Here is a 45,441-nt window from a genome sequence, read left to right as displayed (position 1 = left end):
TTCAATCTCACCGACGACGGACTGGTCGGCCAGCAACTCTTCGCCGGCGAGGCGACCCGCCTGGCCTACATGACCGACGAGGCGGTCGAGGGCCGTGACGCCTTCCTCGAGAAGCGCGAGCCCGACTGGAAGCCCTACCCCTGGTACTTCTGAACTCACCAGGCTCTCAGGGGCTACGCCCCCGAACCCCAGCGAGAATTCGGTAGCGCCGCCCCCCGGCCCCCACGAAGTGCCACGCCGAACCCGGACCACAGCAAACAGCAAGCTGTCATGCTGCACCCATGGAGATACTGAGCAGTCGGGTAATCCTGCGGCCGCGCGACTACGAGCGGACGGTGGAGTTCTATCGCGATGCGCTGGAGCTGGCCATTGCCCGCGAGTATCCGGGTGGGACGGTCTTCTTCGCGGGGCAGTCACTGATCGAGGTGGCCGGGCACGGGCGCGCGGACGGTGCTCCGAGCGGGTTCGCCGGAGCCATCTGGCTGCAGGTGCGCGACTGCGACGACGCCGCCGCGGAGCTCGCGCTGCGCGGGGTGATCATCGACCGCGCGCCCGAGCGCGAACCGTGGGGATTGATCGAGATGTGGATCCGCGATCCCGAGGGGACGCCGCTGGTGCTCGTGGAGGTGCCGGCGAATCACCCGCTCCGGCGCGACATCCGAGGCGACTGAGCACAGCGGAGCGCCCCTTAGCACGGCGGTAACTGTGAAATACGTCCGGGGGCACCGGTTAACGGAGCGTAAAGAGCATGACGCAGACTGGTCGGCGTGTCTGCCGAACTGCTCGTTCTGCTGATCGTTGTTTGCACAGCCTTGGCATTCGACTTCACAAACGGATTTCACGACACCGCGAACGCGATGGCCACCTCCATCGCCACCGGTGCCCTCGCCCCGCGTACCGCCGTACTCCTGTCCGGAGCACTGAATCTGGTCGGTGCGTTCCTCAGCGTCGCCGTCGCCGCGACGGTCGCCGAGGGCATCGTCGACCTGTCGGAGGTGAGCGGCCGCGCTCTGCTGGACATCGTCTTCGCCGGACTGGTCGGCGGCATTCTGTGGAATCTGTTCACCTGGTTGTTGGGTTTGCCGTCGAGTTCCTCGCACGCCCTGTTCGGTGGCCTCATCGGCTCGACCATCGCGGCACTGGGCCTGCACGGGGTGATCTGGACGGCGGGCAGCAAGGGTGTGCTCGCCAAGATCATCATCCCGGCCGTGCTCTCCCCGATGGTGGCGGCGCTGGTGGCCTCCATCGCCTCCTGGGTGGTGTACCGGATCACCCGCGGCAGCAACGAGAAGACCGTGACCCGCGGCTTCCGCTGGGGACAGATCGGCACCGCCTCCCTGGTCTCGCTGGCGCACGGCACCAATGACGCGCAGAAGACCATGGGCATCATCTTCCTGGCACTCATCGCGCACGGCTCGGCCAAGGCCAGCGATCCGCTGCCGCTGTGGGTCATCGTGTCCTGCGCCATCGCCATGGCCGCCGGCACCTGCCTCGGCGGCTGGCGCATCATCCGCACCCTGGGCAAGGGCCTGGTCGACATCGTGCCGCCGCAGGGCTTCGCCGCCGAATCCACCAGTGCGGCGATCATTCTCACCTCGGCCCACTTCGGCCTGCCGCTGTCCACCACCCAGGTGGTCACCGGATCCATCCTCGGTTCCGGCATCGGACGCCCGGGCGCGGAGGTGCGCTGGGGCGTGCTCGGCCGCATGGTGGTGGCCTGGGTGCTGACCCTGCCGCTGGCCGGTGTGGCGGGCGCGATCTGCTGGGCCATCCTGCACGGCCTCGGCGGCGCGGCCGGCGTGCTGGTGGTGCTGGCGCTGCTGATCGCCATGGCCGCGTTCATCTGGTTCCGGTCCAAGCGCGCGGTGGTCAACTCGCACAACGTCACCGAGGAGTGGGGTGGCGCGGCGGACCCGGCCACCGCGAACGGTCGCAGTGCCGTCCCCGCTGCTCCCCGCAATGACGACACCGTCGGCATCGGCTAGGAGACCGCAATGCACACCCTGCTGCACAACCTCTCCGACCTGTGGCGAGTAATGCTGGCCGCCTTGATCTTCGGGGCCGGGCTGCCGACCGTGTTCGCCATCGGCATTCGCTTCCGCTCCCAGGTCGACGACGGTGCGACCGGAGCCACCCGGACCGCCGCGCTGGCCGCGTCCCTGATCTGCTTCGCGGTGGTCATGATCGCGGTGGTCGCCGGTGTGCTCTTCATCGCACGCGGCTTCCTGGCCTCCCGACTCGGAATTCACCTGCTCGGCGCGTGACGCCGCCTCATCGAAAGGCACGCTCGTGAGCACCCCCGAAGGAACGAACCAGGCGGCCACCGACCCTGCCCGCACCCCGCCGCCGCGCCAGAACGTCCTGCGGAAGGTGCTGGACTGGCTGAAAGCCGGATACCCGCAGGGCATTCCGCAGTCCGACTATGTGGCGCTGCTCGCGGTCCTGCACCGGCGGCTCACCGAATACGAAGTGCACCTCGTGGTGGAGGAGCTGATCCGCGAGCGGGTGGCCGCCTCCGATATCGAGCGCGCCGACATCGAGGCGGCGATTGCCCGAGTTGCCAAGGAGCAGCCCGGCGAGGACGATATCGCTCGGGTGGCCTCCAGGCTCGCAGCCGGTGGATGGCCGCTGGCGACACCGACGTCCGACTGACCGCACGAGACCCTGCAGCATCGACATCCGGCCGCTGACCCCAGCGCGCGCCGCCACCCCACGGAATGACACGATCGCGAACGTGAGCAATACCCTCCGAATCCTCCCCATGCCCACCGGCGCAGCGGTGGGCGATGTATTGCCGCATCTGCGAGAAGCCTTGGAGGGCAACGGCCCGGCCTGGCTTCCGGTTCCCACCGCCGACCGCCGCGAGGCCCAGCGCCTGAGCGGCAGCCTGCGCCCCGGCGAGGAGATCGACGACGACGTGGCCCTGGTGGTCACCACCTCCGGCACCACCGGAAACCCCAAGGGCGCCATGCTCACCGCGGCCAATCTGCGGGCCAGCGGCGACGCCACCCACGAGCGCCTGGGCGGGCCCGGACAGTGGCTGCTGGCCCTGCCGACCCACCACATCGCAGGCATCCAGGTGCTGCTGCGCAGCATTCTGGCCGGGACCGAGCCCACCGTGCTGGACGTGTCCGGCGGCTTCCTGCCCGAGGCCCTGGTCGGCGCGATCGCCGGCATGCGCGGGCCGCGCCGCTACACCTCGCTGGTCCCGACCCAGCTGATCAAGGCCCTCGACGAGCCGGCCGCCACCGCGGCGCTGGCCGACCTGGACGGCGTGCTGGTCGGCGGCGCGGCCACCCCCAAGCCGGTGCTGGACCGGGCCCGCGCGGCGGGCATCAAGGTGTTCCGCACCTACGGCATGAGCGAGACCTGCGGCGGCTGCGTGTACGAGGGAGTACCGCTGACGGGCACCCGGGTACGCATCGAGGACGGGCGGGTGCTGCTCGGCGGCGACACCATCGCCAAGGGCTACCGCAATATCCCCGACCACCCTGCCTTCGCCGAACCCGGCTGGTTCCGGACCGAGGACGCCGGTCACCTCGACAATGGGGTGCTGACCATCACCGGCCGCCTCGACGAGGCCATCATGACCGGCGGTCTGCTGGTCATACCCCAGGTCGTCGAGGCCGTCCTCATCACCCACCCGGCCGTCTCCGAGTGCGTAGTGCTGGGCCTGCCCGACGACCGCCTCGGCCAGCGCGTGGCCGCCGCCATCGTTCCGGCCCCGGGCGCCACCGCACCGAGCCTCGACGAACTGCGCGACCACGTGGTCGCCGAACTCGACGCCATCGCGGCCCCACGCGAACTGGCCGTGCTGGACGAACTGCCGCTGCGGGGTCCGGGCAAACCCGACCGTGCCAAACTGCGACAGCTGCTGCTGGCGAATTCGGCGCACTGAGCGGAGCGGGCCGGTCCGGTCCGCTTCCACGGAGGTGATGGCCGCTTGCGCCGCGGTGATCACCTCTTGCGCGGGGCACGCAATAGCCGTGCAAGGGGGGTGCAAGGCCGTCCCCGCAGGGTGTAGCCATGACTTCTTACACACCTGCTGAGACTCTCGCCATCGAGGCGGACGGCTTGGTCAAGGTCTTCGGGGAGCAGCGGGCCGTCGACGGCGTGAGTCTCGCGGTGCCGCGGGGGGCCGTCTACGGCGTGCTGGGACCCAATGGGGCCGGCAAGACCACGACCATCCGCATGCTCGCGACGCTGCTCCGCCCGGACGGCGGCAGTGCCCGCATCTTCGGCCGCGACGTGGTCGCCGAGCCCACGGCGGTGCGGTCGCTGATCGGTGTCACCGGCCAGTACGCGTCCGTCGACGAAAAGCTCACGGCCACCGAGAATCTGGTGATCTTCTCGCGGCTGCTGGGCCTGTCGAAGACCGAATCGCGGCGCAAGTCGGCCGAGCTGCTCGAGGAATTCGGCCTGACCGAGGCCGCCGACAAGGCGCTGGAGAACTTCTCCGGCGGCATGCGGCGCCGCCTGGATCTGGCCGCCAGCCTGATCGCACGGCCGCCGCTGCTGTTCCTGGACGAGCCGACCACCGGCCTGGACCCGCGCACCCGCGCCCAGATGTGGGACACCATCCGGCGGCTGGTGAGCGAGGGCTCGACCGTGCTGCTCACCACGCAGTACCTGGACGAGGCCGACCAGCTGGCCGACCGGATCGCGGTCATCGACCACGGCCGGGTCATCGCCGACGGCACCTCCGACGAGCTCAAGTCCTCGGTCGGGCTGTCCGCGCTGCAGCTGACGCTGACCGACCGCGACCGCATCGAAGAAGCGCGAAACCTGGTGGGCGAGATGCTGTCCCGCGCGGCGGGCCGGACCGTCGAGGCCACCATCACCCCCGAAGCGGGGCGCATCACCGCACCCCTGCCCGATCCCAGCATCACCACCGACGTCCTGATCCGGTTGCGCGAGGCCGACATCCGGGTCGACGAGATCAATGTCGCCAAGCCGAGCCTGGACGAGGTGTTCTTCGCCCTCACCGGCCACGCGGCCGAGACCGACACCGACGAGACCGAACGGAGCGCGGCATGACCACGACTCTCCCCGCCCCCACCGGGCGGCACGCGGCCACGACCGCGCCCATCCCCGAAGTGACCAACCACATTCCGCTCCGGCAGACCGTGGCCAATTCACTGACCATGGCCTACCGCGGCATCCTCAAGATCAAGCACAATCCGGAGCAGCTGTTCGACGTCACGATTCAGCCGATCCTCTTCACCGCATTGTTCGCCTACATCTTCGGTGGGTCGATCGGCGGCAATGTGCACGACTACCTGCCCATCCTGATTCCGGGCATCCTCGTCCAGACCGTCGTGCTGACCTCGGTGGTCACCGGCACCCAGCTGCGCGAGGACATGGACAAGGGCGTCTTCGACCGGTTCAAATCCCTTCCCATCGCCCGCATTTCGGCGCTGGCGGGCGCACTGCTCGCGGACATGGTGCGCTACGGCCTGGCCTGGTCGCTGACGGTGGTGATGGGCCTGATTCTCGGCTACCGCCCGGCGGGCGGGTTCGCGGGCGTGATCGTCGCCGGTCTGCTGGTGGTGTTCTGCTCCTTCGCGATCAGCTGGATCTGGGCGCTGATCGGCATTACCGGCAAGAGCGCGCCCGCGGTGCAGGGCATCTCCATGATGATCATGTTCCCACTGACCTTCATGTCCGGCGCGTTCGCCCCGGTGTCGACCATGCCGGGCTGGCTGCAGGGCCTCAACAAGGCCAACCCCATCTACTACATGGTCGATGCGGCCCGAGAGCTGATGAACAGCAATGTCTACAGCTCCAACCTGGCGTACTCGATCATCGGCTCCATCGTCGTGATCGCGATCTTCGCCCCGCTCGCGGTGAAGGCGTACATGCGCCGCGCCTGACGCGGCCGCTCGCCCCGCGGTTGGGACGCCCGTCCACCGGTCACCGGTGGACGGGCGTTTCGCGTAGGGTGCCGTCGATCGCCCTCAGGTGTCCCATGATCCGGTCGGCGGCCGTGCGACGCCCCAGTCCCGCAACAGAATTCAGCGCGGCGATGATCCGCTCCTCCCCCACCGCGGCGCGGTGCAGATCCAGGTGCCGCTGCCACTGCATCGACGGGTAGTCCTGGCGTCCGAGTACCTTCGCCGTCAGGGCGATCAGGTCCAGACCGGTCTCGACGTGCTGCCCGGTGGCCAGCAGATAGGTGCCGATCGCGCAGCTCATCGAGCCGATCTGGGGTAGATCCCAGTACTGGCCGCCGATCAGGCGGACCGCGACATCGGTGAGTTCCGCGGCGGTCCGGTGCATCTGCTCGACGCGGCCGGACAGCACGTGGGCATCGATGACGGCGGACACGAAGATCAGGGTCGCCGGTCCAGGCATTCCGACATTGTGCGGCCAGTCCATCAGCGCGGGCACCTGCCGGAAGCGACGCAGCCCGGTGTCGATATCCCCTTCGGCGAGTTCGATTTCCGCCAATGCGGCCGCGACGGCGGCGATCCGGTGGTTGGGCTTGGTCACCGGTGCGTCGAGGGGCAGGTCGCCGACCACCCCGAGGGCCGGTTCGAGGGCCTGCCGGGCCGCGGCGGGCTGCCCGGTGCCCGCCAGCGTGATGGCCAGCAGGCCGCGGACCTCCACGGCTTCGTCCCAGGACCGCAGTTCCTCGAGCAGGTCGACGGCCCGCCGGTAATACCCGACCGCCTCGGTGTAGCGCGCCGACTGGCCGTGCATGCTGCCGAGGTGCTGGGTGGTCATGGCGGTGCCCCAGGTGTCCCGGTCGCCGCTGATGCGCATGGCGATCTCGGCGTCCTTGATCGAGCGGTACGCCAAGCCGTTGTTCTCGAACAGGTTCGCGCGCAGCAGCAGGGCCGCGAGCCGGATCTGCTCGTCCGGTGACCGGACACCCGCGCTCAATCTCCGGGCCAGCTGCGTAGTGTTGCGGGACCGGGTGACCAGTTCGCCGAGATACCGTGCGACCGGGCTCATCGGCGCGCCCGACGCCAGAATGCGCCGGAGCGTGATCCGCACCCGCCCCACCCGGCGCTGGTCGGAGGCGCCGAACATCAGGTGCATACCGAGGATCAACTGGCCGTGGACGTAGAGGTCGGTCTCGGCCGCGACGGCCGGAAAGGTAGTGGGCGGCAGGGCGATGACGCGCGGCGACCAGCTGATCAGTTCGGCGTGCGCGCCGCGCAACATCCAGAGTCCGGCCAGAGTCGGGAACACCGTGTGCACGGTCTCGGGATCGCGTTGGTCCAGCGCGTAGCGCAGCACGGCGATCAGGTTGTCCATGTCCGCGCCCAGGGCCAGGACCGCCGACACCTGTTCGGTGGTGTCGTACCGCCGCGCGGTGTCGACCGCGAATTCCCTGGCCCACTTCGACATTCGGTCCATGACCAGGCCGGATTCGCCGGTGAAGGCCAACTGCTCCTCACCGAACTCGCGGACAGTCTCCAGCATCCGATAGCGGGTACCGCCCTCCTCGTCCTCCAGCACCGTCAGCAGCGACTGACTCACCAGACCGTCGACGGCCATGGCGGGATCGTCGATCTCGGGCCCGGCCAGCAGATATTCGGCGGCGCCCAGCGTGAATCCGGCAGGGAATCGGCACAGTCGGCGCAGTGCCACCCGCTGCGGCTCGTCGAGCAGGTTCCAGCTCCACTCGATCACCGCGTGCAACGTGCGATGACGCTGCGGAGAACTGCGATCTCCGCTGCGCAGCAGGGCGAATCGGTGGTCGAGGCGGGATTCGATCTCCTCGACGCCCATGGTGCGCACCCGCGCCGCCGCCAGTTCGATGGCCAGCGGCAGTCCGTCGAGGTTGCGGCAGAGCCTGGCCACCACCTCCGGATCCAACCGCACCGACGGGCGCACCGCACGGGCCCGTGCCTCGAACAGATCGGTGGCGGGTGACCCGGCGGCGTCGATGGTCAACGGCGGCAACGGATACACCGCCTCCGCCGTGATCTCCAGCGGTGCGCGGCTGGTGGTGAGCACGGTCAGCTGATCGCTCACCCCCACCAGATCGGCGACCACCTCGGCCACCGGTTCGATGAGGTGCTCGCAGTTGTCCAGGATCAGCAGTACCGGGCGCGCCCCGAGGGCCTCCCGCAGTTTCTGCCGGATATCGCGGCCACGCACCGGCCGCAGCACGTTCGTCTCCCACACGACATCGGCGACGCCGAGAGTGGTCGCGATGGCGGCCTCGATCTCGATGCGGGTTTCGGCCGCACCGTCGGATTCCGAACGCAGCGAGGCCAATTCCACCAGCATCACCGCGGTCTCGTGCGCCATCCGCACACCCAGTTCGTTGGCGATCCGCGTCTTCCCGGTCCCGCCCGGCCCGAGCACGGTGACCACCCGCGAGGACCGCAGGATCTCCTCCAGCGCTCCCAGGTCGGCCTCCCGGCCCAGCAGCGGATTCGGCGCGGCGCGCAGTCCGATCGCGTTCTCGCCCACCAGTTCTCGCGCCTCTGCCGCCCGGGCGGATCCCGCCCCGCGACCCAGTGCGCGTGCGTGACCCGATGAGCGGCCATCGATCGGCGCCACCTGCCCGAAAGCTGCGGAACCGTCACCGCCGAAGCCGCTCCCCCCGGCCACGCCGGGCACCACGGACAGCCTGTGCGCGGTGGCGCCGGCGGGCCCATCGGGCCGGACACTACTGCCGGCCGTCCCGGATTCGGGCGCTGCCGCCGAATATCCTTGCGCGCCGGCCGTACTGCCGATCGGCGACACCGGCTGCCCGGGCAGGGGTTCACCGCGCAGGATGGCGGTATTCACCGCGACCAGCGCCGGGCCCGGGTCGGCGCCGAGCTGGTCGACCAGCCGGGTGCGCAGGGTGGCGAAGACATCGAGGGCCTCGGTGGTGCGGCCTGCCGCGGCAAGCAGGCGCATGAGGGTGCCGTGGGCGGGCTCGTCCAGCGGGTCGGCGACAACGGCCTGCTGGGCCAGTTCGATGGCGGCGGGCAGGTCACCGACGGCTTCGCGGACGGTCAGCTCCAGCGCGTCCAACGAACGGCGGCGGGTGGCCGCCAGGGTGGCGAGTTCCTCGGCGACGGGACCGGGCGGCAGGTCGGCGGCGGGTTCGCCGCGCCAGAGCGTGCGGGCCGCGGCCACAAAGTCCAGACAGGCGAGGCTGTCGCCGGCGGTATGGGCTTGGCGGGCTTGCCTTTCCAGCTGCTGGGCCAGCGTCAGATCGACCTGCTCGGGTGCCAGGACCAGCCGGTATCCGGCGGGACCGATTTCGAGCGCGCCCTCGGGCAGCGCCGACCGCAGTCGCGAGACCTGGGTGTGCAGCGCGTTCATGGGCGCGCGCGGCGGGTCCTCGCCCCAAACGTCGTCGATGAGCGCCTGCGCGCTGCGACTGCGGCCGGGGTGCACGGCCAGTGCCGCCACCAGCAGCCGAGCCCGCGCGCCGGGTACGGCGGCCAGCCCGCCGTCGCGGCGCAGTGCGATCTCGCCCAGCAGGGCCACCAGGGTCGAGTCGCCCACGTTCGCCACCCGCGCGCTTCCCGTGCTGCTCGAACTGCCGTTGTGCGAATTCATTCCTTGCCAATCGTAGGTGAGCGGGCGGGCGGTCGCCGGATGCGCACGGCCGATGTCAGGCCGGGGCGCCGGACCCGGCTTACCCGACGCGCCCGGCCCGGCTCAACCGGATTTATCGCGGGCAAGGCCCATTCGGGGCCGGCAGCGCCTACGCTCATGCCATGGCCGAATTCGACATTCACCGGGAAACGGTCATCAAGGCCGATCCCGCACAGGTTCAGGCACTCGTCGACGACTTCCACCAGTGGCGCAAGTGGTCGCCGTGGGAGAACACCGACCCCGCCATGGAGCGCGTCTACAGCGGGGCCGATCGCGGCATCGGCGCCCACTACTTCTGGAGTGGCAATCGCAAGGCCGGCCGCGGCGATATGGAGATCACCTCCGCCACCTCCGACGCCATCGGCATCAAGCTGCACTTCGAGAAGCCGTTCAAGGCGACCAACCAGGTCACCTTCGAATTCCGCCCGCAGGGCGACACCACCGCGGTGACCTGGCGCATGACCGGCACGCAGAACGGCCCGATGGCCATCATCGGCAAGCTGTTCCCGATGGATCGCCTGGTGGGCAAGGACTTCGAGAAGGGGCTGGCCCAGCTCAAGGCCGCAGCCGAAAGCTGACCGCGGCCCGTCCCGGCGTCGCCGGACACTCGGGCGGGCGCGACCGCCAACCCTCACACTAGGCTGCGAAGCATGGCTACAGCAGCACAGTGGATCGAGGGCGCTCGGCCGCGCACCCTCCCGAATGCTATCGCCCCGGTTCTGGCAGGCACGGGGGCCGCGGCCTCGATCGACGGGTTCGTGTGGTGGAAAGCGATACTGTGCCTGCTGCTTTCGGTGGCGCTGATCATCGGTGTCAACTACGCCAACGACTACTCCGACGGCATTCGCGGCACCGATGACGAGCGGGTCGGCCCGCTGCGGCTGGTCGGTTCCAAGCTGGCGGCTCCGGCGGCGGTGCGCAATGCCGCCATCGCCTGCCTCACGGTCGGCGCGGCCATCGGCCTGGTGCTGGTGATCACAAGCGCCTGGTGGCTGCTGCTGGTGGGCGCGGCCTGCCTGGCGGGGGCGTGGTACTACACCGGCGGCCGGAACCCGTACGGCTACAGCGGTTTCGGTGAGATCGCGGTGTTTGTGTTCTTCGGCCTGGTGGCGGTGCTGGGCACCGAGTTCGTGCAGGCCGGGCGGGTGGACTGGGCGGGACTGGTGTGCGCGGTGTCCGTCGGCGCGTTCTCCAGCGCGGTACTGGTCACCAACAACCTGCGCGACATTCCCACCGATACCGAATCGGGCAAGCTCACCCTGGCGGTGCGGCTGGGCGACGCGCACACCCGCACCCTGCACATGGTGCTGATCCTGATCCCGTTCCTCGCGCTCGCACTGCTGGTGTGGCGCAGCCCATGGACCCTGGCCGCGCTGGTCGCGCTGCCGCTGGCGGTCCGCGCCCATGAGCCGGTGCGGACCGGCAAGAACGGTCCGGGATTGATTCCCGCCCTTGCCGGTACCGGTCAGGCGATGCTGGTCTGGTCGGCCGTGGTGGCCGTGGCGCTGGCCGTCGGCTGATCGACGGCCGGCCGGTCTCAGTCCTGGTCCGGGACCAGGACGCCGAGCACCCAGTTCACCAGGGAGATGATGACGCCGCCGAGCACGGCGGCCCAGAAGCCGTCCACGCGCAGGCCGTAATCCGTGGTGCCGGTGATCTTCGCGGTCAGCCACAGCATGAGCGCGTTGATCACCAGCAGGAACAGGCCCAGCGAGACCACGATGAAGGGGAACGAGAGCACCTTCACGATCGGTTTCACCAGCGTGTTCACCAGGGCGAACACCACCGTGATGGCCGCGATCACCAGGATCTTGCTCTGCGTGGTGTCCTCGGGCGTCTTGATCTCTATGCCGTTCACCCAGGCGGCGGCCAGCCAGATGGCCACCCCGTTGATCAGCAGACGTATCAGTAGCGTCATGCCCCGATCGTAGGGCGAGATCAACTCGCGGGCCGGACATCCGGAGAGGGCGGTCGGGCCGCGGGCCGAATCAGGCTGCGCGGTCGAGATACCCGGACACCGCATCACGCAGGGCGCGCATCGCCTCGTCGTCGCCGAGCAGGCGGCGGGTGACGCCATTGGGCGCGCGCAGCACGGCCAGCATCATGTGCCCGGCCTCGATGCGGTTGTCCTTGCGCGACACCGCCTCACGCAGGGACAACTCGATGACCTTCTTGGATTCCTTGGTGAAGGGAATGTGGCCGCGCGGGCCGCCTTCCGCGCCCCAGTACTTGCCCCAGCGCGACTGCTCGGCGGGCACGGCCGCATGGTCGAGGGCGTTCTCACCGAAGGTGGCCTCCAGGCTCTCGCGCACGGCGTCGAGATCGATGCCGATGGAACGCAGGGCCGCCGCGTCCTCCGCACCGAGCGGCTCGCCGGTCCGCTTGCGGGCCACCGCGTCTCGCACGCCTTCGGCGGTGAGCCCGTGCGCCGCAAGGACTTCCCGCAGACCCCGGTCGGGGCTGGCGAGCAGACCCAGCAGCACGTGCTCGACCTCGATGGTCGACGAGCACAGGTCCCGGGCCTCCTCCTGGGCCATGACCACCGCGTATCTGGCCGCCTTGTCGAATCGTTCGAACATCAGCGGATACCGCCCTTCCGGTTGTACTTCTGATGGACCGCCTGCCGACTGACCTCGAGCGCGTCCGCGATGGCCTGCCAGGACCAGCCCTGCTTGCGGGCATTGCCGACCTGAATGGCCTCGAGCCGCTCGAGCAATCGACGCAGTGCCAGCACCGCGCGGAGCCCGACCTGGGGGTCGGGGCTGCCGGCGGCGGCCGCCAGAGTCGTTGCCTCACTCATGAATGTCAATTTACGTTGACATTCACCGAGTGTCAACGAAAATTGACACAGTCGGAAAGGTGTTCGCCGTCAGCTGACATCACGTGACAGCCGGGAGCGGGACTCGCTCAGCCCCACGGAATGAACGGCGCGTAGTCGCGCACGCGGCCTTCGGTCCAGCCCCAGAGGGTGTCAGCCCGACGGCGACGCCGTCCTGCAGCCGCCAGCCGCGCGGCTTCTTCCCCCAGCGGTCACCGTCACGGTCCTGATAGAGATCGAAGGCGGGGCCACTCCGTCCCGGCAGGTCATCGAATCCCCCGGCACCGCACCGAAACTGCCGCCGGCCGAATTCGAGTATGCGCCGGCGGAGGGGCCATTGCCGCGTATCGAGGCCGACCACCCCACGCCCGCCGACCAGGAGTACCCGGATCTGCTCGACCCCGCCATCGGCACCGATCTCACCGAGCCGGTACGCAAACCGCGCACGCCGGCCATCACCGAGTTGCGAATCAATGTGTGGCGCACCCAATCGAGCCCGCAATCGTGGCTCCTGGCGCTCGACACCACGGTCGATCGGCCGACCGCGGTGACCCGTCCGGTGGTCCGTCAACGCCCCGAATCGTCAAGGTCTATTAACGCCCCCGGAGGCCCTGTTGCCCCGCCGAGGCTCACGAAAACCGCTGTGCCCGCTAACGATCCGAACCTAGCCAAACCGTTTCGGCAAATAAGTAGCAATCTTTCCGATGGGTGATCAACCGATATCAGCCAACCCGTCGTGCCGTGCGGAAACTATCCCGACCAAGTACCGGTGGCGATGAATTCGGTCAGCACCGCGGTGGGCTCGCTCAAGCTCAGCCCCTGGTCGGCAACCCATTCGTCATTGAAATAGGTTCCGGCATAACGGTCCCCGCCATCACAGAGCAGCGTCACCACACTGCCGGTACGGTCCGCGGCGATCAGGTCGGCAATCAGGGCAAAGGCCCCCCACAGATTGGTGCCCGTGGACCCGCCCACCCGCCGGCCCAGCACCGCACTCGCATGCCTGGCGGTCGCCACCGAGGCCGCGTCGGGCACCTCGATCATGCAGTCCACCACGCTCGGCACGAACGACGGCTCCACTCGCGGCCGCCCGATGCCCTCGATCCGGGACGGCATTCCGGTCTGATAGTCCAGGTCGTCGACCTCGTAGCCCCCGAAGAAGGCCGAGTTCTCCGGATCCACCACGGCCAGCCGGGTCGCGTGCCGCTTGTAGCGCAGGTAGCGGCCGATGGTCGCGCTGGTACCGCCGGTCCCCGCGCCCACCACGACCCACTCCGGCACCGGGTGTGTCTCCAACGTCATCTGCTGGAAGATGGATTCGGCGATGTTGTTGTTACCTCGCCAGTCGGTGGCCCGCTCGGCATTGGTGAACTGGTCCATATAGTGGCCGCCGGTCTCGTCCGCCAGACGCGCCGCCTCCGTATAGATGTCGGGCGCGCGCTCGACCAGGTGACAGCGACCGCCCTGGGCCTCGATGAGCGCCAGCTTCTCCGGCGAGGTCTTGGCCGGGACCACGGCCACGAAGTCCAGGCCCAGCATCCTGGCGAAATACGCCTCGCTGATGGCCGTCGACCCCGAGGAGGCCTCCACCACGGTGGTGCCCTCGGTCACCCAGCCGTTGCAGATGGCATACAGGAACAGCGATCTCGCCAGGCGGTGTTTGAGACTGCCTGTCGGATGGGTGGATTCGTCCTTCAGATAGAGCTGGACGCCCCACTCCGGCGGCAGGGGGTAGCGCAGCAGATGGGTGTCCGCGCTGCGCTGGGTATCGGCATCGATGAGCCGGACCGCATTGTCGACCCAGTCCCTGGGTGCGCTGCGATCGCAGCGTTTCACTGCTCGTCCTTGCCCTGCAGCCTCGACATCAGTTGGTCACGATCCCGGCGGCGCTTGGCGTCCACCGCCGCGATGTCCTTGTTGACCTGGGTACGCAGCTTCTTGAACAGCAGCAGCGACAGCGGCATCGCGATGAGCAGCCCGAACAGCAGGGCCACGATGAGCGGAATGGCCACCTTCACCACGGCGGCCACGCCCATGATGATCGCGGTGATGACGGCGACCAGCCCGAGCCGGGCCACCGTGTAGATAGCCAAACTGCGTGCCAGGCGGCGGCCCGCACCTTCGGGCCGGGTTGCATCACTCACGCAGAACAGCGTAGGTGACGGGAGTTCGGGCGCCGCCGCGGCCCTCGCCCGGCAGAAAATAAATCCGACCAGCCCGTATGTCGCTGGCAGTTCGCTGCATTGGAGCCAAACGTGACCGTAAACACATAACGGATATCCGTTTTGTCTATTACTTCCCCTTTACCAAAGCGAGACCGTTCGAACACCCAGGGGGTGCAGTGCAACGATGTCGCTACTGATGAGGGATCTGTCGAAACGGAAAGGTTTGCGAATGACTGCGTTCACCGCGGCGAGCCGCGCATTGGGTTCCGTCAACGGCCAGGACACTCTGCTGACCCCAGGCCAGGTCGCTGCCCTGTTCCACGTCGATCCGAAGACCGTGACCCGCTGGGCTCACGCAGGTCGGCTCGGCTCCCTGCGGACTCCGGGCGGCCACCGCCGGTTCCGCGAATCAGAAGTTCTGCAACTCCTGCGGTCCCTCACCACCGAGGCCACCCGCGTGTAACACCTATTTCCCGCTTCAGGTGCCGCGGATACGCACTCGGATTACCCTCGTTGTGAGGAGGTGAGCGACGTGACGTACCTGTTGGCACTCATCGCGGTAGTGGCCATCGCGATGCTGTGCTGGAAGGCTTTCGGACCCCAGCGATCGGCCGGCACCGGCCCAGCACCCGCTCGGCGCAACCGCGTAATCGGTCCCGAAGATGATCCGGATTTTCTCGCCAAGCTCTCCCGGGAGCATCGTGACGGCGAATCCACCTGAATTACCGAAGCTCGCCAACCAGATAGCCATATAGACAGATGTGACCGTCCCCCGCGGATCCGCACCAGCGGACCTACGGGGGACGCGTCGTTTCAGGCGAAGCGCACCTCCGGGATGGTGGCCATGAGCTCCTCCCATTCGGGGTACATCTCGACCTTGCGCTGATGCAGCGCCCGGATCTTGTCGGACAGCTCCGGATCCGGATCATCCGAAATGTCCGGGCCGATCACCAGTTTCGCGAAATGCGGTGCGATCTCCGGATCCCCGGCCAGATGTACCGGATCGTGCAGATACCGCTCCAACGCGGCCAGATCCTCGATACCCACACAGTAGGCATGTGTGAGGCCCTCGGCCGGATCCCCCAGGCTCTGCCCGACCGTCGCGAAACTCACCGACTCCACCGACGCGGTGCGGCGCATGGCCGCGAGTACCCCGGCCCGCTGCTGCTCGGTGGACTCGTCGCGGAATCGGAACCGCAAGACGTGAACGATCATGCCAACTCCTTCTTCTGAACTAACTAGTTCAATATTTCGAACCGGTCGATTCAGTAGACAGGATTGAACCCGCGAGTTCAATAGGACGAACACGCCGGTAGCATGGCGAGGTGACCACAGCGAAGGCGAGCCGCGGCCGCATCGACAAGCGGCAGGCCATTCTCACGGCGGCCCTGACAGTTTTCGCGCGACGCGGCTACGCCCAGGCCTGTGTGCAGGAGATCGCCGACGCGGCATCCGTCGCCAAACCGACGGTCTACAACCACCTCACCGACAAGGAGACCCTGTTCCGCGCGGCGATGTCGGCGGCCGCGGACGCCGTCGGGGAGCAGGCCCTGGGCGCGCTCGAACCACTGCGCGAGCCCGGCGGCGATCTCGCCACCGCCTTCGGCGAGACCGCCGCCCTGCTGCTGCAGTCCTGCTCGGACGAGCGCGCGCTCGCTCTGCACCGGCTCACCTACGCCCAGGCGGGCGACTTCCCCGATCTGGCCGAGACCGTCCTGGACCGCACCACGATCCGGCTCCGCGACGCGCTCGCCGACCGGCTGGCCCGGCTCGCGCTGGCCGGACGGCTGCGCCACAGCGACCCGGTGGTCGCCGCCGAGCAGTTCCTGGCGCTGCTGAGCGGTCCGCTGGAAGCGCGCTCGCGCCAGGGCAATCGGGCCGTCGGCGCGGCCGAACTCCAGGCCGTCTCCGACGCGGCCGTGGACACGTTCCTGCGCGCCTACCGCCCCTGAGCGCCCGACGCGAAGCGGTGGCGGACGAGATCGGTTGCGGCACGCGCCATTCGGTCGAAGGGCTCGATCTCGCCCGCTGCGCGGCAGAGCACGTGGGCGCCCTGCAGCAGGGTGAGCAGGGTGGTCGCCAGGTCCGCGGCGGTGGCCGGGTCCGCGCCGGCCGCGGTCAAGCGCTCGGCGAGAGTGGTTGTCCAGGAATCGAATGCGGTGGCGGCCACGGTGCGCAGGTCGCCGCTGTCGGGGTCCACGGTGACGGCGGCGACGGCGCAGCCCGCACCGTCGGCCGAGGCGGCCACTACCGGGCGGACCAGGGCCAGGAAGGACTCGACCAGGATCACCGGGTCGGCGGCCGGTAGCGCGGCCAGGCGCTCGCGCACCTGGTCGCCGTTGCGGGCGGCGGCCGTCGCCACCAGTTCGGCCTTGCCGCCGGGGAAGTGGTGGTAGATCGCGCCGCGCGCGGCGCCGCTGGCGTCCAGGACCGCGGTGAAGGACATGCCCGCGACGCCCTTCTTCTGCAGCGCGTCGATGGCCGCGTCGATCATCCGATCCCGCGTGGTCGCCGCCATTCTTCCTCCCACCGTTGACTAGTACGCCCATCCTAGTACACACTCGACTCGCTAGTACGTACGTACTAGCACTCAGAGAACGGAGAGCCGAATGCCCATCACCGTGACCGCACCGCGCGGCGTCCTCACCGCCCGCGGCGAACGCGAGATCCTGCCCGCCCTCACCGCGGCCCTGGCCGAGGTCAGCGGCGGCGCCGGCAATGACTTCTTCACCGGAATCATCGGCGGCAGCGTGCACCTGCTGCCGCCGGAGGACATCTATGCGGGCGGCGAGAATCAGCCGATCGTCATGGTCGAACTCAAGCTGCCCAATATCGGCCTGCCCGACCCGGACGCCCGCGCGGCCTTCATCACCGCGGCCACCGACATCGTCGCGGGGCTCACCGCCGCAGGCCATCGGCGCGAGGACATCTGGGTCAATATCCTCAATGCCCTCGACGGCGCCTGGGGCATCGGCGGCCGCGCATACACCGGCGAGGCACTGATCGCCGCGGTCACCGCGGCCGCCAACTGACGACGGTCCGGGCGGGTGCGCAGTACCGCGCCCGCCCGGACCGTCCGAAACCCGATCCCCGTCAGTGGCTGACGGCGTCCTCTTCCGCCTTGCGCCTGAGGTTTTCGGCGACCTCCGCCTCCCACGCCTCATTGGCCTTGGTGGTGTCGACCTCGAACTCGAAGCGCTGCACCGACTTCGGGTCGATGTCGGCGACGTCCACGTAGAACTGCTCGTACCACCGGCGTAGCTGGTAGACCGGGCCGTCCTCCTCGGTCAGCAGCGGATTCTCGATCTTGGACTTGTGCTTCCAGATCTCGACGTCCTGCAGGAAGCCCTCGCCGATGCCGACGGTCATCTTCTTCGCGATCCGATCGGCCGCGACATCGTCCACGCCCTGCGGCTTGCGCACGGACATGCCGTACTGCAGCACGAACGCGTCCTGCGAGATCGGGTAGTGGCAGTTGATCAGTACGGTCTCGAGCTCGAACCCGCTGTAGTTGTTGACGAGTGGATTGACCATGTAGGACGGCCCGAAGTAGGAGGCCACCGACTTCAGCGTCGAGTTCCCGCCGTACTGCGTGGCCATGCCCTTGTCCGGGCGCGCCGTGGAGTCCAGGAACTGGGTGGCGACGTGGCCCTCGAAGACGTTCTTGAAGAACGTCGGATATGCGAAGTGGATGTAGAAGAAGTGGGCCATGTCCACGACGTTGTCGATGATCTCGCGGCAGTTGGAGCCCTCGATCACCATGGACTCCCAGGTCCACTCGGTCCAGCCGTCGGAGAGCCCCTCGGTGCCCTTGCCCTCGGCATCGGTGTACGGGCCCTCGATGTAGGGGATCGTCACCTCGTCCGGCGGCGGGTTGCCCTCGTGGTCGTGCCACACGAAGAGCTGGTCGTTGCGCTCCAACGTGATCCACGACCGCGTCCGCGCCAGCGGCGGCACCCGCCGTGCGTACGGAATCCCGGTGCACTTCCCATTGCCGCCCCAGCGCCAGTCGTGGAACGGGCAGGCGATGGAATCACCTTTGATCTCGCCCATGCTCAGGTCGCCGCCCAGGTGCCGGCAGTAGGAGTCGAGCACGTGCAGCTCACCCTTGCTGTCGGCGAAGACCACCAGCTTGGTCCCGAATGCGGAGATCTGATGCGGCTTGCCGTCCCGGAACGACTTGGCGAGCCCGAGGCAATGCCATCCGCGTGCGTACCGCGTGGGCGCCTCGCCCACGTCGATCTCCCGCACCTTCCGAACCCGACCCTGCGGCGCCACAGCCATGACGAGCCCCTTCACTAAAAACTAGAACGTGTTCTAATCACGATCGCTTAATACGGTACATCCCCTGAGCACCGATCGGAAGTTCCCGGGAAAAGAAGAAGGCCCCGGCACTGAAACGTGCCGGGACCTTCCGAAACCCGTTGGGTCGGTTCAGGAAGCCTGTCGGGTCAGTTCAGACCCGCGTACGAGTGCAGACCGCTGACCACGATGTTGATGATGAAGAGGTTGAAGAGCATGGCCACGAACCCGGCGATGTTGATCCAGGCGGCCTTGGTGTCGCGCCAACCGGAGGTGGCGCGGGCGTGCAGGTAGGCGGCGTAGAGCACCCAGGCGATGAAGGAGCAGGTCTCCTTGGGGTCCCAGCCCCAGAAGCGACCCCAGGCGGCCTCGGCCCAGATCGCGCCGAGGATGACGCCGGCGCCGAAGATCGGGAAGCCGATGATGGTGGTGCGGTAGGCGAGCCGGTCCAGCAGCTGGGCGTCGGGGAGGCGGCGGGCCAGCTGGCCGAAGATATTGTCGGACTCCGCGCCCGCGGGCTGCCAGAGGCGGAAGAGGAACAGCAGACTCGCGACACCGGAGACCAGGAAGACGCCCGAGCCGATCGACACCACGGTGACGTGCACCGGCAGCCAGTAGGACTTGAGCGCCGGGACCACGGGGGCCGCGTCCACGTGCAGCTTGGTGCCCGCCAGGAACAGCAGGATCAGCACCGGCACCAGCAGGAACGACCACATGCCGCGATAGCGCTGGTCGCGCAGCAGGATCAGGCCGAGCAGCACGGCCGCGCCGGTGGCCATCGAGATGAACTCGAACATATTGCCCAGCGGGAAGCGGTGGGTCGCGAAGCCGCGCAACACGATCGAGACCAGGTGCACACCGAAGCCCACGAACAGCACCGCGAAGGCCATATTGCCCAGGCGCTCCGAGAAGGGGCGCTCGGCCCCGCGTGGCTGCACCTTGCCGGGAACGTTGGCGGGCGGCTCGTCGACGATGTCGGAACCGCCTCCGGCGGTGACCAACTGGCGGGCGGCGGCCGTCGGCACCGTGCGGGTGAGGGCGAACTGCCAGACCAGCATGATCCAGACCAGCGCGTAGATCACGATGGCCGACTTGAACGCGAGATCGCTGTAGGAGGCGATGTTCTCGTCGATCGGCATTACTTCTCTCCCGTCAGCAGCCGCTCACGCAGGCGGTCGAACTCGCCGCCCCACCCGGCCTGGTCGGTGCGGGCCAATCCGCCCATTTCTACTACGGTACGTCGTACCCCGTCGGTTTCGGTATCCGGGTACACCCGCAACCAGATGCGACGGCGCTTCACCAGCAGCGACACCAGCAGGCCCGCCATCATGGTCAGCGCCGACACCAGCACCCACTGCTGCGCCGGATCATGCGAAACCTGCAGGTTCACAAACTCTTCCGCGCCGTCGAAGGTGACCTTGGTGCCGTCGGACAGGGTCGCGGACTCACCCGGCTTCAGGTTCACCCGCTGTTCCTTCACCAGGCGGCCCTGTTTGATCATCTCCGGGTCCAGCGCGAACAGCGACTGCGCGCGGCCGGTGTCCAGGCCGGTATCGCCCTGGTAGATGTCGATCGCCACCGCGGGATCCTTCATGGCCGGATACATGGAGGTCAGCAGCTGCCCGTGCATGAGGGCGGTCGGCGCGAACAGGCCCTGGATCGCGACCTGATGCTTGCGGCGCTCCTCCTCGTTCGGGTACATGCCGCCCGGCGGATCGATGCGCAGCACACCCGAGGACAGGAAGGTGGTGGCGTCGTCCGGCTTCCACTGGATGGCCTCGGTGCGGGTCTGGCCGTTCGGGAAGGTCACCGTGAACTTGGGCGCGAAACCGTGGCCCTGCAGGTAGACCCGGTCACCGGCGACCCGCAGCGGATGGTTCACCTGGATGGTGGTGTCCCGCCAGGTGTCGGAGTTCAGATCCTTACCGGTCTGGTACTGGATGTTCGAGGTGAACATGGACGCCTGGCCGTTCTGCAGGTAGTCGGCCTGGAAGTCCTTGACCCGCACACACATCGGCGTCAGGCCGGTGCCGTCGTTCACATTGCCTGCACGGAACGAGTCGAACACCGCGGGCGACGTCGTGCAGAAACCCGGGCCGTCATTGGCGAGCACGACCACATTGCCCTCGTAGCCGAACAGCTTGCCGACCGCGATCGCCGCCAGCAGGCCCACCAGCGCCAGGTGGAAGACCAGGTTGCCGAGCTCGCGGGTGTAACCCTTCTCCGCCGAAAGGGTCAGTTCCCCTTCACGATCGCCCGGCTGCACGACCGTGCGCCAGCCACGCATCTGACCGCGAGCCCGCTCGATCACCTGCTCCGGGGTGACCGCGTCGGTCCCCGACCAGTGATGCGGCAGGCGAGAAAGGTTGCGCGGCGCCCTGACCGGCGGCGTGCGCAGCGCGCGGTAGTGATCCACACAGCGCGGCAGGATGCAGCCCACCAGCGAAATGAACAGCAGCACATACACGGCCGTGAACCAGAAGCTGGAGAACACGTCGAACAGCTGCAGCCGGTCCATCCACGGGCCCAGGGTCGGCCGATTGCGGATGTAGTCGTCGACCTTGCCCGCGTTCAGACTGCGCTGCGGCAGCAGCGCGCCCGGGATGGCGGCCAGGGCCAGCAGGAACAACAGCATCAGCGCGGTGCGCATGCTGGTCAGTCCGCGCCAGGTATTGCGCAGGACGCCGAGTACACGCCGCGGCGGTGACTGACGCGGCGGACGGACGGGGGTGCTGGGGGTTTCGATGGTGGCAGTCATGTCAGATCGGCAGGGTCACATTCGAGACGAAGGCGTCGCGGACCCAGGAGACGAACTGGTCCCACGCCCCGGTCACCAAGGCGATGCCGACGGCCACCAACAGCAGACCGCCCAGCACCTGAATGGTGCGGGAATTACGGCGCAACCAGCCGACGCCGCGCAGCGCGGTCGCCGAGCCGAAGGCCAGGATCACGAAGGGCAGGCCCAGGCCCAGGCAGTAGGCCACGATGAGGGCCACACCGCGGACCGCGGTGGTGCCCTCGGTGCCCGCCGACACCGCCATCACGCCCGACAGCGTCGGACCCAGGCACGGTGTCCAGCCGAGCGCGAAGACCGCGCCCAGCAGCGGAGCTCCGATGAGGCCGCTGAGCCGGCGCGGCTGCATGCGGGTGTCGCGCTGCAGCGCCGGGATGAGACCGATGAACGCCAGGCCCATCACGATGGTCACCACGCCGCCGATGCGCTGCAGCAGATCACGATTGACGTTCAGCACCTGGATCGCGCCGAAAACGGTCGCCGAGGCGAGCACGAACACCACGGTGAAGCCCGCCACGAACAGGCCCGCCGCGCCCGCCACCCGCAGGCGCGCGGAATTGCGGCCCGCCACGGCGGTTCTGGTGGTCCTGGCCGATTCCACCGTCACCGGCGGGGCCTCGGCGCCCACCACACCGGCCAGGTACGACAGGTAGCCGGGCACCAGCGGCACCACGCACGGCGAGGCGAACGACACCAGACCGGCCAGCATGCACGCGCCCAGCGCCAGCAGCAGCGGTCCGGTGGCGGCGGTCTGCTGGAACGAATCCCCCACGCTCGCCAGGTAGATCACATGGTTCACGCCTGCTCCTGCACGAGCTTGTCCACCACCGGCCGCAGGTCCTCGGCCAGCAGGGCGCGCAGGAACACCGCCGCCACCCGGTGCTGCTTGTCCAGCACGATGGTGGTGGGAATGACGCTGGTGGGGAACTTGCCGCCGAGCGCGAGCAGGCTGCGCATGGACGGGTCGTAGACGGAGGGGTAACCGACCTTGTTGTCGGTCACGAAGTCCTGGGCCTTGTCCTTCTGGTTGTCGCGGACATTGATGCCCAGGAACGCGACGCCCTTGTCCTTGCTCGCCTCGTAAACCTGTTCCAGCGCAGGCGCTTCCGCGCGGCACGGGCCACACCACTGGCCCCAGATATTGACGACCACGACCTTGCCGGGGAAATCGTCCACCGACGTGGTCTTGCCATCGTGCAGCAGATCCGGGCCGGACAGCTTGCCGATGGTGCCGCGCGAGGACGGCGGATCGTAGAAGATCTCGGTCTTGCCGCCCGGGGAGACGAAGTCGAAGGTGCCGCCCTGGGCCACCGCGTCCTTGCCCGCCGTCGAACACCCGGCGAGCACGGCCACCACACTCACACCGGCCAGCAACGCCGCGACCCGGCGCAGCGGGCGGCGGGCGGGCCGGGACGCGATGGCGCGGCTCATGCTGTGCTCTTTCGGCATGAGCGGGGGCCCTGCGTGGTTACGCAAGCAAGCGCGGAGAGGCGGAGCGACGCCTCCGGGCCTGACCCGCTCATGCCCCGGTCACCTTGGGGTCCGAGGCGCCCGCCGGCTCCGAGTAGACGATGTCGATCAAGGTATCGCCCTGGTAGACAAGCGAAGTCAGCGAGGCGAGCGAGCACTGGCGGTGCCGCGGGTCGTGCCACAGCCGCTGTCCCTGCAGGAAGCGGCGCAGCGTCCAGACCGGCAGCTGATGCGAGACCAGCACGGCCTCTCGGCCGGCGGCCTCCACCCGCGCCTTGTTCACCGCGGCCAGCATGCGGTGCGCGATCTGCAGATACGGCTCACCCCAGGACGGCGTGAACGGATCGCGCAGCTTCCACCAGTGCCGGGGCTTGCGCAGCGCGCCGTCCCCCGCCGAGACCCGCAGCCCCTCGAAGGTATTGCCGGCCTCGATCAGATTGTCGTCGGTCCGGATCATCAGACCGTGGCCCGTCGCAATGGGATCCGCGGTCTCCTGCGCCCGCTGCAGCGGCGACGCCACCACCAGCGCGATGTCATGATCCGCCAGCGACCGCGCCACGGCCTGCGCCTGCGCCCGCCCTGTCACCGACAACTGGAACCCGGGCAACCGGCCGTACAGGATGCCCTTGGGATTGTGGACCTCGCCGTGCCGCATGACATGCACGATCGTCTCGAGATCGCTCGCCACGTCACCCGGCAGGATCAACCCGCCCGTGGTGCCGGAGGCCACGTCGGCCCCGGCGGCAGCCGCCGCATTCGAATCGCCCGCGGCCGCGACAGCGAATTCCGTGCCCGATTCACCGGATTCATCCGAATCGGGATTGATCTCGACCACGATTTCGGACGAGAACGACGCAACCGGCGCAGCGGATTCACCCGCACCGAAGTCATCCGGATCCGTTTCGGGCCCGGCGGCGGGGACGAACTCCTCAGCCGCGGACACCGCGGCCTCGAACACCGGCGTGGCGTCATCGGACGCGCTTTCGGCAGTGCGCTCGCCCTCAGCCGAATCGGGCGTGCCCGATTCAGCCGGTTCAGCAGCGCTGGCGCCGATCTCATCGGCTACCGGGCCGGAATTGTCGGATTCCGTTGGGGCGGAAGCGGGTTCGGCCGGGGAGACGGCGATGTGCTCGCCGGTTTCGGCCAGTTCCTCCTCGGCCTGACGGATGGAGTCCAGGAGGCGGGTGGCCTCGGCGGCGGAGAGGGGAGCCTCGTGCTGGGCAGGTGCGGGTATGCCGGAGTCGGGGTGGGCGGAGCTCACGCGGCGGATCCTTCGGGGGTGGCGGCCGCCGCGGCGCGCGCGGCGGCGGGGAGGGCGGCGGCGATGCGGTCGAACGCGTCCTCGTCGAGGGCGGCCGAGACGAACCAGGCTTCGAAGGCGCTCGGCGGCGCGTACACACCGGCATCCAGCAGCCCGTGGAAGAAGGCTGGGAAACGCCAGGTTTCGCTCGCCTTGGCGGCGGCGTAGTCGGTGACCGGGTTCTCGGCGAAGAACACGCTCACCATATTGCCCGCGAATTGCACCCGGTGCGGGACGCTCTCGGCGGTCAGCGCCTCGGTCATGAGCGCGCCCAGCCGCTCGGCGTTCTTGTTCAGCGTCGCGTACACCTGCTCGTCGGCCGCGCGCAGCGTGGCCAGGCCCGCGGCCACCGCGACGGGATTACCCGAGAGGGTGCCCGCCTGATAGACCGGACCCAGCGGCGCCAGGTGATTCATGATGTCGGCGCGCCCGCCGAACGCCGCGGCCGGCAGGCCACCGCTCATCACCTTGCCGAAGGTGTAGAGGTCACCGGCCACGCCGTCGAGGCCGAACCAGCCCGAGTGGCTCACCCGGAACCCGGTCATGACCTCGTCCATGATGAGCAGCGCGCCGTGCTCGGTGGTGAGCCGGCGCAGCCCCTCGTTGAATCCGGCCACCGGCGCGACCGCGCCCATATTGCCGGCCGCGGCCTCGGTGATGACGCACGCGATCTGGCCCGGGTAGGCGGCGAACGCGGCGGCCACCGCGTCGAGATCGTTGTAGGGCAGCACCAGGGTGTCGGCCGCCTGCGCACCGGTGACGCCCGGCGAGGTCGGCAGGCCCAGCGTGGCCACGCCCGATCCGGCGTCGGCCAGCAGCGCGTCCACGTGCCCGTGGTAGCAGCCGCTGAATTTGATGATCTTGCCGCGCCCGGTGAAACCGCGCGCCAGCCGGACCGCGCTCATGGTGGCCTCGGTGCCGGAGTTGACCAGCCGCACCCGATCCACCGGAGCGACCCGGCCCGCGATCGCCTCGGCGAGCTCGATTTCCGCCTCGGTCGGCGCACCGAAGGACAGCCCGCCCGTGGCCGCCCGCTGCACCGCCTCGACCACCGCCGGGTGCGCGTGCCCGAGAATCATCGGACCCCACGAACACACCAGGTCCACGTAGTCGTGGCCGTCGGCGTCGGTCAGCGTGCAACCGCGCGCGGAGGCGATGAACCGCGGCGTGCCGCCCACGGAGTTGAACGCACGCACGGGCGAATTCACGCCACCCGGGATGACCGCCGCGGCGCGTTCGAAAAGTTGGGCTGAGACCGGGACCGACACCTGGCTCACACGCGGAGAAGAACTCACGGCACCCAGTCTCTCAGCCGCCCCTGCCCCCGTCGACGACAGGGTGTAGTCGAGTGGCCCTTCCCACAGCCAACCCGCCATCCTTGCACCCCGATACGAACACCGCATCCCGAAGGCGGACCGGCCGCCCACCCCGGCTACCGGAGCTCACAATGCCGATACCGCCTCCGCCGAACTCCGCGTGGCATCGGCCGAACCACGGGCGGCCCGACCGCGATGGTGAATGGCCTGGGCGCTGGGACGGCGGGGCAACACGCCGGAGTCCAGTTTCGGACAACGTTATTCGCTACACGATTGCTGGTGCGTAGTGTCTCGTCGCAGGAGACGGCTTGGGAGAGAGGTCGGGACGTATGCGGGTCGTTCGAATCGGGATTGGGATCGTCGCGGTGACGGCCGGGCTCGCCGCCGGGGCAGGAATAGCGGCAGCGGCGGTGCCGGAGGTGCAGATCGATCAGGGGCGGGTGGGGGTGACGCTGTCCCATAGCGAAACCGCCACGCTGTCGGATGGTCCCGTACCCGCAGTGATCAGCATGTTCGTGCCGCTGAACCGGATGGGGGCGGGCCTGCGGCCCGACACCGCCATCTACAAGGACGACAAGGGTGGCGTACACGCCTCGCTCCGGCAGGTGATCGCGGAGGCCGCCGATCACCCCGATGGCAGCGTCGCGATCTTCCTCGATCTGCCGGGCAGCCGGGGCGGACGGGTGCTGGATATTTACCAGAACTGGGGCTGAGGCGTTCACGTAAGCGGCAGCCAGCCCTCGCGTAAGCGGGGCTGACACCTTTTTCCGCAGCGGAGACGGCGGCGCGGTCTTCGGTCGCGCCGCCGCGACCCGTTACGGGAGTGGAATCCCCAGGCAGAACGCCGCCCATCCGGTGGACATCAGGCAATTCAGCTGGGGCGGTAGTAGGTCTTGCCAGGACTCGACCAAGGCGAAGCCGGACTTCGCACCCCTCCGCACAGCGTGTCGCGAAAAGCTCAGCGCGCGAGCCGAACCGCCCGCGCCACCACGTCGATCACCGCCAGCCCCGACATGATGGCCAGCACCGCGCACCCCGCCAGCCAGGGGCCGATGTACCGCGTCGCGGTGAACGCGGGCACCTCACCCTGCGGCTTGAAGACAGTGGTCCGAATCCCGTTGTGCCAGCACCACACCGCCGCCACCACCAGCACCGGCACCAGCACGAATTCGGCGAATACGGTCAGCCATCGCATTACCGCGCTTCCTTCCGCTCGTCGTCCGACCCGCGCTCGTCATCGGTACCAGGCTCGCCATCGGTACCGCGCACCCGCTCCAGCGCGGCCGTCAGCTCGGCGCGCAGCGTGACGTGATCCCGCGCCCACGCCTGCACCAGCCGCCCGTCGGTCAGCTTCAGCCCGATTCCCTTGCGCCGCCGCGGCACTCCGGTCAGCTCGCCCAGCGCCCGCGCCGACTGCCAGTCCTCATACTCCCAGGACTCCTCGTCCTCCTCCGGCAGCACCCCGGCGATGTCGCGCAGCGGCACCACCTCCGTGCCCTCGCGCAGCTGCTCGGGCGTCAGCTCGACACTGATATGCCGCTTGCCCGCCACCACCTGCAACCACACGAATCCGGCCAGCAGCACCGCGCAGAAGACCAGCCCGAACCAGTGGATGGCGCCGCCCCGGATCAGCTCGATGACCAGGATGATCGCGCACAGCGCGGGTCCGTAGGCGATGGCCCGCCAGCGCGCACCGGGCTCGGAGAACAGCACGGCCCCGGGGGTGTTGATGGCCTCACTCATAGGTCGAGCGTAAAGATCGTGGATTCGCTCAGCGGGCCAGGCCCGGAATCAGCAGCACGGCGAGGGTGAGCAGCCCGAACAGAAACAGCAGACTCAGCACCAGCACATCGCGCCGCAGGCTGTGCGGCTGCTGGATCACCACTCGCATCGTTGCCTCCGCCTTCCCGGAGCCGAACGCGCCATATCACAACGTATGGCGACCGGCACCCGGTTCCCGAATTCTCTGTGACTGCCCTCACCATACCCGCTAGTACGCTTGTCACAAACTCGGGCGTACCTACTGCGGCCGGGGACGGAAGAAGGCCTCGGATTCACCTCGGTAGCACAGGAATACGGCCCCGCCCGCCAGCACCGCCGCCACGATTCCGGCCCCGCCGGCGACCAGCGCGGCCGTACCCTCCTTGACCCCGATGCCGAACAGCGTGCCCGCCGCGCCGAGCACCAGGAAGACGCCGAAACCGGTGAGAAGTGCTCGCGCCCAGGCCTTTCCGCGTCCCAGCTGGTACACCACGGCCACTCCGGCGCCGGTGAGCACCAGCCAGAACACGCCGACCAGGACGAACGCGATCGCCATCCAGGCCTGCACCTGTGCCAGCGTCACGGCCGGCTGCTGCTCCTTGACCTGGTCGAACATCTGCTGCGCCAGATCCCGCCGCTGCCCGAACTGCGCCACCAGCGAGGCGATCAACTGCACCAGCCCGACACCGAGTGTGGCGTACCAGAGTTGGCAGGCGGTGCGCACGTCTTCGGGAGCCGGGCGCGAAATACCCGGCGGGACCATCGGATTCACGATCGGAGCTACTCGGTCACGCTCACGACAGCCAGTGCGCGGCCTCGGTGGCCCAGTAGGTCAGCACCATGTCCGCGCCCGCGCGCCGGATGCTGAGCAGCGACTCCAGCACCGCGCCCTTGCGATCGATCCAGCCGCGCTGGGCGGCCGCGGTGATCATGGCGTACTCACCGGAGATCTGATAAGCCGCCACCGGCACCGTGGAGCGGTCGGCGACCTCGCGCAGAATGTCCAGGTACGACATGGCGGGCTTCACCATGACGATGTCCGCGCCCTCGAGCAGATCCAGCTCCAGTTCACGAATTGCCTCGCGGCGGTTGGCCGCATCCTGCTGGTAGGTGCGCCGATCCCCCTGCAGTGAGGAGCCGACCGCCTCCCGGAAGGGACCGTAGAAGGCCGAGGCGTACTTGGCCGCGTAGGCGAGGATGCCGGTGTCGGAGTACCCGGCGGCGTCCAGGCCCGTGCGGATCGCGGCCACCTGGCCATCCATCATGCCGCTGGTGCCGAGCAGGTCCGCGCCGGTTTCGGCCTGCGCCAACGCCATTTCGACGTAGCGGGTCAGCGTGGCGTCGTTGTCGACCGCGCCGCTGTCGTCGAGCACACCGCAGTGGCCGTGGTCGGTGAACTCGTCGAGGCAGGTGTCGGCCATGACCACGGTCGATCCGCCGACCTCGTGCGCCAGCGCGCGCAGGCCGCGGTTCAGGATCCCGTTCGGATCGCTGGCGGCACTCCCCTGCGCGTCCTTGTCCTCGGGCTTGGGCACACCGAACAGCATGAGCCCGCCCACGCCCGCGGCCACCGCCTCCACGGCCGCCTTCCGCAGCGAATCCATCGAGTGCTGGAAAACGCCTGGCATGGAGGAGATCTCGTGTGGTTCGCCGATCCCGTCGGCGACGAACATGGGCAGAATCAGATGCCGCGGCTCCAGGCTGGTCTCGGCGACGAGCCGACGCATGGCGGGAGTGCGGCGCAACCGCCGAGGGCGGTCCATTCCGGTCATGTTCGCATGATATGCCCGCCCCGCGACCCCGATGCGCGCGCCTCCGCAGCCGGGCCGGCCCGCACCGTCGCCGTCGCCGGGCCACATCGCCAAAGCCATTGTGAGCAGCCGATTTTTGTCGGTGGGGGCGAGTAGAATCGAAGATGTGTTCGAAGGAGTCGCACCGCCTATGAGGGGTGCGGATCCGGATCGCGACGGGAGGAATGGTCGTGCTCGCAGCTGTTACCAGCATGTCCGACAAGGTGAACAGGGCCGACGGAGTGCCGAAGAAGGGGGACGTGATCGATCACGCGTGGCGGCCGCTGTCCAAACAGCCGCTGCCCGCAGGGCGGCCGCGGTCGTGGTACATCTCGCACAATCGCAGGTTGAAGGCCATGCGGCTGGCCATCGCGCTACTGGACTCCGGGTCATTCAGCCCGGATCAGGCGACCAATGAAAACATCCGTCACGCAGCGGAAGTCATCGGCGTGCACTGGCCCTCGGATGCCACCTGCCGCATGGTCCGCCGCCTGATGGCGGCTCAACGCTGACAACGGTGGAGGCTCTCCGAGGCCGCGCAAGAGACTTCGGAGAACCTCCGCCGCGCACGGCGGCCGCTAGGAGACCAGGCAACCGGTGCCGGTGGTGCCCGGGGCACCCGAGCCGGTGGTCAGGCACTTCAGCGCGATCAGGCCGACTGCCGTGCGCTTCATGGACGTTCACCTTTCGAAGATCGAATGCTGAACGCAGCGTATGCATTTCGGGTCGAAATGAAACGCCAGCATTTTCATGGGCATCCGCCCAGCTAATGCGAAATGCCGCGGGCCCCGCATCATTGGATGCGGGGCCCGGTTCCGGCTGACGAACACGGCGATACCGCCGGGCCCGGCCGCGAGCGCTAGCGGCTGCGGCGGCTCTTCTTGCGCGGCGGCGGCAGCAGGCCCTCGGCACGCAGGTGGGCGGCGTGCTCGGCGAGCGCCTCGACGAGCGGGCCGACCTGGGCGATCTCGGGCTGCACGTCCACGCGCAGGCCGAATTCGATTGCGGTCTCGGCCGTCTTGGGGCCGATGCAGGCCACGATGGTGCGGGCGTGCGGCTTGCCGGCGATACCGACCAGGTTCCGGACCGTGGAGGACGAGGTGAACAGCACGGCGTCGAAACCGCCGGTCTTGATCATCTCGCGGGTCTCCGCGGGCGGCGGCGATGCACGCACGGTGCGGTAGGCGGTGACGTCGTCGATCTCCCAGCCGCGGTCGCGCAGGCCCTCGGCGAGGGTCTCGGTGGCGATGTCCGCGCGCGGCAGCAGCACCCGGTTCACCGGGTCGAAAACGTCGTCGTAGGGCGGGAAGTCGGCCAGCAGGCCCTCGGAGGACTGCTCACCGCTGGGCACCAGCTCCGGGTTGATGCCGAAGGAGCGCACCTTCTCCGCGGTGGCCTCACCGACGCAGGCGATCTTCACACCGCTGAAAGCGCGGGCGTCCAGGCCGAATTCGCCGAACTTCTCCCACACCGCGCGCACCGCGTTGGTGGAGGTGAACACCACCCACTGGTAGCGACCATCGACCAGACCCTTGACCGCGCGCTCCATCTGCGCGGGGCTGCGCGGCGGCTCGACCGCGATGGTCGGCACCTCCATCGGGATGGCCCCGTGCGTGACGAGCTTCTCGCTCATCTCACCGGCCTGCTCCTTGGTGCGCGGCACCAGCACGGTCCAGCCGTACAGGGCCCGCGACTCCCACCAGGAGGTCTTGGCGCGCTTCTCGACCTCCTTGCCGACCGTGACCACCAGCGGGCCTACCAGTTCGGAGGCGGCATTGTTCAGCGTCGCCAGCGTGGCGTCGATGGTGCGCTGCTGCCGGGTGGTGCCGCGCACGGTCACCGCGACCGGGGTCTGCGGCGCCATGCCGTGCTCCACCAGCGCCGACGCGGTCTCGGCCAGATGTCCGGAGGTGGCGTGCAGCACCAGCGGGCCCGGCGCGGCCGCCACGGCCGCCCAGTCCACCTCGCCGCGCACGTCCACCTCGGTGTGGCTGGAACCGATTTCGATGCCCGCGTAGGCGGGGACGGTGGTACCGGCCGAAAGACCCGGCAGCACCTCGAAGTTCAGGTGCGAGCGGGTGACGGCGTTGATCTCCTGGATGACCGAATCGGTGGTCATCGGGTCGCCGGAGACCAGGCGCACCACGTCGGAACCATTGCGCGCCTCGGCGATCAGCGTCTTGGCCACCTCGGCGGCGTCACCGAGCGCGGGACGCACGTCGACGGGACGGGTCCCGTCGGGGTTCTCCTCGACCGCGGTGCCGATCAGGGCGAGCACGCCCTTGTCGACATCGGGATCGGTGAACGCCAGCGTCGCCCGGCCGAGCACCTCGCGGGCCCGCACGGTGAGCAGCGCCGGGTCGCCAGGCCCGGACCCCACGAAAAGGATCCGACCGGGATTCTTCTTCGTCACTCGGCTCACGGCTGCACCTCGCTAGCGTTCGGCGCAACCGTGCCCGAAGGCGCTGTGCTGATGATTCGCTCGCTGCGCTCGCTCATGGGTTGGTTCTCCATTGGGCTGGGATTGCTGCTGTCGGTGAGCTCAGCGGATTCCTCTGTGACGCTGAGCAGGTCGCGCGCCCCCAGCTCCAAGAGCTCGCGCGCCAGTGCACGACCCAGGTCCGCGGCATCCGCGACCGAGCCGACCACTGAAGCCCGGATCACATCCGAGCCGTCGATCGCCGCCGCGCAGGCGCGCAGCGACAACTCCTCCACCACCCGGCCGTCGTCGTCGAGCGATTCGACGACCTCTGCCAGCGCACCGATCGGTGCGGTACAGCCGGCCTCCAGTTCGGCCAGCAATGCCCGCTCCGCGGTGATCGCGGCACGGGTGCCGGGATCGTCGAGAGCGGACAGGATGGTCACGAGTTCGGTGTCGGCGCTGCGGCATTCGACCGCCAGCGCGCCCTGCGCCGGGGCCGGCAGCATCTGCACCGGTTCGAGCGATTCGGTGACGGCGTCGAGGCGATCGATGCGGGCCAGCCCGGCCCGCGCCACCACGACGGCATCCAATTCACCGGAAGTAACTTTGGAGATGCGGGTGTCGAGATTGCCGCGCAGCGGCACGATCTCGATGCCGAGGCCCAGCGCCTTCAACTGCGCGGACCGGCGCGGCGCGGAGGTGCCAACCTTCGCGCCCGCGGGCAGCTCACCGAGCACCAGACCGTCGCGCGCCACCAGCGCGTCGCGCGGATCCTGGCGGGCCGGGATGGCCGCGATGTCGAAGCGCGGATCCTGCGCGGTCGGCAGGTCCTTGTAGGAGTGCACCGCGATATCGACCGTGCCCGCGGCCAATTCCTCGCGCAGCGCGGCGGTGAAGACGCCCACCCCGATCTTCTGCACCGGATCGGTGGCGTTCTGATCACCGGCGGTCTTCACGATGACCAGCTCGGCCTGCTGGCCGTTGGCGATCAGGGCGTCGCGCACATGCCCGGCCTGGGTGAGGGCCAGCAAACTGCCGCGGGTACCGATGCGCCAGGGCGCCTCGACGGTTCCGCGGCCAACAATCCGCTCCGCGGCGCGGCCAACAATCCGCTCCGCGGTGCGGCCAACAATCCGCTCCGCGGCGCGGCCAACAGTCCGCTCCGCGGAGGGGACGGTTGTTTCGTTCTCGTGCACCATTGCTCCGGTCATGCGGTGTGCCCCTGTTCGTCGCCCGGGTGAGCGGCGGTGAAATCGTCGGCCAGTTCGCCCTGCAGGGCGGATATCTCCATCGGCGCGGCAACCGCTTGTGCCGCACCGGGTTTCAGTTCGAAAAGCTCGCGCAGCGCCTCGGCATAGCTGTCGCCGCCGGGCGTGGACGCCAGCTGTTTGACCCGCACCGTCGGTGCGTGCAGCAGCTTGTCGACCACCCGTCGCACGGTACGGGCCACTTCGTCGCGTTCGGTGGATTCGAGTCCCGGTAGTCGGGAATCCAGCCGGAGCAGTTCGGCCTCGACCACGTCGGCGGCCATCTGGCGCAGCGCGGCCACGGTCGGGGTGACCTCGGCCATGCGCTGTCCGGCGAGGTATTTCGCGAGTTCGTCGGCGACGATGGTGCGCGCGGCGGCGGTGTCGTCGGCGGCCGCGCCGGCCGACGGATCGCGCTGCAGCGTCTCCATGTCGATGACGGTCACACCCGGCAGCCCGGCCACCGCGTGGTCCACATCGCGGGGCAGGCCCAGATCACAGATGACCAGCTCGTCCGAGCCGGTCTTGGCGGCCAGCGCGCGATGCACGTCCGCCAGCGTCACCACGGTGCCGACCGCGCCGGTACAGGTGACCACCACCTCGGCGGCGGCCATCGCCTCGGTCAGCCGGTCCATCTCGATGGCCTCGGCCGGCACGCCGTGCATGGTGGTGGCCGTATTGGCCAGCCGCTGCGCCTTTTCCAGCGTGCGGTTCACCACCAGGATCTTCGCCGCCCCGCCGCGCGCCAGCTGCGCCACCGCGAGCCCGCCCATGGCGCCCGCGCCCAGCACCAGCGCGGTGCGGCCCGCCAGCGGACCCAGCACGAGGCGTGCCCGATCCAGCGCCACCGACACCACCGACGCGCCCGCGCGGTCGATCCCGGTCTCGGAGTGCACCCGCTTGCCCACCCGCAGCGCGTGCTGGGCCAGCTCGTGCAGGGTGCGCCCGGCGGCCTGCTGCGCGTCGGAGGCGGCGTAGGCGGCGCGGATCTGGCTCAGCACCTGCTGCTCGCCGACCACCATGGAGTCCAGGCCCGAGGCCACCGCGAACAGGTGCTCGGCCGCGGCCTCCGCGTAGCGCACGTACGCGTGCTTGGTGAGCTCCGGCAGCGGCAGACCCGAATGCTTGGTGAGCAATTCGCCGATCTCACCCAGCGCCGGGTGGAAGGCGTCGACGACCGCGTAGACCTCGATGCGGTTGCAGGTGGAGACGATCATCGCCTCGGAGACGTGGCTGGAGGCCAGCATCTTGTCGGTCAGCTTGGGCCGGTCGGTCTCGGTGATGGCGATCTTCTCGAGCACCGGCACCGGTGCGCTGCGATGCGAGATCCCGACGAGAAGCACACTCATGGCTGGACCACCGCTCCCTTGCTGGTTGTCATCGGTACCCGGGGCATCAGGCTCCCGGCGGCCGCGCTCATCGCTTCCTCCGCGGCCGATTCCGCGTTGCGGGCCCGCTCGAACGACAGCAACTGCATCTCCACCGCGAGATCGACGCGCCGCACCTCGACGGTGGCGGGGGCCTCGAGCGCCAGGGCGGAGAAGCTCAGGATGCACTGCATGCCGGCCTCGACCAGCCGATCGCAGACGCCCTGCGCGGCCGCGTCCGGCACCGCGATGACGGCGATGGTGGGCTCCAGAGTGTCCACGGCGTCGGCAAATTCGGCGACATCGCGAACGACCAGTCCGCAGACCGTCGTGCCGATCACCGCCGGATCGTTGTCGAACAGCCCGACCATGGCGAACCCGCGGCGGCGGAAACCGCCGTAGCCGACCAGTGCCCGGCCCAGATGACCGGCTCCGACCAGCACCACCCGGTGCCCCTCGGAGAGGCCGAGCACATCCTCGATGCGGTCGCGCAGCTTGATCACGTCATAGCCAACGCCGCGAACGCCATTGGGTCCCAGGAAGGAAAGATCCTTGCGCAACTTCGCCGAACCGACACCCGCCGCGACAGCCAGTTCCTCACTCGATACGATGGCTACACCGTCGTCGGCGAGTACGGCGAGCACGCGGAGATAGGTGGCCAGCCGGGCCACCGTGGCCTGCGGGATCTCCTTCTGCAGAGCCTTGGAGACGCCAGTCGGCGGCGTCTCGTGCTGCTCTGTCACGTCGCTTGCGCTCCTCGTCCGGCCGGGGGTGAGTGTCCGGGTTCTTTTGTCGACCCGACGCCGGGAGACCGTCGCGGTCCTTGCAGGCGAGGTCGAGTCAGGTTCAGGGGGTCGCTTCCGCTGCCCGAGAAGGCGGGTCGCGTGCCACCACCGTAACCGCTTGTGAAGCCCTGCACAAAGTCGGTGAATTCAGTCACTTTGCGGCGGGCTCCGGCCCCGGCTTCATTCAACCCTCATCAGCGCGAACCCGCTACGCAACACACCGGCGGGAACGGGTGAAGGGGGGCCCGCGTCGCGAACCCCCGAAAAGCCGCTATTGCGCCTTATTTCGCGAGGTCGGCGCGCAGTCGCGGCCCGTCCACGTCGAAATAGCTGTGCTCGCGCCCATCCAGCAGCACGACCGGCAGCCGATCGCCGTATTCGGCGCGCAGGCCCGGATCGGTGGCGGCGGCCTTGTCCACGTCAACGGTCGCGACCTCGATGCCGAACTCGGAGCAGATAGGCCGCAATTGTTCCAGTGCCGTGTGGCACAGACCGCAGCCGCTGCGGGTCAACAGAGTCACAGCATGTGTCGAATCGCTCATAGCCACCATCTAACAACTCTCCGATATGTCGTTCGCCGTCTACGTTGCGGCCACCCCCGGGCGTTACTGTGGACTTGTTCGCGCTAACAGGCGGAGGTACTGGTGCCGGAACGTTCGAAAGAGCAGGGGACGGGCTTCATCGCGGGACGCTTCGGCGAATTCCCGGCGCGCTGGGGTCAGGGCCTACAGGACCTGCAGGATCAGTTCACCCGCATCACCCGCAGTCCGTTCGGTCCGAGCGAGGAAGAGGTCCGCGCCAACCTGGCCGGCGAGGCCAGCGCCGACGCGGCCATTGCCCTGCACGACGCCGAACTCGCGCTGCGGGACGACCACATGCCGACCCTCGCGGTCCCCCGCGACCTCACCGCCGCCGCCTTCTTCGACGTCGACAACACCATGGTGCAGGGCGCGTCCATCGTGCACTTCGCCCGCGGGCTGGCCGCGCGCAAGTACTTCAAGACCTCCGACCTGGTCGATATGGCCTGGAAGCAGGTCAAATTCCGGGTCACCGGCAAGGAGAGCCACTCGGATATGGCCTCCGGCAAGGAGAAGGCGCTGTCCTTCATCGCCGGCCGCCCGACCGCCGAACTCGCCGCGCTCGGCGAGGAGATCTACGACGAGATCATCGCCGACAAGATCTGGCCGGGCACCCGGGCGCTGGCCCAGATGCATCTCGACGCGGGCCAGCAGGTGTGGCTGGTCACCGCCACGCCGGTGGAGCTCGCGCAGGTCATCGCCAAGCGGCTGGGCCTGACCGGCGCGCTCGGCACGGTCGCCGAGAGCGAGAACGGCGTGTTCACCGGCCGCCTGGTCGGCGACATCCTGCACGGGCTGGGCAAGGCGCACGCGGTGCGCACGCTGGCCATTCGCGAGGGCCTGAACCTCAAGCGCTGCACCGCCTACAGCGACAGCCACAACGATGTACCCATGCTCTCGCTGGTCGGCACCGCCGTGGCCATCAACCCGGACGCGGACCTGCGCGAGGTCGCCAAGAACCGCGGCTGGGAGATCCGAGACTTCCGCACCGGCCGCAAGGCCGCGAAAGTCGGTGTGCCCACCGCCCTGGCGCTCGGCGCGGCGGGTGGCGCGGCGGCCGCGGTGCTCTCGCGCAAGCGGGAAGCGAAGGCCAGCTGAACCTCCCCGCACTTCAGCGCACGGCCGAGAGCCGTTGGCGTTATGTGCGCGTGCCGACGGTTGGGTGCCGAACCAATTTTGGGCGTCCCCGATGAGTTACCCCGACCGTCGCCAAATCAGTTGTCAATTCGGCATACCGGTCGGGGCAAGCCAACTTCTACACGAATTGTTCAGCCGGTGAACGGATTACGGCGCTTGATCAGATTTTTGTACAGCGTCCCCTGAATGGTTTCGCGGACCTGATCGGTGACTTCGAACATCGTCATCGGATCATCCGCATCAGCCGGCTCGTATCCGGCGGTCGAAATCGGTTCGCCGAATTCGATGTACCACTTCGACGGGAGCGGAATGGCGCCCAGCGGACCCAGATGCGGAAACAGCGGCGTCACCGGGAAATACGGGATACCGAGCAGGCGGGCCAGCGGCTTCAGATCGGCCAGCTTCGGATAGATCTCCTCCGAACCCACAATGGAGCACGGAATGATCGGCACCCCGGTGCGCACCGCCGCCGACACGAAACCGCCACGGCCGAAACGCTGCAGCTTGTACCGGTCCGAGTACGGCTTGCCGATGCCCTTGTAGCCCTCGGGGAACACGCCCGCGACTTCGCCCGCGCGCAACAGCCTTTCGGCATCCGCCGGGCAGGCCAGGGTGTGCCCGGCCTTGCGGGCCAGCCCGCCGATGATCGGCGTCTCGAAGATCAGGTCCGCGGCCAGGATGCGCAGCGCCCGCTGCTTGGGGTGCCGGTCGTGCACGGCCAGCTGCAGCATCAGCCCGTCCAGCGGCACCGTGCCCGCGTGATTGGCCACGATGAGCGCGCCGCCCACCTCCGGAATGTTCTCGATGCCCGACACCTCGACCCGGAACCACAGGTCCGACAGCGGGCGCAGCATCGGGAGGATCACCGATTCGAGAAGGTGCTCGTCCAAACCGAATTCGTCGACCTGGTAGTCGCCGGTGAGGCGACGGCGCGCGAAGTCGGCGGTGTAGCGGACCCCGTCCGCAACGGTCCCCCGAATCAGATCGCCCAGCGATTTGGGCTGGCGCGCTTCGACTTCGGCGAGCCGATCGGTCAGCGAGGTCACCGGGGTGAGCGCCGGCTCCCCCACCGGCCACACCCGGGGCGGACGGCTGTGCCGCGCCTCGAAATCCACGTCGTGAAGTCGAATCACCTTCGCTACATCACTCATTGGTGTGCTCCCGTCCCGGCCCCGAGCAGGCCGAGAAGTTTGTTTTCTGCGGCGTCGATCCACGCGGGATCGATCACGGGCCGCAACGCTGCGCCCCCTATGAAGTCGTCGAACGCCTGGACCGTGGTCCAGCGCGGCTGGAAGCCCAGTTCGGTGCGCATCCGGGTGGTGTCCAGACCACATCCGAAATGGAAGTAGTCGATCTGCTCCGCGGTGAACTCCCGCATGACCGGGCCCATCACGGTCCGCCCGACGGTGCGGAAAACCGCGTACGGGACCGGCAATTCGACCCGCCCGGCCCGGCGGATCGCCTGCGACAGCGCCATCGCGCCGTCACCGGCCACATTGTAGGTCCCGCCCGGGGCCGTCATGGCCCCGTGGACGAGGGCGGCGATGCCGTCCTCCTCGTGCAGCAGCTGCATGCGCGGATCACGCCCGAGGATGGTCGGGGTGATCGGCGAACGGAAGTACTGCACACCGCGTTTGGCCAACTGCGGCCCCACGATCGGCGGAAAGCGCAGAATGGCCGCCGAGATGTCCGGCCGCCGCCGCGCCAGCCCGCGGACGAAGCCCTCCACCTCGATCATGTCCCGCGCGAACCAGCCGCGCGGCGGCGTGCGCGCGCCCATTTCCTCGGTGAATTTCACCGGGTCCTTGGCGCTGCACCCGTAGACGGCGGAGGAGGAACGCACCACCACCCGCCGCACACTGGAAGCCTTGCGGCACACCGCGAACAACTGCATGGCGCCGAGGACGTTCATGTCCTTCATGGCGGCCCGGCCGCCGCCCGAGGGCGGGCGCGACAGTGCCGCGGGATGCACCACCGTGTCCACCTGATTTCCGTCGATAACCTTGCGGATCAACGGATTACGAATATCGGCGCGCACGAATTCGGCGCGGCCCATACGGCGCAGCAGCTCCCGGCTGGGCTGTTTGGCATCCACGGCGATGACGCGTTCGACGGCCGGGTCGGCCGCCAGCCGGGCCACCACATTGCCGCCGAAGAACCGGCTCGCACCGGTCACCATCACCACCTTGGGCGCCTGCCCGTCCCGAGTCCCTGCCACTCCGGATCCCACTCGCAGCCCCCATGTCTTGAAATATCGCCGCTGTGTTATTCCCGCGCTCCCAGGGTAACCGGCCAGTAGGGATCATCCGAAGGGTATTAACCAGGATCTAACGATGACTTCAATCACCGGTGAAAAACGAAAGCCCGTCACCTGAGGTGACGGGCTTCCAGCTACGACGCAGCGGCTTACTTGCCGAGTTTACGACGCTGAACACGCGTGCGGCGAAGCAGCTTGCGGTGCTTCTTCTTCGACATGCGCTTGCGGCGCTTCTTGATCACAGAACCCATAGGGTTGTTCCTCGCGTTCTCTCGGGTCATCCCCGCTTCCGCGGGGTGCACACTGTCTGACCCTGCACAGTCCCTACCCGATACGGGCCGAATGGACCCGGCGGCACCACCGGCACGTACAGGATGCCGGTCCATGCTACCGGGCCACTCTCCGGCGAACGAAACGGGTGTGGCCGATCGGTTATCCGGGCGTACTACCCCGCATCGAAGTAGGACGTCTCCAGATAGTCGTGTACCGCCTTGGCGTGTACCCGGAAGGAACGCCCCACCCGCACCGCGGGCAGCTCTCCCGAATGCACCAACCGGTACACCGTCATTTTGGATACCCGCATCAGATTCGCGACCTCGGCGACAGTGAGGAACTGAGTTCCTCCGCCGATGACGGATCCTGCATTGATTGGGCTGTTTCCGGACCTCGCTTGACTGTTCCCAGACATCATTGCGCCACTGACCTCCGGCACGTCCGCGCCGCCGGCTTCCCCACCGGCGGAACAGACACGCACGTGCTCCTTGAAGCTTAGCGGGACCAGTGGGATTGCTGCGACGGGTGTGAGAAATCAGCCTTTGCTATGGCGAGTCGGCCTTCGGCAGCAAACTAGCAACCGAGCAGTATTGGAATGCGGGGAGCGCACTCACCGCACGATCAACGTTAGTCCGCGATCGCGCCGAGTTCGGCGGAACGGCGTCTTGCGGCGTCCAATGCATCATGGAAAGCCGAGCGCACGGCACCCCGTTCCAGCGCCCGCAGGCCCGCCGCGGTGGTGCCCGCGGGCGAGGTGACGGCCGCACGCAATTCCGCAGCAGACTGCCCCGACTCCTCGAGCAGGGCCGCCGAACCGAGCATCGTCTGCGTCACCAGCTGGGTGGCCACATCACGGCTCAGACCCAGGCCCACCGAGGCGTCGATCATGGCCTCGACGATCAGGAAGAAGTACGCCGGGCCCGAACCCGACACCGCGGTGACGGCATCCATCTGCGACTCGGCGACGGTCACCACCCTGCCCACCGACTCCAGCATCTCGGTGACCAGGGCCAGCTGTTCCTTGCGGGCGTAGCGACCGGGCGCGATGGCACTCATGCCCTGTCCCACCAGCATCGGGGTGTTCGACATGACCCGCACGACCGGGAAGCCGGCGGGCAGCCGCGACTCCATGCGCGCGGTCGGCACACCGGCGGCCAGCGACACCAGCACCTGGTCGTGGTCGTCGCCCAGCTCGGCCTTGCCCAGCTCGACGACCACGCCGTCCACATCGTTCGGCTTCACCGCGATCACGATGAGCTCCGCGGACTTGGCGGCATCGGCAATGTCGTCGGTAGCGCGAATCCCGAACCGGTCGGCCAGCAATTCGGCCCGCGCCGGCACCGGCTCCACGACGACCAGGTCCTTGTTCGCCCGCCCGGACTCGAGCAGACCGGCGATCAACGCCTCCCCGATCCGACCCCCACCGATAACCGCAATCCTCGTCATAGGGATCAGGCTAACCCGCCTCCCCGAGCCTTCAGCGCGCGGCTGAGAGCCGTGGACGTCAGGGACGCGTGCCGGCGGTCGAGAGCCGAAACAATTCTGGTCGTACCCGGCGAGTTGCCCCGCCCGTCACGAAATCGCTTGCCGCCCTGGCACACGAGAACGAAGGTGGTGCGGAACTAGCGGGATTGCGGAATGAGGGCGAGCTGGCGGCTCTGGGCGACGATGGCGCCCGTCGAGTCGATGACGAGTTGATCTTCGTCGAACATGCGGTTGCCGACCTCGCGGCTGTGGGCGATGACGCGGAGCCAGCCGGGGGCGGGACGGCGGCGCAGGTAGGTGGTGAGCTGAACCGTTGGGGCCCAGCCGAAGTGACCCAGGTTCATGGGGACCGGGGGGCTCATGTCGGCGGCCATCAGGGCGAAGAAGGCGGCGACGTCGGGGTCCTGTTCGTCGCCTTCGAAGGGGCGGATCCAGAGGCGCAGGCGCGGTTCGGATTTCTCGCCGGCGAGGAAGCGGGCCCAGGCCGGGTCGATGGCGACCGAGGAGCCCTGGGCGACGTGGACGATCTTGCCCATCGGATTGCGCTCGTCGTAGGCGAGGGCGTCGGCGGGCGGTTCCGCGGGCATGTCGCCGGCGTGGTCGGCGGCGTACTGCGGGACGGCGTCGTCGAGGTGGCCGAAGGTGAACGCGGTGTGCACCAGGGTGCGGCCGTCCTGCATCAGGCTCGCGTCGATCAGGGCGATCTGACGACCCAGCTTGCGGGTGCGGACCTCGTACTCGACCTCGCCGGGGACGGGTGCGCCGAGGAAGTCGGTGCTGGCCGAGATGGGGAACATGGCGGCCTGCGCGGGCGCGGTGCGGCGCAGCCATTCCGTGGCGGCGGCCGCGCTGCCCGCGACCATGGTGCCGCCGTGCAGTTTGTCGCCGATGGTCCAGGTGGGTTCGATCAGGCCCGCGTAGCGGCCGAGCTCGGGAGTCTCCGCCTCGAGCTCGGTCAGCGCGCAGACGCGACTGAACGGCGCGTTCACCAGTTCGCTCGCCGACTCGAGATCGACGGTCAACTCCGTTGTCATCCGCTGTCCTTCCACTGTCGCGGTTTGTACAGCGTAAACGGACGGTGGGATCATTCCGCCCCACCGGTGGGATGAATCACCCAACCCTCGCGGGGGCTCTCAGCCGCGGTGGGCGACGGTCGGTTCGGGGGTGGGGGCGGGGGTGAAGGGGTTGAGGTGGGCGCGGGCGAAGGTCAGCGCCTGGTTGAGCATGGCGGCGCGGTCCATGGTGGTGCGGGCCATCTGCGTGTTCACCTCGATGACGGCCTGGCCGTCGAAACCGTTGTGCACCAGCATGTCGCAGAGTTCGGCCACCGGCTGGGTGCCCTCGCCGGGGATCAGGTGCTCGTCGGTGGCGGCGCCGCGGCCGTCGGCCAGGTGCAGATGGGTGAGGCCGGAACCCATGCGACCGGCCAGGACCCGCGGATCCACGCCCGCGGTGGCGGTGTGCGAGGTGTCGAGGGTGTAGTGCCGGAAGCCGACGTCGGTGGGGTCGAAGGAGGGGCTGAAGGTGGTGATCGAGGGGCCCGGGCCGCCGCGGCGCTGCAGCCGCTCGATCGAGCTGCCGCGGAACAGGGTATCGGCGCGCATCGGGAACATGTTCTCCACGGCCACCGCGACCGGGCTCGAATTCTCCAGCTCGGCAACCTGTTTCGCGAAGCCGTCGGCGTAGCGGCGCTGCCAGCGGAACGGCGGGTGCACCACCACGGTGGCCGCGCCCAGCGCCTCGGCAGTGTGCACGCTGCGGGTGAGTTTGGCGATCGGGTCCGACCCCCAGACCCGTTGCGAAATGAGCAGGCACGGTGCGTGCACGGCCAGCACCGGCATGTCGTATTTGTGCGCGAAATGCTGCACGGTCGAGATGGACTGGCTGGCGGGCTCGGCCCACACCATGAGTTCCACGCCGTCGTATCCGAGCTCGGCCGCGTAGCGGAAGGCGGCCTCGGTATTCTCCGGATACACCGACGCGGTCGAGAGCCCCACCCGGACTTCCTTTCGCCCCGCCCGGTCCTCGGTGCTCGCCCCCTGCGCTTGCACGATGTTCCCCACTGCTGCTCCCTGCTCAGTTCGTACTGAGTAGAAAGGCTAGCGGTCCGAGCGTCACGAAGACGCCTACGACGACGGCAATCACAGTGCTGAAGATGTCATCGGTGCGGCGCAGCACCCGCACCAGGGCGACCAGGCCGAGAATCACGATCATGGCCAGGGCCAGGGCAACCCACGGGAGCATTTCCCACATGCGTTCGAAACCCTTGAACAGCAACATGCCCGCGACCGCGGCGCCCACACTCTGGCCCGCGATCATCAGCCATTGCCGGCGATGTTCCTCGCTGTCGGAGCGGGCCGCGGCGCGCGAGCTGGCCGGCCGGGCCGCGGCGCCACGGGTGCTCCTGCTCTTGCGAGCGAAGGAGCCGGCCTTCTGCGTGAGCGCGGAAAACCGTCCACCCAGCGACGTCTCTGGCTCGTAGTCGTCGTAGTCGTCGTAGTCGTCGAGGGGCTCGTAGAAATCGGTGAGGTGGTCGTCGGGCTCCGGCTCGGGCGCCACCGCGCCGCGCCCGCCGCTACGCTTGCCGGCGCTTCGCGAATTCCGTTCCGCGCGTTGATCGTCACGCTGCTGGGCGCCGCGGAGCAGATCACCGGCAACCGATTCCCCGGAGAGCAGCTGCTGATCGGAGTCGGCCAGCGACGACCACGCGGCGGTCGGCACCGCGGCCTGATCGCGGCGGTCGCGGACCGGATCGAAGTCGGGTCGTCTGGGCGCGGACCAGTCCGGAAGTCCGCTGGCCGCGCCGTGGTCGACGCCACCGCGCCGGTCGGCGGCCGGACCCTGGGGGGCATTCTGGACCTGCGATTCCGCGTGCCGGCGAGCCGAGCGCGACATCGACTGCGCGGCGGGCGCGGCCCGCGGCGGCTCGAAAGGCGGCCGATCCTGCCCGGGAGTGCGCGGAAGCGGTTCGGGTGCCGGCGCGGGCGACCACGCGGGGGCGGCCGGCTGGAACTGGGTACGGGCCGGGTCGCCGAAAGGCGGTTGGTCCTCGTACGGTGGCCGGTCGTCGAAGGGCTGGCGGACCGCGGGGTTGAACTGGGTGCGTGCGGCCCCGTCACCGGCCTGGCCGCCGTCACCGCGGAAGGGACTCACCTCGTCGGTGTACTCGTCCTCCGGGTCGTAGCGGCGGCGACGACCGCCCTCGCGCGGCACGGCGGGCGGGGCGGGAGGTTCGGTGCCCGGCAACCGGCCGAGCGCGACATCGGAATCCAGCGGATCCGGCTTGCGGCGGCGGCCGCCGCTCGGGCGGGCCTCCGGTAGCGGGTTCTCGGTCGGCGGCCAGTCCAGACCGGCGGACCAGTTGTGGGACGGCTCCGGTAGGGACGGCGGCTGCGGGGCGGGGGCCAGCGGGTCGTAATACGAAATCGGCCCGGAGAGCGGCGAATACGCAGGGTCCGGATCGGGTACCGCGTCGTACTGCGAATAGTCCGGCTTGCCCGATGCCGCGGCTACCAGGTCCGAGTAATCCGGAAAGCTCGAATAATCAGGATGATTCGAGAAGTTCGAAGAGTTTGAATAGTCCGGTTCGATCGGAGCGGGCTCGGCCACGTCCTCGTCCGGCGCGGCGTGTGAGGACGATCCCGCGCTCACCACCGGAATATCACCGGTCAGTTCCGCGACGGAAATGCCGCGGCCGCTTCGACGTCTGCGCCCGCCGCCGCCGGCGGGGGCCCCACTCTGCTGCCCGTTCCGCGCCAGCAGCTCGGCGACGGACAGCTGGCTTGAATCCTCGGTCATCGAGACACCGTTTCGATCGGGCCCGACAGGCCGCTGTCGGGGCCGCCGGTAATCGGTTCGCTATCCAGGTCGGTATCCAGTTTGCGCAAGATCAATCCCTCTCGCAGTGCCCAGGGACAGATTTCGAGCGTGTCCAGGGACAGAGCCCGCATACTCGCCTCCGCGACCAGCGCACCGGCCACCAGTTGCTGCGACCGATCAGAACTTACGCCTTCCAATTCTGCCCGGTCGGCGGCCGTCATTCTCGATATGAACGCAATCAGCTGCCGCAGGCCGGAACTGGTGAGAGTACGCCGCACCCGGGGTCCCGCAACAGAGGGGGCGGCTCCGGTCAGCCGGGCCAGCGAGCGGAAGGTCTTGGAGGTGCCCACCGCCAGATCCGGGCGGCCCACCTCGAGCAGCTGCTTGGTGGGCAGCACAAGCTCGGCGTCGAGCCAGTCGCGCAGCACCGCGACCCGGCGCTTGCCCGGCGGATCGTGGCGCAGCCAGTCGCGGGTCAGCCGGCCCGCGCCCAGCTGCAGCGACAACGCCACATCCGGCACCTCGTCCGCACCGTTGCTCATCTCGAGCGAGCCGCCGCCGATGTCCAGATTCAGCATCCGCCCCGCGCTCCAGCCGTACCAGCGCCGCACCGCGAGGAAGGTGTGTCGAGCCTCATCGACACCGGAGAGCACCTTCAGATTGACTCCGGTCTCGCGCCGTACCCGGGCCAGCAGCTCGTCGGAGTTGGTGGCCTCGCGGACCGCGGAGGTGGCGAATGCCATCAGCTCCACACAGCCGGAAGTCTTTGCGATACTCGCGAATTCGGCTACCGTCGCGGT

The 45,441-nt window shown here is 68.7% G+C and carries 50 protein-coding genes and 1 pseudogene (1 of these 51 running past the window's edge); 18 read left to right on the top strand and 33 right to left on the bottom strand.

Features of this window, described 5'->3' with window-relative positions; all coding sequences use genetic code 11:
- From ABZ909_RS31365 to ABZ909_RS31330, 8 genes and pseudogenes are all read left to right on the top strand, one after another.
- Positions 1 to 153, top strand: a pseudogene (locus ABZ909_RS31365) (1,4-dihydroxy-2-naphthoyl-CoA synthase); the annotation flags it as partial.
- Positions 154 to 281: 128 nt separating this feature from the next.
- A complete protein-coding gene (locus tag ABZ909_RS31360) occupies positions 282 to 671 on the top strand; it encodes a VOC family protein (protein WP_357006741.1) in 390 nt (129 codons plus the stop codon).
- 96 nt (positions 672 to 767) lie between these two features.
- Entirely contained in the window at positions 768 to 1,985 is a 1,218-nt protein-coding gene (locus ABZ909_RS31355; protein WP_357006738.1) for an inorganic phosphate transporter, read from the top strand.
- 9 nt (positions 1,986 to 1,994) lie between these two features.
- The gene (locus tag ABZ909_RS31350; protein ID WP_357006735.1) at positions 1,995 to 2,264 is read left to right on the top strand and encodes a hypothetical protein; all 270 of its coding nucleotides are present in this window, start codon (positions 1,995 to 1,997) and stop codon (positions 2,262 to 2,264) included.
- Positions 2,265 to 2,289: 25 nt separating this feature from the next.
- On the top strand, positions 2,290 to 2,652 hold the full coding sequence (locus tag ABZ909_RS31345; protein WP_357006732.1) for a DUF3349 domain-containing protein: 363 nt from the start codon (positions 2,290 to 2,292) through the stop codon (positions 2,650 to 2,652).
- Between the two features lie 109 nt (positions 2,653 to 2,761).
- Positions 2,762 to 3,898: an o-succinylbenzoate--CoA ligase gene (gene menE, locus ABZ909_RS31340; protein ID WP_357006769.1), complete on the top strand. Its 1,137-nt coding sequence runs from the start codon at positions 2,762 to 2,764 to the stop codon at positions 3,896 to 3,898.
- Positions 3,899 to 4,026: 128 nt separating this feature from the next.
- A complete protein-coding gene (locus ABZ909_RS31335; RefSeq protein WP_040862125.1) occupies positions 4,027 to 5,037 on the top strand; it encodes a daunorubicin resistance protein DrrA family ABC transporter ATP-binding protein in 1,011 nt (336 codons plus the stop codon).
- On the top strand, positions 5,034 to 5,873 hold the full coding sequence (locus ABZ909_RS31330) for an ABC transporter permease (protein ID WP_357006729.1): 840 nt from the start codon (positions 5,034 to 5,036) through the stop codon (positions 5,871 to 5,873). Before ABZ909_RS31335 ends, ABZ909_RS31330 begins: the two co-directional genes overlap by 4 nt.
- A 40-nt stretch (positions 5,874 to 5,913) precedes the next feature.
- Here the strand turns inward: ABZ909_RS31330 and ABZ909_RS31325 are convergent, their stop codons facing one another.
- Positions 5,914 to 9,462 (bottom strand): BTAD domain-containing putative transcriptional regulator, encoded by a 3,549-nt coding sequence (locus ABZ909_RS31325; protein WP_357006727.1) that lies wholly within the window; start codon positions 9,460 to 9,462, stop codon positions 5,914 to 5,916.
- A 215-nt stretch (positions 9,463 to 9,677) separates the two neighbouring features.
- Here ABZ909_RS31325 and ABZ909_RS31320 point away from each other — a divergent pair, with 215 nt between their 5' ends.
- Together ABZ909_RS31320 and ABZ909_RS31315 are read left to right on the top strand one after the other, a co-directional pair.
- The gene (locus ABZ909_RS31320; protein WP_357006724.1) at positions 9,678 to 10,133 is read left to right on the top strand and encodes an SRPBCC family protein; all 456 of its coding nucleotides are present in this window, start codon (positions 9,678 to 9,680) and stop codon (positions 10,131 to 10,133) included.
- A gap of 72 nt (positions 10,134 to 10,205) precedes the next feature.
- The gene (locus ABZ909_RS31315; protein ID WP_357006721.1) at positions 10,206 to 11,075 is read left to right on the top strand and encodes a 1,4-dihydroxy-2-naphthoate polyprenyltransferase; all 870 of its coding nucleotides are present in this window, start codon (positions 10,206 to 10,208) and stop codon (positions 11,073 to 11,075) included.
- Positions 11,076 to 11,092: 17 nt separating this feature from the next.
- On the opposite strand, the gene ABZ909_RS31310 is transcribed toward ABZ909_RS31315, so the two are convergent.
- The 3 genes from ABZ909_RS31310 to ABZ909_RS31300 all read right to left on the bottom strand — a co-directional run bounded on the left by ABZ909_RS31310 (position 11,093) and on the right by ABZ909_RS31300 (position 12,355).
- On the bottom strand, positions 11,093 to 11,473 hold the full coding sequence (locus ABZ909_RS31310; RefSeq protein WP_357006718.1) for a phage holin family protein: 381 nt from the start codon (positions 11,471 to 11,473) through the stop codon (positions 11,093 to 11,095).
- 70 nt (positions 11,474 to 11,543) lie between these two features.
- Positions 11,544 to 12,134: a Clp protease N-terminal domain-containing protein gene (locus tag ABZ909_RS31305; protein WP_357006715.1), complete on the bottom strand. Its 591-nt coding sequence runs from the start codon at positions 12,132 to 12,134 to the stop codon at positions 11,544 to 11,546.
- Positions 12,134 to 12,355 carry a hypothetical protein gene (locus tag ABZ909_RS31300; RefSeq protein ID WP_040813561.1) on the bottom strand — a complete coding sequence of 74 codons (222 nt, stop codon included), beginning with the start codon at positions 12,353 to 12,355 and terminating at the stop codon, positions 12,134 to 12,136. Before ABZ909_RS31300 ends, ABZ909_RS31305 begins: the two co-directional genes overlap by 1 nt.
- A 355-nt stretch (positions 12,356 to 12,710) precedes the next feature.
- Between ABZ909_RS31300 and ABZ909_RS31295 the strand changes: the two genes are divergently transcribed.
- Positions 12,711 to 13,085, top strand: coding sequence for a hypothetical protein (locus ABZ909_RS31295; protein WP_357006712.1), 375 nt, complete (start codon positions 12,711 to 12,713; stop codon positions 13,083 to 13,085).
- Positions 13,086 to 13,123: 38 nt separating this feature from the next.
- On the opposite strand, the gene ABZ909_RS31290 is transcribed toward ABZ909_RS31295, so the two are convergent.
- Positions 13,124 to 14,209: a PLP-dependent cysteine synthase family protein gene (locus tag ABZ909_RS31290; RefSeq protein ID WP_357006709.1), complete on the bottom strand. Its 1,086-nt coding sequence runs from the start codon at positions 14,207 to 14,209 to the stop codon at positions 13,124 to 13,126.
- A complete protein-coding gene (locus ABZ909_RS31285) occupies positions 14,206 to 14,517 on the bottom strand; it encodes a DUF4229 domain-containing protein (RefSeq protein ID WP_354851448.1) in 312 nt (103 codons plus the stop codon). Before ABZ909_RS31285 ends, ABZ909_RS31290 begins: the two co-directional genes overlap by 4 nt.
- A gap of 250 nt (positions 14,518 to 14,767) precedes the next feature.
- Between ABZ909_RS31285 and ABZ909_RS31280 the strand changes: the two genes are divergently transcribed.
- Both ABZ909_RS31280 and ABZ909_RS31275 read left to right on the top strand, forming a co-directional pair.
- Positions 14,768 to 15,001 (top strand): BldC family transcriptional regulator, encoded by a 234-nt coding sequence (locus ABZ909_RS31280; protein ID WP_051152909.1) that lies wholly within the window; start codon positions 14,768 to 14,770, stop codon positions 14,999 to 15,001.
- Between the two features lie 69 nt (positions 15,002 to 15,070).
- Complete coding sequence (locus ABZ909_RS31275; protein ID WP_357006707.1) at positions 15,071 to 15,259, top strand: hypothetical protein; 189 nt, start codon at positions 15,071 to 15,073, stop codon at positions 15,257 to 15,259.
- 92 nt (positions 15,260 to 15,351) lie between these two features.
- Here ABZ909_RS31275 and ABZ909_RS31270 read toward each other — a convergent pair whose 3' ends face one another.
- Entirely contained in the window at positions 15,352 to 15,753 is a 402-nt protein-coding gene (locus ABZ909_RS31270; protein ID WP_357006704.1) for a Dabb family protein, read from the bottom strand.
- A gap of 110 nt (positions 15,754 to 15,863) precedes the next feature.
- Here ABZ909_RS31270 and ABZ909_RS31265 point away from each other — a divergent pair, with 110 nt between their 5' ends.
- Positions 15,864 to 16,490, top strand: coding sequence for a TetR/AcrR family transcriptional regulator (locus ABZ909_RS31265; RefSeq protein WP_357006702.1), 627 nt, complete (start codon positions 15,864 to 15,866; stop codon positions 16,488 to 16,490).
- Here the strand turns inward: ABZ909_RS31265 and ABZ909_RS31260 are convergent.
- Entirely contained in the window at positions 16,478 to 17,056 is a 579-nt protein-coding gene (locus ABZ909_RS31260; protein WP_357006699.1) for a TetR family transcriptional regulator, read from the bottom strand. The genes ABZ909_RS31265 and ABZ909_RS31260 overlap by 13 nt on opposite strands.
- A gap of 91 nt (positions 17,057 to 17,147) precedes the next feature.
- Between ABZ909_RS31260 and ABZ909_RS31255 the strand changes: the two genes are divergently transcribed.
- Entirely contained in the window at positions 17,148 to 17,570 is a 423-nt protein-coding gene (locus ABZ909_RS31255) for a hypothetical protein (RefSeq protein ID WP_357006697.1), read from the top strand.
- A 61-nt stretch (positions 17,571 to 17,631) separates the two neighbouring features.
- Here ABZ909_RS31255 and ABZ909_RS31250 read toward each other — a convergent pair whose 3' ends face one another.
- The 7 genes from ABZ909_RS31250 to hemL form a co-directional block, all read right to left on the bottom strand.
- On the bottom strand, positions 17,632 to 18,822 hold the full coding sequence (locus tag ABZ909_RS31250) for a Rieske 2Fe-2S domain-containing protein (protein WP_357006694.1): 1,191 nt from the start codon (positions 18,820 to 18,822) through the stop codon (positions 17,632 to 17,634).
- A 167-nt stretch (positions 18,823 to 18,989) separates the two neighbouring features.
- The gene (gene ccsB / locus ABZ909_RS31245) at positions 18,990 to 19,979 is read right to left on the bottom strand and encodes a c-type cytochrome biogenesis protein CcsB (protein WP_357006692.1); all 990 of its coding nucleotides are present in this window, start codon (positions 19,977 to 19,979) and stop codon (positions 18,990 to 18,992) included.
- A complete protein-coding gene (locus ABZ909_RS31240; RefSeq protein ID WP_357006689.1) occupies positions 19,979 to 21,598 on the bottom strand; it encodes a cytochrome c biogenesis protein ResB in 1,620 nt (539 codons plus the stop codon). Before ABZ909_RS31240 ends, ccsB begins: the two co-directional genes overlap by 1 nt.
- 1 nt (position 21,599) lies before the next feature.
- Positions 21,600 to 22,424, bottom strand: a complete 825-nt coding sequence (locus tag ABZ909_RS31235; protein ID WP_357006766.1) for a cytochrome c biogenesis CcdA family protein — start codon at positions 22,422 to 22,424, stop codon at positions 21,600 to 21,602.
- Between the two features lie 5 nt (positions 22,425 to 22,429).
- Positions 22,430 to 23,065 (bottom strand): TlpA disulfide reductase family protein, encoded by a 636-nt coding sequence (locus ABZ909_RS31230; RefSeq protein ID WP_357006686.1) that lies wholly within the window; start codon positions 23,063 to 23,065, stop codon positions 22,430 to 22,432.
- A gap of 88 nt (positions 23,066 to 23,153) precedes the next feature.
- Positions 23,154 to 23,759, bottom strand: coding sequence for a histidine phosphatase family protein (locus ABZ909_RS31225; RefSeq protein WP_357006764.1), 606 nt, complete (start codon positions 23,757 to 23,759; stop codon positions 23,154 to 23,156).
- 602 nt (positions 23,760 to 24,361) lie between these two features.
- The gene (gene hemL / locus ABZ909_RS31220; RefSeq protein WP_357006683.1) at positions 24,362 to 25,699 is read right to left on the bottom strand and encodes a glutamate-1-semialdehyde 2,1-aminomutase; all 1,338 of its coding nucleotides are present in this window, start codon (positions 25,697 to 25,699) and stop codon (positions 24,362 to 24,364) included.
- Between the two features lie 386 nt (positions 25,700 to 26,085).
- Between hemL and ABZ909_RS31215 the strand changes: the two genes are divergently transcribed.
- Positions 26,086 to 26,433 (top strand): hypothetical protein, encoded by a 348-nt coding sequence (locus ABZ909_RS31215; protein WP_357006680.1) that lies wholly within the window; start codon positions 26,086 to 26,088, stop codon positions 26,431 to 26,433.
- A gap of 245 nt (positions 26,434 to 26,678) precedes the next feature.
- Here the strand turns inward: ABZ909_RS31215 and ABZ909_RS31210 are convergent, their stop codons facing one another.
- The 4 genes from ABZ909_RS31210 to hemB all read right to left on the bottom strand — a co-directional run bounded on the left by ABZ909_RS31210 (position 26,679) and on the right by hemB (position 29,253).
- On the bottom strand, positions 26,679 to 26,915 hold the full coding sequence (locus tag ABZ909_RS31210; protein WP_357006678.1) for a hypothetical protein: 237 nt from the start codon (positions 26,913 to 26,915) through the stop codon (positions 26,679 to 26,681).
- Positions 26,915 to 27,463, bottom strand: a complete 549-nt coding sequence (locus tag ABZ909_RS31205; RefSeq protein ID WP_357006675.1) for a hypothetical protein — start codon at positions 27,461 to 27,463, stop codon at positions 26,915 to 26,917. Before ABZ909_RS31205 ends, ABZ909_RS31210 begins: the two co-directional genes overlap by 1 nt.
- Positions 27,464 to 27,740: 277 nt before the next feature.
- Positions 27,741 to 28,253, bottom strand: a complete 513-nt coding sequence (locus ABZ909_RS31200) for a hypothetical protein (protein WP_357006672.1) — start codon at positions 28,251 to 28,253, stop codon at positions 27,741 to 27,743.
- A 22-nt stretch (positions 28,254 to 28,275) separates the two neighbouring features.
- Positions 28,276 to 29,253: a porphobilinogen synthase gene (gene hemB, locus ABZ909_RS31195; RefSeq protein WP_357006669.1), complete on the bottom strand. Its 978-nt coding sequence runs from the start codon at positions 29,251 to 29,253 to the stop codon at positions 28,276 to 28,278.
- Positions 29,254 to 29,462: 209 nt separating this feature from the next.
- On the opposite strand from hemB, the gene ABZ909_RS31190 reads away from it, so the two are divergent.
- A complete protein-coding gene (locus ABZ909_RS31190) occupies positions 29,463 to 29,783 on the top strand; it encodes a hypothetical protein (protein ID WP_357006667.1) in 321 nt (106 codons plus the stop codon).
- A 347-nt stretch (positions 29,784 to 30,130) separates the two neighbouring features.
- On the opposite strand, the gene ABZ909_RS31185 is transcribed toward ABZ909_RS31190, so the two are convergent.
- The 5 genes from ABZ909_RS31185 to ABZ909_RS31165 form a co-directional block, all read right to left on the bottom strand.
- Complete coding sequence (locus ABZ909_RS31185) at positions 30,131 to 31,693, bottom strand: bifunctional uroporphyrinogen-III C-methyltransferase/uroporphyrinogen-III synthase (RefSeq protein WP_357006664.1); 1,563 nt, start codon at positions 31,691 to 31,693, stop codon at positions 30,131 to 30,133.
- Positions 31,690 to 32,904, bottom strand: a complete 1,215-nt coding sequence (gene hemC, locus ABZ909_RS31180) for a hydroxymethylbilane synthase (protein ID WP_357006661.1) — start codon at positions 32,902 to 32,904, stop codon at positions 31,690 to 31,692. Before hemC ends, ABZ909_RS31185 begins: the two co-directional genes overlap by 4 nt.
- Positions 32,901 to 34,289 carry a glutamyl-tRNA reductase gene (locus ABZ909_RS31175; RefSeq protein WP_357006658.1) on the bottom strand — a complete coding sequence of 463 codons (1,389 nt, stop codon included), beginning with the start codon at positions 34,287 to 34,289 and terminating at the stop codon, positions 32,901 to 32,903. The genes hemC and ABZ909_RS31175 overlap by 4 nt, the downstream gene beginning before the upstream one ends.
- On the bottom strand, positions 34,286 to 35,050 hold the full coding sequence (locus ABZ909_RS31170) for a redox-sensing transcriptional repressor Rex (RefSeq protein ID WP_357006655.1): 765 nt from the start codon (positions 35,048 to 35,050) through the stop codon (positions 34,286 to 34,288). The genes ABZ909_RS31175 and ABZ909_RS31170 overlap by 4 nt, the downstream gene beginning before the upstream one ends.
- A gap of 323 nt (positions 35,051 to 35,373) precedes the next feature.
- Positions 35,374 to 35,634, bottom strand: a complete 261-nt coding sequence (locus ABZ909_RS31165) for a glutaredoxin family protein (protein WP_357006652.1) — start codon at positions 35,632 to 35,634, stop codon at positions 35,374 to 35,376.
- 192 nt (positions 35,635 to 35,826) lie between these two features.
- Between ABZ909_RS31165 and ABZ909_RS31160 the strand changes: the two genes are divergently transcribed.
- Positions 35,827 to 36,768, top strand: a complete 942-nt coding sequence (locus ABZ909_RS31160) for an HAD-IB family hydrolase (protein ID WP_357006762.1) — start codon at positions 35,827 to 35,829, stop codon at positions 36,766 to 36,768.
- 170 nt (positions 36,769 to 36,938) lie between these two features.
- Here ABZ909_RS31160 and ABZ909_RS31155 read toward each other — a convergent pair whose 3' ends face one another.
- From ABZ909_RS31155 to ABZ909_RS31115, 9 genes are all read right to left on the bottom strand, one after another.
- Positions 36,939 to 37,958 (bottom strand): lysophospholipid acyltransferase family protein, encoded by a 1,020-nt coding sequence (locus tag ABZ909_RS31155; protein ID WP_357006649.1) that lies wholly within the window; start codon positions 37,956 to 37,958, stop codon positions 36,939 to 36,941.
- Positions 37,955 to 38,986: an NAD-dependent epimerase/dehydratase family protein gene (locus tag ABZ909_RS31150; protein ID WP_357006760.1), complete on the bottom strand. Its 1,032-nt coding sequence runs from the start codon at positions 38,984 to 38,986 to the stop codon at positions 37,955 to 37,957. The genes ABZ909_RS31155 and ABZ909_RS31150 overlap by 4 nt, the downstream gene beginning before the upstream one ends.
- A 227-nt stretch (positions 38,987 to 39,213) precedes the next feature.
- A complete protein-coding gene (locus ABZ909_RS31145) occupies positions 39,214 to 39,315 on the bottom strand; it encodes an AURKAIP1/COX24 domain-containing protein (protein ID WP_003402602.1) in 102 nt (33 codons plus the stop codon).
- 194 nt (positions 39,316 to 39,509) lie between these two features.
- The gene (locus tag ABZ909_RS31140; RefSeq protein ID WP_071812431.1) at positions 39,510 to 39,755 is read right to left on the bottom strand and encodes a helix-turn-helix domain-containing protein; all 246 of its coding nucleotides are present in this window, start codon (positions 39,753 to 39,755) and stop codon (positions 39,510 to 39,512) included.
- Between the two features lie 209 nt (positions 39,756 to 39,964).
- Positions 39,965 to 40,783, bottom strand: a complete 819-nt coding sequence (gene proC / locus ABZ909_RS31135) for a pyrroline-5-carboxylate reductase (RefSeq protein WP_357006646.1) — start codon at positions 40,781 to 40,783, stop codon at positions 39,965 to 39,967.
- Positions 40,784 to 40,959: 176 nt separating this feature from the next.
- Complete coding sequence (locus ABZ909_RS31130; RefSeq protein ID WP_357006643.1) at positions 40,960 to 41,856, bottom strand: thioesterase family protein; 897 nt, start codon at positions 41,854 to 41,856, stop codon at positions 40,960 to 40,962.
- 99 nt (positions 41,857 to 41,955) lie between these two features.
- Positions 41,956 to 42,819, bottom strand: a complete 864-nt coding sequence (locus ABZ909_RS31125) for a sugar phosphate isomerase/epimerase (protein WP_357006757.1) — start codon at positions 42,817 to 42,819, stop codon at positions 41,956 to 41,958.
- A gap of 79 nt (positions 42,820 to 42,898) precedes the next feature.
- Entirely contained in the window at positions 42,899 to 44,620 is a 1,722-nt protein-coding gene (locus tag ABZ909_RS31120) for a hypothetical protein (protein ID WP_357006771.1), read from the bottom strand.
- A protein-coding gene (locus tag ABZ909_RS31115) for a Ppx/GppA phosphatase family protein (RefSeq protein WP_357006640.1) crosses the window boundary here: on the bottom strand, positions 44,617 to 45,441 show its 3' portion. It continues 168 nt past the right edge of the window; only the last 825 of its 993 coding nucleotides appear in the window; the start codon falls outside the window, past its right edge; it ends in the stop codon at positions 44,617 to 44,619. The genes ABZ909_RS31120 and ABZ909_RS31115 overlap by 4 nt, the downstream gene beginning before the upstream one ends.

The organism is Nocardia sp. NPDC046763, from assembly GCF_040645495.1.
GTDB lineage: Bacteria > Actinomycetota > Actinomycetes > Mycobacteriales > Mycobacteriaceae > Nocardia.
Note: the sequence above shows the minus strand (reverse complement) of the source record. Positions and strands in the feature narration are given on the sequence as shown.

Bases quoted from the DNA above. Each gene is read 5' to 3' on its own strand.
- ABZ909_RS31360 (WP_357006741.1), top strand. From the start codon at position 282: ATGGAGATACTGAGCAGTCGGGTAATCCTGCGGCCGCGCGACTACGAG.
- ABZ909_RS31350 (WP_357006735.1), top strand. From the start codon at position 1,995: ATGCACACCCTGCTGCACAACCTCTCCGACCTGTGGCGAGTAATGCTG.
- menE (WP_357006769.1), top strand. From the start codon at position 2,762: ATGCCCACCGGCGCAGCGGTGGGCGATGTATTGCCGCATCTGCGAGAA.
- ABZ909_RS31335 (WP_040862125.1), top strand. From the start codon at position 4,027: ATGACTTCTTACACACCTGCTGAGACTCTCGCCATCGAGGCGGACGGC.
- ABZ909_RS31330 (WP_357006729.1), top strand. From the start codon at position 5,034: ATGACCACGACTCTCCCCGCCCCCACCGGGCGGCACGCGGCCACGACC.
- ABZ909_RS31320 (WP_357006724.1), top strand. From the start codon at position 9,678: ATGGCCGAATTCGACATTCACCGGGAAACGGTCATCAAGGCCGATCCC.
- ABZ909_RS31315 (WP_357006721.1), top strand. From the start codon at position 10,206: ATGGCTACAGCAGCACAGTGGATCGAGGGCGCTCGGCCGCGCACCCTC.
- ABZ909_RS31310 (WP_357006718.1), bottom strand. From the start codon at position 11,473: ATGACGCTACTGATACGTCTGCTGATCAACGGGGTGGCCATCTGGCTG.
- ABZ909_RS31305 (WP_357006715.1), bottom strand. From the start codon at position 12,134: ATGTTCGAACGATTCGACAAGGCGGCCAGATACGCGGTGGTCATGGCC.
- ABZ909_RS31300 (WP_040813561.1), bottom strand. From the start codon at position 12,355: ATGAGTGAGGCAACGACTCTGGCGGCCGCCGCCGGCAGCCCCGACCCC.
- ABZ909_RS31280 (WP_051152909.1), top strand. From the start codon at position 14,768: ATGACTGCGTTCACCGCGGCGAGCCGCGCATTGGGTTCCGTCAACGGC.
- ABZ909_RS31270 (WP_357006704.1), bottom strand. From the start codon at position 15,753: ATGATCGTTCACGTCTTGCGGTTCCGATTCCGCGACGAGTCCACCGAG.
- ABZ909_RS31260 (WP_357006699.1), bottom strand. From the start codon at position 17,056: ATGGCGGCGACCACGCGGGATCGGATGATCGACGCGGCCATCGACGCG.
- ABZ909_RS31255 (WP_357006697.1), top strand. From the start codon at position 17,148: ATGCCCATCACCGTGACCGCACCGCGCGGCGTCCTCACCGCCCGCGGC.
- ABZ909_RS31250 (WP_357006694.1), bottom strand. From the start codon at position 18,822: ATGGCTGTGGCGCCGCAGGGTCGGGTTCGGAAGGTGCGGGAGATCGAC.
- ccsB (WP_357006692.1), bottom strand. From the start codon at position 19,979: ATGCCGATCGACGAGAACATCGCCTCCTACAGCGATCTCGCGTTCAAG.
- ABZ909_RS31240 (WP_357006689.1), bottom strand. From the start codon at position 21,598: ATGACTGCCACCATCGAAACCCCCAGCACCCCCGTCCGTCCGCCGCGT.
- ABZ909_RS31230 (WP_357006686.1), bottom strand. From the start codon at position 23,065: ATGAGCCGCGCCATCGCGTCCCGGCCCGCCCGCCGCCCGCTGCGCCGG.
- ABZ909_RS31225 (WP_357006764.1), bottom strand. From the start codon at position 23,759: ATGCGGCACGGCGAGGTCCACAATCCCAAGGGCATCCTGTACGGCCGG.
- ABZ909_RS31210 (WP_357006678.1), bottom strand. From the start codon at position 26,915: ATGCGATGGCTGACCGTATTCGCCGAATTCGTGCTGGTGCCGGTGCTG.
- ABZ909_RS31205 (WP_357006675.1), bottom strand. From the start codon at position 27,463: ATGAGTGAGGCCATCAACACCCCCGGGGCCGTGCTGTTCTCCGAGCCC.
- hemB (WP_357006669.1), bottom strand. From the start codon at position 29,253: ATGACCGGAATGGACCGCCCTCGGCGGTTGCGCCGCACTCCCGCCATG.
- hemC (WP_357006661.1), bottom strand. From the start codon at position 32,904: ATGACCGGAGCAATGGTGCACGAGAACGAAACAACCGTCCCCTCCGCG.
- ABZ909_RS31175 (WP_357006658.1), bottom strand. From the start codon at position 34,289: ATGAGTGTGCTTCTCGTCGGGATCTCGCATCGCAGCGCACCGGTGCCG.
- ABZ909_RS31165 (WP_357006652.1), bottom strand. From the start codon at position 35,634: ATGAGCGATTCGACACATGCTGTGACTCTGTTGACCCGCAGCGGCTGC.
- ABZ909_RS31155 (WP_357006649.1), bottom strand. From the start codon at position 37,958: ATGAGTGATGTAGCGAAGGTGATTCGACTTCACGACGTGGATTTCGAG.
- ABZ909_RS31150 (WP_357006760.1), bottom strand. From the start codon at position 38,986: ATGGTGACCGGTGCGAGCCGGTTCTTCGGCGGCAATGTGGTGGCCCGG.
- ABZ909_RS31145 (WP_003402602.1), bottom strand. From the start codon at position 39,315: ATGGGTTCTGTGATCAAGAAGCGCCGCAAGCGCATGTCGAAGAAGAAG.
- ABZ909_RS31140 (WP_071812431.1), bottom strand. From the start codon at position 39,755: ATGATGTCTGGGAACAGTCAAGCGAGGTCCGGAAACAGCCCAATCAAT.
- proC (WP_357006646.1), bottom strand. From the start codon at position 40,783: ATGACGAGGATTGCGGTTATCGGTGGGGGTCGGATCGGGGAGGCGTTG.
- ABZ909_RS31130 (WP_357006643.1), bottom strand. From the start codon at position 41,856: ATGACAACGGAGTTGACCGTCGATCTCGAGTCGGCGAGCGAACTGGTG.
- ABZ909_RS31120 (WP_357006771.1), bottom strand. From the start codon at position 44,620: ATGACCGAGGATTCAAGCCAGCTGTCCGTCGCCGAGCTGCTGGCGCGG.